36 protein-coding genes (1 of these 36 running past the window's edge) are annotated in these 57,671 nt (G+C 35.4%); 31 read left to right on the top strand and 5 right to left on the bottom strand.

The window, feature by feature from the left end:
* The 12 genes from AC07XN_RS00805 to AC07XN_RS00750 all read left to right on the top strand — a co-directional run.
* On the top strand, positions 1 to 737 hold the 3' portion of the coding sequence (locus tag AC07XN_RS00805) for an ABC transporter permease (protein ID WP_494741692.1). The gene continues 1,624 nt to the left of window position 1, outside the view; the window shows 737 of its 2,361 coding nt (coding positions 1,625-2,361); its start codon lies off the left edge, out of view; its stop codon occupies positions 735 to 737.
* Between the two features lie 172 nt (positions 738 to 909).
* Positions 910 to 3,294 carry an ABC transporter permease gene (locus AC07XN_RS00800; protein ID WP_494741691.1) on the top strand — a complete coding sequence of 795 codons (2,385 nt, stop codon included), beginning with the start codon at positions 910 to 912 and terminating at the stop codon, positions 3,292 to 3,294.
* Between the two features lie 106 nt (positions 3,295 to 3,400).
* The gene (locus AC07XN_RS00795; protein WP_494741690.1) at positions 3,401 to 5,785 is read left to right on the top strand and encodes an ABC transporter permease; all 2,385 of its coding nucleotides are present in this window, start codon (positions 3,401 to 3,403) and stop codon (positions 5,783 to 5,785) included.
* A 159-nt stretch (positions 5,786 to 5,944) separates the two neighbouring features.
* Entirely contained in the window at positions 5,945 to 8,416 is a 2,472-nt protein-coding gene (locus tag AC07XN_RS00790; protein ID WP_494741689.1) for an ABC transporter permease, read from the top strand.
* Positions 8,417 to 8,572: 156 nt separating this feature from the next.
* A complete protein-coding gene (locus tag AC07XN_RS00785) occupies positions 8,573 to 10,999 on the top strand; it encodes an ABC transporter permease (RefSeq protein WP_494741688.1) in 2,427 nt (808 codons plus the stop codon).
* Positions 11,000 to 11,089: 90 nt separating this feature from the next.
* The gene (locus AC07XN_RS00780) at positions 11,090 to 13,510 is read left to right on the top strand and encodes an ABC transporter permease (protein WP_494741687.1); all 2,421 of its coding nucleotides are present in this window, start codon (positions 11,090 to 11,092) and stop codon (positions 13,508 to 13,510) included.
* A gap of 112 nt (positions 13,511 to 13,622) precedes the next feature.
* A complete protein-coding gene (locus AC07XN_RS00775) occupies positions 13,623 to 15,989 on the top strand; it encodes an ABC transporter permease (protein ID WP_494741686.1) in 2,367 nt (788 codons plus the stop codon).
* A 19-nt stretch (positions 15,990 to 16,008) separates the two neighbouring features.
* Entirely contained in the window at positions 16,009 to 18,393 is a 2,385-nt protein-coding gene (locus AC07XN_RS00770; protein ID WP_494741685.1) for an ABC transporter permease, read from the top strand.
* A gap of 164 nt (positions 18,394 to 18,557) precedes the next feature.
* A complete protein-coding gene (locus AC07XN_RS00765) occupies positions 18,558 to 20,960 on the top strand; it encodes an ABC transporter permease (RefSeq protein ID WP_494741684.1) in 2,403 nt (800 codons plus the stop codon).
* A 99-nt stretch (positions 20,961 to 21,059) separates the two neighbouring features.
* Positions 21,060 to 23,444, top strand: coding sequence for an ABC transporter permease (locus AC07XN_RS00760; RefSeq protein WP_494741683.1), 2,385 nt, complete (start codon positions 21,060 to 21,062; stop codon positions 23,442 to 23,444).
* A gap of 89 nt (positions 23,445 to 23,533) precedes the next feature.
* Positions 23,534 to 25,945: an ABC transporter permease gene (locus AC07XN_RS00755; RefSeq protein ID WP_494741682.1), complete on the top strand. Its 2,412-nt coding sequence runs from the start codon at positions 23,534 to 23,536 to the stop codon at positions 25,943 to 25,945.
* A gap of 62 nt (positions 25,946 to 26,007) precedes the next feature.
* Positions 26,008 to 26,670 carry an ABC transporter ATP-binding protein gene (locus AC07XN_RS00750; RefSeq protein ID WP_309922420.1) on the top strand — a complete coding sequence of 221 codons (663 nt, stop codon included), beginning with the start codon at positions 26,008 to 26,010 and terminating at the stop codon, positions 26,668 to 26,670.
* A gap of 56 nt (positions 26,671 to 26,726) precedes the next feature.
* On the opposite strand, the gene AC07XN_RS00745 is transcribed toward AC07XN_RS00750, so the two are convergent.
* Positions 26,727 to 28,067: an aspartyl protease family protein gene (locus AC07XN_RS00745; RefSeq protein ID WP_494741681.1), complete on the bottom strand. Its 1,341-nt coding sequence runs from the start codon at positions 28,065 to 28,067 to the stop codon at positions 26,727 to 26,729.
* A gap of 327 nt (positions 28,068 to 28,394) precedes the next feature.
* Between AC07XN_RS00745 and tpiA the strand changes: the two genes are divergently transcribed.
* The 3 genes from tpiA (at position 28,395) to AC07XN_RS00730 (ending at position 31,081) form a co-directional block, all read left to right on the top strand.
* Positions 28,395 to 29,156, top strand: a complete 762-nt coding sequence (tpiA, locus tag AC07XN_RS00740) for a triose-phosphate isomerase (RefSeq protein WP_309922426.1) — start codon at positions 28,395 to 28,397, stop codon at positions 29,154 to 29,156.
* Between the two features lie 157 nt (positions 29,157 to 29,313).
* Entirely contained in the window at positions 29,314 to 30,204 is an 891-nt protein-coding gene (locus AC07XN_RS00735; RefSeq protein WP_494741680.1) for a hypothetical protein, read from the top strand.
* A gap of 13 nt (positions 30,205 to 30,217) precedes the next feature.
* Positions 30,218 to 31,081 carry a glycosyltransferase family 2 protein gene (locus AC07XN_RS00730; RefSeq protein WP_323247063.1) on the top strand — a complete coding sequence of 288 codons (864 nt, stop codon included), beginning with the start codon at positions 30,218 to 30,220 and terminating at the stop codon, positions 31,079 to 31,081.
* Between the two features lies 1 nt (position 31,082).
* Here the strand turns inward: AC07XN_RS00730 and AC07XN_RS00725 are convergent, their stop codons facing one another.
* Positions 31,083 to 32,186, bottom strand: coding sequence for an endonuclease/exonuclease/phosphatase family protein (locus AC07XN_RS00725; protein WP_494741679.1), 1,104 nt, complete (start codon positions 32,184 to 32,186; stop codon positions 31,083 to 31,085).
* 253 nt (positions 32,187 to 32,439) lie between these two features.
* Between AC07XN_RS00725 and rpmB the strand changes: the two genes are divergently transcribed.
* A complete protein-coding gene (gene rpmB / locus AC07XN_RS00720) occupies positions 32,440 to 32,679 on the top strand; it encodes a 50S ribosomal protein L28 (protein ID WP_184137596.1) in 240 nt (79 codons plus the stop codon).
* A gap of 141 nt (positions 32,680 to 32,820) precedes the next feature.
* Here the strand turns inward: rpmB and AC07XN_RS00715 are convergent, their stop codons facing one another.
* Positions 32,821 to 33,630 carry an enoyl-ACP reductase FabI gene (locus AC07XN_RS00715; RefSeq protein WP_309922433.1) on the bottom strand — a complete coding sequence of 270 codons (810 nt, stop codon included), beginning with the start codon at positions 33,628 to 33,630 and terminating at the stop codon, positions 32,821 to 32,823.
* A gap of 168 nt (positions 33,631 to 33,798) precedes the next feature.
* Here AC07XN_RS00715 and AC07XN_RS00710 point away from each other — a divergent pair, with 168 nt between their 5' ends.
* Positions 33,799 to 34,239 (top strand): GNAT family N-acetyltransferase, encoded by a 441-nt coding sequence (locus AC07XN_RS00710; protein ID WP_494741678.1) that lies wholly within the window; start codon positions 33,799 to 33,801, stop codon positions 34,237 to 34,239.
* A gap of 99 nt (positions 34,240 to 34,338) precedes the next feature.
* Positions 34,339 to 37,230: a CHAT domain-containing protein gene (locus AC07XN_RS00705; protein ID WP_494741677.1), complete on the top strand. Its 2,892-nt coding sequence runs from the start codon at positions 34,339 to 34,341 to the stop codon at positions 37,228 to 37,230.
* On the opposite strand, the gene AC07XN_RS00700 is transcribed toward AC07XN_RS00705, so the two are convergent.
* Together AC07XN_RS00700 and AC07XN_RS00695 are read right to left on the bottom strand one after the other, a co-directional pair.
* Complete coding sequence (locus tag AC07XN_RS00700; RefSeq protein WP_494741676.1) at positions 37,139 to 37,816, bottom strand: hypothetical protein; 678 nt, start codon at positions 37,814 to 37,816, stop codon at positions 37,139 to 37,141. The genes AC07XN_RS00705 and AC07XN_RS00700 overlap by 92 nt on opposite strands.
* Before the next feature lie 16 nt (positions 37,817 to 37,832).
* The gene (locus tag AC07XN_RS00695; RefSeq protein ID WP_494741675.1) at positions 37,833 to 38,393 is read right to left on the bottom strand and encodes an RNA polymerase sigma factor; all 561 of its coding nucleotides are present in this window, start codon (positions 38,391 to 38,393) and stop codon (positions 37,833 to 37,835) included.
* Positions 38,394 to 38,574: 181 nt separating this feature from the next.
* On the opposite strand from AC07XN_RS00695, the gene AC07XN_RS00690 reads away from it, so the two are divergent.
* The 13 genes from AC07XN_RS00690 (at position 38,575) to infB (ending at position 57,531) form a co-directional block, all read left to right on the top strand.
* On the top strand, positions 38,575 to 38,781 hold the full coding sequence (locus AC07XN_RS00690; protein ID WP_494741674.1) for a hypothetical protein: 207 nt from the start codon (positions 38,575 to 38,577) through the stop codon (positions 38,779 to 38,781).
* A 171-nt stretch (positions 38,782 to 38,952) separates the two neighbouring features.
* The gene (locus AC07XN_RS00685; RefSeq protein ID WP_494741673.1) at positions 38,953 to 39,159 is read left to right on the top strand and encodes a hypothetical protein; all 207 of its coding nucleotides are present in this window, start codon (positions 38,953 to 38,955) and stop codon (positions 39,157 to 39,159) included.
* 142 nt (positions 39,160 to 39,301) lie between these two features.
* Positions 39,302 to 40,273, top strand: coding sequence for an RNA polymerase sigma factor (locus AC07XN_RS00680; protein ID WP_494741672.1), 972 nt, complete (start codon positions 39,302 to 39,304; stop codon positions 40,271 to 40,273).
* 4 nt (positions 40,274 to 40,277) lie between these two features.
* Positions 40,278 to 40,907, top strand: a complete 630-nt coding sequence (locus AC07XN_RS00675; protein WP_494741671.1) for a hypothetical protein — start codon at positions 40,278 to 40,280, stop codon at positions 40,905 to 40,907.
* A gap of 9 nt (positions 40,908 to 40,916) precedes the next feature.
* Positions 40,917 to 42,644, top strand: a complete 1,728-nt coding sequence (locus tag AC07XN_RS00670) for a M48 family metalloprotease (RefSeq protein ID WP_494741670.1) — start codon at positions 40,917 to 40,919, stop codon at positions 42,642 to 42,644.
* Positions 42,645 to 42,684: 40 nt separating this feature from the next.
* Entirely contained in the window at positions 42,685 to 43,680 is a 996-nt protein-coding gene (locus tag AC07XN_RS00665; RefSeq protein WP_494741669.1) for a matrixin family metalloprotease, read from the top strand.
* Between the two features lie 80 nt (positions 43,681 to 43,760).
* The gene (locus AC07XN_RS00660; protein ID WP_494741668.1) at positions 43,761 to 45,437 is read left to right on the top strand and encodes a CsgG/HfaB family protein; all 1,677 of its coding nucleotides are present in this window, start codon (positions 43,761 to 43,763) and stop codon (positions 45,435 to 45,437) included.
* A 301-nt stretch (positions 45,438 to 45,738) separates the two neighbouring features.
* A complete protein-coding gene (locus AC07XN_RS00655; RefSeq protein ID WP_494741667.1) occupies positions 45,739 to 46,698 on the top strand; it encodes a TolB family protein in 960 nt (319 codons plus the stop codon).
* Positions 46,699 to 46,754: 56 nt separating this feature from the next.
* Positions 46,755 to 47,237 (top strand): hypothetical protein, encoded by a 483-nt coding sequence (locus AC07XN_RS00650; RefSeq protein ID WP_494741666.1) that lies wholly within the window; start codon positions 46,755 to 46,757, stop codon positions 47,235 to 47,237.
* A 1,327-nt stretch (positions 47,238 to 48,564) separates the two neighbouring features.
* The gene (locus tag AC07XN_RS00645; RefSeq protein WP_494741665.1) at positions 48,565 to 51,963 is read left to right on the top strand and encodes a PKD domain-containing protein; all 3,399 of its coding nucleotides are present in this window, start codon (positions 48,565 to 48,567) and stop codon (positions 51,961 to 51,963) included.
* A 142-nt stretch (positions 51,964 to 52,105) separates the two neighbouring features.
* Positions 52,106 to 52,579 (top strand): ribosome maturation factor RimP, encoded by a 474-nt coding sequence (gene rimP, locus AC07XN_RS00640; RefSeq protein WP_309922440.1) that lies wholly within the window; start codon positions 52,106 to 52,108, stop codon positions 52,577 to 52,579.
* 102 nt (positions 52,580 to 52,681) lie between these two features.
* On the top strand, positions 52,682 to 53,929 hold the full coding sequence (nusA, locus tag AC07XN_RS00635) for a transcription termination factor NusA (protein WP_309922443.1): 1,248 nt from the start codon (positions 52,682 to 52,684) through the stop codon (positions 53,927 to 53,929).
* Between the two features lie 125 nt (positions 53,930 to 54,054).
* Positions 54,055 to 57,531, top strand: a complete 3,477-nt coding sequence (infB, locus tag AC07XN_RS00630) for a translation initiation factor IF-2 (RefSeq protein ID WP_494741664.1) — start codon at positions 54,055 to 54,057, stop codon at positions 57,529 to 57,531.
* Positions 57,532 to 57,671 lie beyond the last annotated feature (140 nt).

Here is a 57,671-nt window from a genome sequence, read left to right as displayed (position 1 = left end):
AAGATTTTGCATCAGATTCATTAGGCTTTATCATCAACGAAACGGCACAAAAAGCAATGGGTTTTAAAAACCCTGTTGGCGAATCAGTTACTTGGGGCAGAGCAAAAGGTAGAATTATTGGGGTGGTGAAAGATTTTCACTTTCAATCTTTACACACACCTATCAGACCTATGATTACTTACCTAAGCGATAGATACAAGCAAGGCAACATCATTGTGCGTGTAGAAGCGGGCAAAACATCAGAAGCCATTGCACAATTGGAAGCGTTATGTAAAAAACTAAATCCAGAATATCCATTTACTTATTATTTCACCGACGAAGAATACGCCAAACAATACAGAAGCGAGCAAGTAGTAAGTACTTTATCTAGCCTGTTTGCTTTCTTGGCTATTTTTATTTCAAGCCTTGGACTTTTTGGGTTAGCGGCTTTTATAGCAGAACAGCGCACGAAGGAAATCGGTATCAGAAAAGTATTGGGAGCGTCTGTACTGAGCCTTGTAAACCTTCTTTCAAAAGACTTTTTGAAACTGGTGTTATTAGCGTTTTTAATATCCGCACCACTTGCTTGGTATGTATCTAGCAACTGGCTGCAAGGCTTTGCTTATAGAACTGAAATCTCGTGGTGGATTTTTGCTGTAGCTGGTGCATTGGCATTATTGGTTGCCATATTAACGGTGAGTATTCAGGCAATTAAAGCGGCTTTGATGAATCCTGTAAAGAGTTTAAAGACAGAATGATTTTGAGTTTTGAGTGAGGAGTTTTGAGCAGTGTAGAGTTTTTTTACCCGCAGATATAGCAGATAAATACCGCAGATTTACACTGATAAAATTCCAACCCCAAAATGACATATTTAACGCTGAATCTATTTAAAACATTTTAATCGCCTCAGAAAACTAAATTTTGAAAATCATGCTAAAAAATTATTTAAAAATCGCATTAAGGACTTTGCTTAGACACAAGGTTTATTCTTTTATCAACATTGCAGGTTTGGCAACAGGGATGGCAGTTGCCATGCTCATTGGGCTTTGGATTTGGGACGAGCTTTCTTATGATAAATATCATCAGCATTACGACCGTATCGCTCAAGTAATGCAACATAATATTTATAATGGCGAAAAAGCTACTCAGCAATCTAACCCTGCGGTGATGGCTGAAGAGATTCGTAGTCATTATGGAAGTGATTTTAAATATGTGTTACAGTCTTCATGGACATCAGACCATATCTTGACTTTTGGAGAAAAGAAGCTCACTAAAAGTGGCAACTACTTTGAACCAAAAGTAACGGAGATGCTTACGCTGAAAATGTTGAAAGGTACCAGAGAAGGATTGAAAGAACCTTATTCAATACTGCTATCTGAGTCTGTCGCAAAAGCATACTTTGGCGATACAGACCCGATGGAAAAATTGATGAAGATTGATAATAAAACAAGTGTAAAAGTGACGGGGGTTTATGAAGACCTGCCTTATAATTCAAGCTTTAGAGACATGAGTTATATTTTACCGTGGGAGTTATACTTGATTACCAACGATTGGATTAAAAAGATGGATAATCCTTGGGGAAGTAATTTTACACAGACGTTTGCGGAATTGGCAGATAATGCAGATTTCGATAAGGTTTCAAAGAAAATCATCAATGTAAAATTCAATAACCTTGGTAAAGAAGAAAAACGATACAAACCTGAGGTTTTTCTTCAACCAATGAGCAACTGGCATTTGTATTCAGACTTTAAAAATGGGGTAAATATTGGTGGAAGAATACAGTTCGTTTGGCTATTTGGCATTATCGGCATCTTTGTATTATTGTTGGCGTGTATCAATTTCATGAATTTGAGTACTGCCCGTTCAGAAAAAAGAGCCAAAGAAGTAGGTGTCCGTAAGGCTATTGGTTCAGCTCGTGCACAGTTGATTGCACAATTTCTTAGCGAATCATTATTAGTGGTAGCTTTTGCATTTGGGTTATCGATACTTTTGGTACAGCTATTTTTGCCGTTCTTTAACGAAGTGGCCGACAAAAAGATGAATATTTTGTGGACTAACCCTTTTTTCTGGTTGACAGGTATCTTCTTTACTTTAATCACAGGCTTGATTGCAGGTAGTTATCCAGCCCTCTATTTATCTTCTTTCCAACCTGTAAAAGTATTAAAAGGAACTTTCAAGGTAGGTCGCTATGCTACCATTCCTCGTAAAGTATTAGTAGTTATTCAGTTTACTGTTTCTGTTACTTTAATTATCGGAACCATCATCGTATTTCGACAAATAGAACATGCTAAAAATCGCCCAATTGGTTATAATCGCGACGGACTAATTATTATGAATATGGCAACACCTGATATTCATGACCATTTTGAGACTGTCCGTAGTGAACTAAAAAGCTCGGGGGCGATTGTTGAAATGACAGAATCTGGAAGCCCTACTACTGAAGTATGGAACACAAATGGCGGTTTTGAATGGGAAGGGAAAGACCCAAATCTAGCGGTTGATTTTCCTAATAATGGTGTAACCTATGAATATGGGAAAACAATTGGATGGCAATTTGTGGATGGTAGAGATTTCTCCAGAGAATATGCTACTGACTCTTTGGCATTTGTACTAAACCAAGCGGCTGTGAAATTTATAGGATTGAAAAATCCAATTGGCACAACCTTGAAATGGAATGGCAAACCATTTAAAATAGTGGGCGTCATTAAAGATATGGTGGTTCAGTCACCTTATCAGCCTGTTAGACCATCGTTATTCCACATCTCAAAAGATCAGGAAAATGTAATCATTCTGAAAATTAACCCCAACTCAAGTTCAAGAGAAGCATTGAGTAAAATAGAAACGGTGTTCAGAAAATATAATCCTGCGGCACCTTTTGAATACAAATTTGTGGATGACCAATACGCTAGGAAATTCGGTAATGAAGAACGCATTGGAAAGTTGGCTACCTTCTTTGCTATTCTTGCTATTTTCATTAGTTGCTTAGGGATTTTTGGCTTGGCATCTTTCACCGCAGAACAACGGACGAAAGAAATTGGTGTCAGAAAAGTATTAGGAGCTTCTGTATTTAATTTATGGCAATTGTTATCTAAAGACTTTGTGGTTTTGGTGATGATTTCCATCTTGATAGCTAGCCCTATTTCATATTTCTTTATGAACAATTGGATTGAGAAATATAATTATCGCACAGATATTTCATGGTGGATTTTCGGACTGTCTGGCTTAGGAGCCTTGGTGATAACATTGGCGACAGTAAGTTACCAAGCCATCAAAGCTGCCTCTGCCAATCCAGTTAAAAGTCTGAGAACAGAATAAAGGGAGTGTAGAGTTTTGAGTTAGGAATGAGGAGTATTTTTTACCGAAACCCAATTTTTTTTAGTCTTTTAGTCCTAAAGTCATTAATCTTAAAACCTCAAAAGTCATGCTAAAGAATCATCTTAAAATAGCCCTCAGGACATTGCTAAGACATAAAAATTATACCCTAATTAATGTCGTGGGATTATCGCTTGGTTTAACAGGAGGTTTATTGATTTTTGTGTTTGTAAAATTCAATTTAAGTGTTGATGGGTACCATAAAAACTTTGATAATATTTATAGGGTAGTAAGTGATTTACAATTCAGTAAAGACCATCTTGAACACGGTAATGGTAGCCCCTACCCAATGGTGAAAGCCATTCAGAATGATATACCAGAAGTACAAAAGGCATCATTTATCGCCAAAAATATGTCTTATACCGTTGGTATTCCTAAAAGTACAACTCAGATAGATCGTTACTTAGAAAAAACAGGCATTGCTTATACTGATAAAAATTGGTTTGATATTTTCGATTACCAATGGATTGCTGGTAACCCATTGGTAATGAATGAACCTAACACTGTTGTTCTGACTAAAAAACTAGCGAAAAAATACTTTGGGGATGAAAATCCAATGGGTAAAATCGTTCAGCTTAATAATAAATTCACCCTGAAAGTAGCTGGTGTTGTAAACGATTATCCAGAAAATACGGATAATAAAATGGATATGTTTATCTCTATGGAGTCATTTAAAACCATAGAGCCAAAGCAGAATATTGAAGATTGGGGATGGATAGATTCCAATAAAGAAGTTTTTGTTTTGTTAAAAAACAATGTTGCTTCCGCTGATTTTGACCGTAAAATGATAGCGTTTTCTAAAAAATATCATGGCGCAGATGCCAACGTTTTTAAGCACCATCTTCAACCTTTGAGTGATATTCACTTTAATCCGTTGTACAGAGGCATTATCAGGATAGAAACCATTTGGACTTTAGTAATCATTGGTTTGTTTTTGGTTATCACAGCTTGTATCAACTTTGTGAATTTGGCGACAGCCCAAGCCTTAAAGAGAAATAAGGAAGTAGGTATCCGAAAACTACTTGGCAGTAAACGTAGCCACCTATTTTGGCAATTCATTGCCGAAATAGCCTTAATTGTTAGTTCATCTTTGGTTTTAGCCATTGCACTTACACAACAATTCTTACCCGTTTTAAATGAATGGACACATACGAATCTTACATTTACTATTGACTACCAATTAGTTAGTTTTTTGGCTTTACTTTTCATATTAGTTATTTTATTATCTGGCTTTTATCCAGCCTTTGTATTATCAGGTTTTAATGTTACCAAGGCTTTGAAGGGTAACAATACCAATCAACAAATTGCAGGTTTTCCCATAAGGAGAAGCTTAGTTGTCGTTCAATTTACCCTTTCACAATTATTAATCATCGGAACATTTGTGGTTTTTCAACAAATGGATTTTTTCAAAAATGCAGACCTAGGGTTCAACAAAGAAGCACTTTTAATCATTCCTGTTTTTGGAGAAAGACATTACCAAACAGATGTGTTATTGAATAAACTTCGCCAAGACCCTGATGTAAAAAATGTTAGTTTTTGCTTTCGTCCGCCTGCGGATAATAGTGGTTATGGAGGTTCTATAAGGTATGCGGGTAGAGATTGGGAAGCCTTCCCAGCTCGCTCTAAGCTTGCAGATACTAATTTCCTATCAACCTTTGGTATTAACCTGATAGCTGGTAGAAACATTATCGGAAGTGATACCATCCGCGAATTTTTAATCAATGAAGAACTAGTAGCCCGACTTGGTATTAAAGATGTAAACGAAGTAATAGGGAAAGAAATAGAAGTGGGAGAATTTGGCATAAAAGCACCCATCGTAGGTGTTGTCAGGAGCTTTCATCAACGCTCGTTTCATGAGAAAATCGAACCCTTGGTGATTGGTATGCAAAAGAATAGCTTTCAGTTTGCTGGCGTAAAACTAAGTGGACAAGTGACGAGTGATAAAATTGATAAAATTAAAGCTATTTGGCAAAGTGTTTATCCTGAAAATGTATTCGAGTTTTCATTCATGGATGAAAGAATAGCGAAGTTTTACGAGCAAGAAACCATGATTTCTAAACTCCTGAATGTCTTTGCTTTGCTTGTTATTTTTATTGGTTGCTTGGGTTTATATGGCTTGGTAGCATTTATGGCAGAAACTAAAACGAAAGAAATTGGTATCCGAAAAGTTTTAGGAGCCTCTGTCCCACAAATATTATGGCTATTCGGTAAAGAGTTTGCAAAACTGGTCATCATTGCCTTTTTGATAGCCTCGCCTGTTGCATGGCTATCGGCGAATCAATGGTTACAGAATTTTGCTTATAGAATTAATATCAACATTGACATTTTTGTGGTTTCATTCTTTGTTACACTACTTTTTGCAACAATAACGGTGAGTTATGAAGCCACAAAATCAGCCTTGATGAATCCCGTAAAAAGCCTGAGAACTGAATAAATGAAGTTTGGAGTTTTGAATGCGGAGTGAAGGATATTTTTTTACCTAAGCTCAAAACGCTTTAGCCTTTTAGTCCTAAAGTCATTAATGCTACTATCTTAAAAATCGTAAATTCTAAAGTCTTTTGTCTTATTTCTAAAATCTTAAAGTCTAAAAATTATGTTCAACAGTTACTTAAAAATCGCTTTGAGAATCTTGTTTAGAAACAAGCTCTATTCCTTGGTTAATATTCTGGGCTTAGCTATTGGCGTAAGTGCGTGCTTGGTGATTTACCTGTTGGTAAGCTTTGAATTGAGTTTTGAAAACTTTCACCCCGACCGTGAACGGATTTACAGAATTACCTCTGGATTTAAAAATCAAGATGGCAAGTCCTTCTTTAATGCAGGTTTATCTGCCCCTATGCCTGAATCTATCTTACAGGAAGTACCAGGCATTGAATACCTAACGGCTTGTCATGTTTGGGAGTCTAAAGTAACAGTACCAAACGATAAAAACGACAATAAAAATTTGCCTAAAACATGGAAAAGCAATAATGCTGAAATATTAATTTGTCAGCCCCAATACTTTAACATTTTTAATTACGAATGGTTAGAAGGTAATCAAAAAACGGCTCTTCAAACACCTAATGAGGTAATATTAACAAAAAATGAAGCCGAAAAATATTTTGGTAAAATTCCTTTACAACAGGTTTTAGGGAAGCAATTATACTTTAATGACTCTTTGGTTACAACCGTAACAGGGATTGTAAAAGAATTGCCTGATAATTCTGATTTTAAATTTAAAGTTTTTATTTCCTTTAAAAGCATAGAGACAAAAAACTGGAGAAAGGAATTTCAATTGGACGAATGGACCAATACAAATTCTAGTTCAATGGCCTTTGTAAAACTTAGTCAGAATACCACAGCAGGAAATATCAATGCCAAGTTTCCGACTTTCCTAAAAAAGCATCTTGACCAAAAAGACGAATGGAATATTGGTCGTACCCTTAGTTTACAAGCTTTGTCGGATATTCATTTCAATGCTGAATTCGGTGATAATTTTTCCCGTCAAGTACATTTACCAACACTTTACGCCTTGCTAGGTATCGCAGTATTTTTACTATTGATTGCCGCTATCAATTTTGTCAATTTAGCCACAGCCCAATCTATCACACGTGTAAAAGAAATTGGGGTACGCAAAGTGTTGGGTAGCAATCGTAAAAGCTTGATTATACAGTTTCTATGCGAGACACTCATCATTACTACCTTAGCGGTATTGCTGTCTGTTTTGTTTGTAGAACCCATCCTTTGGATATTTGAAGATTTCGTACCTAAAGAACTGCATTTTAATATTTTAGACCCAAACACTATTGCTTTTTTAATACTCATTACCGTCGTAACCTGTGTTTTATCGGGCTTATACCCTGCTTGGATTATTTCATCCTACCAGCCTGTATCATCTTTAAAAAATCAGGTAGTGAATGGTCAAAGTCGAACGGCATTCCTCCGCAAAGCATTGATTACGTTTCAGTTTACGGCATCGCAAGTTTTTATTTTAGGCACAATCATCGTCGCTACGCAATCTAAGTTTATGATTAATAAAGACTTAGGCTTTAAGAAAGATGCTATCATTAATTTTTATAGCGATTGGCACGATACAGAAAGTAACAAGAAGAATGTATTGATTCAAAAGCTAAAACAAATTCCTGAAGTAGAAATGGTTAGTCTCGGTGATAAACCAGCCAAAAATGGATACTCTACCAACAGGGTTACCTATAGAAATGGGAAAAAAGAAGTTAAGCTAGATGTTCACAGACGCTCTGTTGATGCCAATTATATCCCAATGTATGGCTTGAAAATCATCGCTGGAAGAAATCTTACTACTAGCGATACCGCCAAAGAATTTGTGATTAACGAAAGCTATGCAAAAGCGTTGGGCTTCAATAATCCTGAACAAGCCATTGGTCAATTTTTGATTTATTCAGGAGGAAAGGGGGATATCAATTTACCAATCGTAGGAGTAGTAGCTGATTTTCATTTACAACCCTTGCACAAGGCTATTCAGCCCTTATACATGATGTCGGAGAATAAATATGAAACGGCCTTCAACGTGAAAGTGCGTAGCAAAGGACAATCTTCTACTGATTTCAAGGCTGTATTAGCCAAAATACAAAAGGTTTATAAGGAAGTATATCCAAATAGCTATGAAGAATTTAGTCCTACTTTCTTTGATGAAAGTATTGCCAAATTCTATGAAAAAGAAGAACGCTTTGCGAAAATATTAAATACTGCTACAGGCATTGCTATCCTGATTTCATGCATGGGTTTATTCGGCTTAGTAGCCTTTACGACTCAACAACGCACGAAAGAAATCGGTATCAGAAAAGTATTAGGAGCATCAGTAAGCCAGATTGTGAAGTTATTATCAAAAGACTTCTTGAAGTTGGTCATCCTAGGCATTGTAATAGCCTCGCCAATTGCCTATTGGGCAATGAATAAATGGCTACAAGATTTTGCTTATCGAGTAGACATCAGTTGGTGGATTTTTGCTTTGGCAGCCATTGCTTCAATCATCATCGCCTTGATTTCGGTAAGCTACCAGTCAATCAAAGCAGCCTTGATGAATCCTGTAAAGAGTTTACGAGCAGAATGAATGGAGTGCGGAATTTGGAGTGAGGAGTTTGGAATGCGGAGTGAAGAGTAATTTTTCACCGAAATCCAAAATCTTTTAGTCCTAAATTCTAAAAATCCTAAAATCACAAATACTAAAGTCTAAAATCTAGTGTCTAAAATCTTAAAGTCATAACTCATGTTTAAAAATCATCTTAAAATAGCTTTGAGAGTCTTGTTCAGAAACAAGGTTTACTCATTCATTAATATTGCGGGGTTGGCTTTAGGAATTTCTGCCTTTCTGTTGATTTTAGAATATGTAAGTTTGGAAAGAAGCGTGAATCAATTTCATGCTAATTTACCCAATATGTATCGCCTACTGAACCAGAATAATAAAGGCGAAACATGGGCGCAAGTAGAACCAGGCTGGGCAACCAAAGCCAAAGAGCGCCTTCCAGAAATTAAAGAATATTGCAGAGTAGCAGATGGAGTGGCGCAAGGCATTGTAAAAAATGAATCAAAGAACGTCTCGTTTAGAGAGAAAAACATTGGCTATGCCGAAGGCAATTTCTTTTCCTTTTTTAGCTTTCCTCTTCTCAAAGGTTCGGCTAGTGAATTGAACAAACCTGATGTAATTTTCATGGCTGAGTCGGCCGCTAAAAAGTATTTTGATAAAGCAGATCCTATCGGGCAAACACTTACTTTATATAACCAATTTGGCAAAAAAGATTATGTCGTAAAAGGCGTCTTTGCTGACATGGGCGATAATTCGGATATAAAGTTAGATTTAGTACTTTCTTTAGAAACCCTAAAAAATCCAGCCAATTTAAATGGAAACGATTGGGCAAGTATTGATAATTTAGACTCACAATATATTGACACGTATTTTTTGCTCAATCAAAAAACTGATTATTTGGCACTTGAAGGTAAATTAAACACCCTTAGAAAAGAATTGAGTAAAGAAAACGATGCTACTAATTTCAGACTTCACCCCTTTTCTGAAATACATTTAGCCAGTAGTTTTTCAGACACTTATCAGCACTATGGTAATGTAAAGTATGTATTTATCCTTAGTGGAATAGCGTTCCTTATTTTGGTGATAGCATGGTTCAACTATATCAACCTTAGCACAGCCAATGCCCTAAAAAGAGCTAACGAAGTAGGCGTACGAAAAGTAATCGGTGCTACTAGAAGCAACCTAGTACTCCAATTTTTAGGGGAATCGATGTTAGTTAATTTGTTTGCATTCGTGGGGGCTATATTTCTGGTTACTTTATTACAACCCTTTTTCAATCAGACAATTCAGAAAGAACTTTCTTTAACAACACTCCTCTCCTCCTCGCTTTGGATAATAGGCTTAGGTTTGTTAGTGATAGGGTCTATTGGTTCGGGTGTTTATACTGCTTTTGGTCTGGCTAATTTTAAATTGATAGAAACGCTCAAAGGCAAACTACACAAATCGACCAAGGGAATATTCTTGAGGAAATCATTGGTAGTGACACAGTTCAGTATCTCCATTGCCCTAATCATTGTTACGATTATTGTTTTCAGTCAATTGAAACACATGCAAAACCAAGATTTAGGTATGAATATCAAGCAATTGTTAGTCATAAAAGGCCCAGAAATTGGTAAAGATAGTACTTATAAAAGCCGAGTAAGTGCCTTTGAAACCGATATTGCCCAACAAAGCTTTGTGACAGACTATTGCACGAGCGGAAGCGTACCTAGTAACTGGTATAATTTTACGACAGTTGGTTTCACTTCGGCAAAATCAAAAGCAGGTGATGAACAGAAGGCCTATTCGTTTGTCATCATCGGTAATAACTTTTTGAAAACTTATCAGATTCCTTTAAAGGCTGGACGCAATTTTACTGCTAAAGAATGTGATGTTGATTGGAGTGATAATAGCAAAGTACTTTTGAACGAAAAAGCAATTGAACAACTAGGCTTTAAGTCGGCGACAGAGGCTGTAAACGCTAAAATCAAATGGGACGAACGTTACCTTGAAGTGATTGGAGTAGTGAAAGACTATCATCATAAAAGCTTACAAACAGCTATCGACCCGATGATTTTTTACCCTCAGAATAATTCTTCGTATTTAACGGTAAAATTGTCTGGAGAAAATATGACCTCAAAGGTAGCTACATTAGAAAACATATTCAAAAGTCATTTTTCGGGCAATCCATTTGAGTTTTTCTTTATGGATGACAATTTCAATAAGCAGTATGAAACCGAGAGCCAATACAGCACCTTGTTCACCACAGCTTCTGTGTGGGCTATTTTCATTGCCTGTATGGGTCTTTTTGGATTAGCTACTTTCACAGTAGAATCGCGTACCAAAGAAATTGGTATTCGTAAAATTTTGGGTGCATCCGTATTGAGTATTGTACAATTGTTATCAAAAGATTTTTTGATACTTGTATTTATCGCTATCGTCATTGCATGCCCGATTGCCTATTATTTCATGCAACAATGGCTACAAGATTTTGCGAGTAGAATAACCATTGAATGGTGGTATTTTGTAGTAGCAGGTGCTTTAGCTTTGGGAATTGCCTTGCTAACTGTTGGATACCAAGCCATCAAATCAGCCTTAATGAATCCAGTTAAAAGTTTGAGAACAGAATAAATGAGTGAAGAGTTTAGAATGCGGAGTGAGGAGTATTTTTTTACTGAAATCCAAAATCCTTTAGTCATTTAGTCCTAAAGTCATATAATCATGATACAAAATTATTTAAAAATCGCTATTCGTAATTTGCTTAGAAACAAGACTTTCTCAGCAATTAATGTCGTAGGCTTGGCTCTAGGAATTGCTACTTGCCTTATCATCATGCTCTTTGTTTATGATGAATTAAGCTATGATCGATTTAATGAAAAAGCCGACAGAATATATCGTGTTGTTTTTAAAGCCTCTATCAATGATGGAAAAATCAATGAAGCCAATGTGATGCCCCCAACAGCACAAGTATTGAAAAACGACTACCCTGAAGTCTTAGATGCTACTCGTTTACGCACCAGTGGTTCGCCTGAAATCGTGTATCACGACAAGAAATTCAAAGAAAACTCTTTTGCTTCTGTAGATGCCAATTTCTTCCAAGTATTTACTTTGCCTCTTTTGAAGGGTGATGCTAAAACGGCTTTGGTTCAACCCAATACGGCTGTCATCACAAAGGAATTAGCCAAAAAATATTTCGGTAACGAAGACCCTATCGGCAAGGTACTATTTATCAAAAGTTGGAATGAGAATTATAAAATAACAGGACTTATCGATAAAGTACCGCATAATTCGCACTTCCATTTTGATATTTTTGGCTCTATGGCAAGTGTAAAAGATGCAAAGATTGATTCATGGATGACCTCAGGATTCTTCACATATTTGGTGCTACCAGAAGGGTATGATTATAAAAAACTAGAAGCCAAATTGCCCCAAGTCATTAAAAAATACATGGGGCCTCAAATCCAAGTAGCCATGGGTATGAGCCTTTCGCAGTTTTTACAGAAGGGCAATCAGCTTGGACTTTTCCTTCAACCCTTAATCAGTATTCACTTAGACGCTGGTTATACTGGTAGCATAGAAGCCAGCGGAAACATTCAATATGTTTATATTTTCGGAGCGATTGCGATATTTATGTTACTCATCGCTTGTATCAATTTCATGAACCTTTCTACGGCTGGAGCTTCCAAACGTGCCAAAGAAGTAGGCGTTCGTAAAGTATTGGGTTCTGTAAAACAAGATTTGATTACCCAGTTTTTATTTGAATCGGTACTTTTAAGCATCGTTGCCCTTTTACTTTCTTTGATGTTGGTACAATTAGCATTGCCAATTTTCAATGATTTAGCCGAAAAAGATTTACAATTAGATTTCCTCAAAAACCCTCTCCTACTTCTTGCTTTTTTACTTTTTGGTTTATTGGTTGGCGTTTTGGCAGGCAGTTATCCAGCTTTTTTCCTTTCTTCTTTCAATCCTGTGGAAGTACTGAAAGGCAAATTCAAATTGGCAGGAAAAAGTATCAGTCTGAGAAGTGGTTTGGTAGTTTTTCAATTCTTTATTTCTATTGCTCTAATCATTGGTACAACGGTGGTATATCAGCAAATTAAGTTTATTCAAAGTAAAGATTTAGGCTATGCCAAAGACCAATTACTCATCATCCGAAATACTTGGTCGATGGGGAAAAATGAAGAAGTATTTCGTCAGCAAATTTTACAAGACCCAAGAGTATTGAGCGTAACCAGTGCTGGTTATTTACCAGCCGGACCGAGTGATTCAAATAATTCTCTGGGCTATCCTGACGGCGATGATTCGCAAATAATGCGAACGTTGGAGTACAAAATCGACGACCAGTATATTCCAACGATGGGTATGAAAATCATTGCTGGACGGAATTTCTCTAAAGATTTTGCAACGGATTCTACCGCAATGATTATCAACGAAACAGCAGCAAAGGCCTTCGGTTGGGGTAAAAATGCCGTTGGACATACCATTACTCGCCTAAAAAATAACGAAGGCTTGAAAATTACGTATAGAATCATTGGCGTTGTGAAGGATTTTCACTTTAAATCGCTCCACGAAAGTATCACACCTTTGTTGATGGTTTCTGAAAAAACTTATGGTTTAACCATCAAAGTAAAAGGCAAAGATGTAGAAGGTTTGTTGGCTTCATTGAAAAATCAATGGCAAAAGTTTAATACAGAAGAGCCTTTTGCCTATTCTTTCATGGACGAGTTATTTGAAAAAACGTATCAGAGCGAACAGAAAATAAGTGTCATTTTAAGTATTTTCTCAGGACTGACCATTTTTGTGGCATGTTTAGGATTATTTGGCTTAGCCACTTTCACAGCTGAACAGCGTACTAAAGAAATTGGGGTTCGCAAGGTGCTAGGTGCTTCGGTACAACAAATCGTAACCTTACTTTCTAAAGAGTTCCTCAAATTGGTATTAGTAGCCTGCTGTTTAGCTTTTCCGATAGGATATTGGCTCATGGACAAGTGGCTACAAGATTTTGCATATCGGATTGATATAAACGCATGGGTATTTGTATTGGCAGGAGTATTAGCTGTCCTCATTGCTTTGTTGACTATTAGTTATCAAGCGATTAAAGCTGCCTTGGCGAATCCCGTAAAAAGTTTACGAACAGAATGATTTGAATTGGGAGTTTTGAATGCAGCGTGAGGAGTATTTTCATTAAAACTCAAAATCCCAAATCTAAAATCCTACAGTCATTTAGTCCTGAAATCTTTAAATCATAAATATCATGCTACAAAACTATCTAAAAATAGCCCTTAGGAATTTATGGCGTAATAAACTGTATTCAATCTTGAATATTGGTGGACTGGCTACGGGTTTAGCTGCCGCCATGCTGATTTTACTTTTTGTTTCGCATGAATTTAGCTACGACCAATTTCACGAAAAAGGTAATAGAATTTATAGAATATTATCGGTGAGTAAATACGGTGAACAAACTGTTCAGTTTACAGCGATGAATGCGAAGTTGGGTGAATTATTAAAAGAAGCTAACCCTGAAGTAGAAGAGTTTATTAGAATAAACAATGAAAGGAATGTCACTTTCAAAAATGCGCTTCATCCTGAAATCAAATTCAAAGAAGAATCGCTTTCATTCGTTGACCCTGCTTTTTTCAAAGTGTTTACTTTTAAAACCTTACAAGGCAATGATAAATCATTCTTGAACAATCCTTTCAGTTTGGTCATCTCAGAGAAGGTTGCTAAAAAATATTTTGGGAATGAAAACCCTATCGGAAAAACGTTATTGCTAGAAGGCAAACAAGTTTTCACAGTGACGGGTGTTATGGCTCAAATGCCTTCTAATTCAACTTTTCAGTTTGAATTAATTACTCCTATATCTACTTTTCCCAAATTAGATGCCTCTAAGCTATCAATTTGGGAGCGTGCGGGTTCGTTTGAAACCTTTTTATTATTGAATAAACAGCAGTCTGTCTCTAAAGTAGAAAAGACGATTATTAAAGCGGGTAAACTATCAGGAGGATTTGATGAAACGGCGACCTATTCACTTGAACAATTTGATAAACTTCATAACGGAAGCAATTTTTCGGATAAAGCAAACACAAAATTTGCCTTGATTTTTTCGGGCATAGCGATATTAATCCTAGTACTAGCATTGTTCAACTACATGAGCCTGACAACCGCCAGAGCCACGATTAGAGCAAAGGAAGTTGGCATCAGAAAAGTAGTTGGTGCCGAACGCCTAGGCTTAGTAAAACAATTTTATGTAGAAGCCTTTATTTATTGTTTATGTTCTTTTGTACTAGCCTTCCTTTTATTAGAAATACTACGCCAGCCCTTTTACGATATTTTGGGTTTAGAGGTAGATACCTCTTTTATGAAAAGCCCTCTTTTTATAGGCTTACTGTTATCAATATTTGTATTAAGTATTCTATTATCTGGAAGTTACACCTCGCTTTTTCTCTCAAGATTCAGTCCTATAGAAGTCCTAAAAGGTAAGTTTTCAAGTCAACAAAGTGGAGCAGTCGTTCGTAAGGGGTTTTTAATTTTTCAATTCTCTGTTTCTGTAGTGCTTATCATCTGCACCTTGGTTGTACAACAACAACTAGATTTTATGCGAAACATGGATTTAGGACTCACCAAAGACCAAGTTTTGGTATTACCTATTGAAGAAAGTGCCTCTTCAAAAATCGCATTATTCAACAACGAACTCAAGCAAATAAGTGGTGTAAAAAGTGTTTCAACCGTTTCAACGCCCTTGTATAAAGGCGTAAATGCATGGTTCACCAAATCATTGGTTTCTAAGAAGGAAGTAACTTTATTTGCTATCAGTACCGACGAAAATTTCTTTAATACTGTTGATTTGAAATGGCTGAAAGCACCTATTGACAATAAAAACTTAACAGCAAAAGTCTATCTAAACGAAGTAGCTGTAAAACAAATGGAGTTGGGTGATAATCCTGTAGGAAAATCTGTGAACCTCGGAAGTGGTACAACCATAGTCGGTGGTATCATGAAAGATTTTCACTATAATGGTGTCAAATCAAAAATAGAAGCATTGATGATTTCAGTACCTGCCCCCAATCCTGCTGAAACATTATCTGGTTGTATCTATCTGCGGTTAGACTCAAAAACCGATGTGCAAGCAAAAGTGGCACAAGTGCAAAACATCTACGAAAAATACCAAAGCGAGAAGCCCTTTGAATTTTATTTCCTAGATGAAGCATTTCAAAAGACATTCAGTGATGAAGTACGTATGTCAAAGATGTTTTTCAGCTTCACTAGTATCGCTATTCTGATAGCTTGTTTAGGTCTTTTTGGATTAATTACGTTTTTGGCAGAGCAAAAAGACAAAGAAATCGGTATCAGAAAAGTATTAGGTGCCAACATCAGGAATATTGTATTCCTCCTTTCTAAAGACTTCCTAGGGCTTGTTATCATTGCCAACTTCATAGCCATTCCATTGGCTTGGTGGGCTATGCAAAAATGGTTGCAAGACTTTGTCTTTAGAATATCCCTGACTTGGGAAACCTTTCTGTTGGCAAGTTTAACCAGTATGGCGTTAGCCTTCGCTACAGTAAGTTATCAAGCGTTGAAATCAGCAGTGGCGAATCCTATCAAGAGCCTCCGCAATGAATAAAAACTAACCCATTAAAGCGATGTTACAAAACTATTTAAAAATAGCTATCCGAAACCTCCGACGCAATAAGGTGTTTTCGTTTATCAATATTGCAGGATTGAGCATTGGCTTGGCCTGTTGTATGTTAATCGTGCTTTATACCAAAGACGAAGTCAGTTACGACCGTTTCCATAAAAATGTCAATCAGATTTATAGAATTACCTCTACTGAAACTGCTCCAGATGGTAAAGTACAAAAATTTGGGATTACAGGCATGATGCCTGGCCCTAGTTTTAAAGAGCAATTGCCCGAGATTGAAAACTACGTCCGTATGCAAGGCGAAAGCTATAATATCAAAAAAGGCAATGATATTCTGGTACAAGATGCCATGAAGGTGGATAGTTCTTTCTTCACCATTTTCACTTTTGACTTTGCAGAAGGTTCTGCTAAAACGGCGTTAAAAGACCCACAATCTGTCGTGATTTCGGAGGAAGTTGCCGAAAAGTATTTTGAAAAACAGTCCGCTTTAGGCAAAACATTGTCTATTAATTACGATGATACATTCCAAGATTTTACCGTAGGTGCTGTTACCAAAAAGACCCCACAGAATTCATCTATCAAGATTGATTTATTGATGCCCTATCACCGCGATAAAACGCATGATGACCAATGGATAAATTTTTATTTAAACACGATAGTAACCTTAAAACCTTTTGCTAACCCAAAGACCTTAGAAGCAAAATTTGCCAGTATTTATGCGCGTGAAGCAAAAGGGCAATTGATTGAAGCGAAAGAAAAATGGAATTACCAAAGTACCATACAATATGGATTGCAACCCTTTTTAGATGTTCACCTTTCTACTGAGTTCAGAGCAGCTAATGGACTAAGAGACGAAAGTAATCCCATGTATTCGTATGTGCTAATTGGGTTGGCTATTTTTCTATTGTTGATTGCCTGTATCAATTTTGTAAACCTAACAGTAGCTCGTTCAGTAAAAAGAAGTAAGGAAATCGGCATCCGAAAAGTAGTAGGTGGCGACCGCAAACAACTTATCTGGCAATTCATGGGCGAATCATTTGTCTTGAGCCTCATTGCCTTTCTTTTAGCCATCGTTTTGGTAGAACTAACCTTACCTATCTTCAATGGCTTATCAAACAAAGCATTGTCATTGAAATACCTTTTTGATGTTCAACTGATTGCTGCTTATTTTTGCTTGTTCCTCCTCACAGGATTTTTGGCGGGTATTTATCCTGCGTTGGTATTATCAAGCTTTAGTCCTGTCGATACACTATATGGTCGTTTTAAGCTTTCGAAGGGTAGTTTCTTACAAAAAAGTCTTGTAGTTTTTCAGTTTTCGTTAGCAGCTTTTATGATGATGGCTACCTTGATTCTATACGCTCAATTTGATTTTTTAGTCAAACAGGATTTAGGGTATAAAGACGATAATATCGTAGAATTGTCAACTGGCAGAATGACCTACACCGAAACGCAGACCTTTAAGCAAGAATTGTTAAAAAATCCAGCTATTGAAAACGTAGCACCACGTCAAGGTGGCTTTTGGAATACGATTGCCAGAGTCAATGGAAAAAAAGATATGGTTTTTGCCTTTGATATTGTTGACCAAGATTACCTGCCTACCTTACAAATACCGATGGTACAAGGCAGAAATTTCTCAAAAGATTTTCCTTCAGATACCGCACAAGCCATTTTGGTCAATGAAGCATTTGTAAAAGAAGCGGGCTGGAAAAACCCAATCGGACAAACGGTTGATTTCTTTTCACGCAATAGGAAGTTTCAAGTAATAGGCGTAGTGAAAGACTATCATTTTTCGTCTTTATACGAAACCATCAAGCCTCAACTATTCACTAGCAATCCAGAGATGAGTCAGTATGCGCAACTGAATATCAAAATTAAGCCAAGCAATACGCCTGCTAGTTTAAAATACATCGAAAAGGTATTTAAAAAATTACGCCCTACGCAACCGTATATCTATGAATTTAAAGACCAAATCAACCAGAAACAGTATGAGAAAGAAGCAAAATGGAAGCAAATCATTAGCTTTTCGGCTATCTTAATCATGTTTATTTCTTGTATTGGTCTTTTTGGTTTAGCCACGCTTTCTGCCGAAAAACGCACCAAAGAAATAGGTATCAGAAAAGTACTTGGTGCAAGTGCTTTAGCCATCGTATCTATGCTAACCAAAGACTTTTTGAAATTAGTGTTTGTGTCGGTAGTACTAGCATTTCCATTAGCTTGGTGGTCTGCCAGTAAATTCTTAGAAAGTTACCCATACCGAATCAACATTGGTGGCTGGATGTTCGCATTGGTGTTAGTTCTTTTAGTATGTATTACGATATTAACGATCAGCTACCAAGCCTTTAAATCTGCCTTAGCAAATCCTGTAAATAGTTTAAGGTCTGAATAAAAGAGGCTAAATATTTTGTTCAAAACCGCACAAGAAGTGTCCGAAAACGGACACTTCTTTTTTTGTAAAAATACATAATCTACTGAAAATCAAACAGATAATTTTTTGGTTATGTTTTTGAAAATATATATTACATATCACCATCAAAATAACCTCATCACGCTATGTTTAAAAATTACTTCAAAATAGCCTTCAGAAATCTTGTTAGGAATAAAGTATATTCTTTTATCAACATCGGTGGATTAGCAGTTGGTATGGCTGTAGCAATGCTAATTGGTTTATGGATTCATGATGAATTATCATTCAATAAATATCATACAAATTATGATAAAATAGGTGTTGGAATGCAGCATCAAACAGAAAATGGAACTGTTTACACAGGCAATGCGATGCCTTTCCCGATAGGTTCTGAACTTAAAAATAAATATGGCAATAACTTTAAATATTTAGCCATGGCTTCGTGGGAAGGAGACCATATTTTATCTACTAATGACAAGCAATTATCTAAAGGTGGTATTTATTTCGATACTGATGCCCCAAAGATGTTGTCACTGAAAATGTTGAAGGGAACGAATGAAGGACTGCAAACGCCCAATTCTATTTTACTTGCAGCATCAACGGCAAAAGCTTTTTTTGGCGAGGCCGACCCTATTAACCAAACTATGAAAATTGATAATAAACTGAATGTAAAAGTAACAGGCGTATATGAAGACCTACCTTTTAATGCTACTTTCAGAGATTTGAAATTCATTGCCCCTTGGGATTTATACGTTTCTTCAGAAGATTGGATTAAAAGAGCAAGAGATAACAATCAATGGGATAATAATTCATTTCAATTATATGCTCAAATAGCCGATAATACTGATTTTGAAACTGTCAATAAGCGAATACTTCGTTCAAAATTCAACAATCTGCCTAAAGAAGAAAGACGATTTGATGCTAAAATTTTCTTTCAACCAATGGCTGACTGGCACTTGAAATCTAACTGGAAAAATGGTGTAAATACGGGTGGGTTGATAGAATACGTTTGGTTGTTTGGTATTGTAGGTATTTTTGTATTATTATTAGCGTGTATCAATTTCATGAATTTAAGCACTGCTCGTTCTGAAAAGCGTGCAAAAGAAGTAGGCGTTCGTAAAGCGATAGGTTCTGTTCGTGGACAATTAATTGCACAATTTCTGAGCGAGTCATTATTGGTAGTAGCCTTTTCATTTATATTTTCAATCATTATTGTAGAGCTTGCTCTACCCTTCTTCAATGAGGTTTCCGATAAAAAAATGACGATTCTATGGACAGACCCTTTGTTCTGGATTCTCTCACTTAGTTTTAGTTTACTCACTGGCTTAGTTGCTGGTAGTTATCCTGCTTTATATTTATCCTCTTTCCAACCCGTTAAAGTATTAAAGGGTACTTTCAAGGCTGGTCGTTTTGCGGCCATTCCCCGCAAAGTATTAGTAATATTTCAGTTCACAGTTTCTGTAGCGTTAATCATCGGTACTATCATCATTTACAAACAAGTACAGTTTTCAAAAAACAGACCTATTGGCTATAATAGAGATGGCTTAATGATGATATTGATGAAAACACCAGATTTTTATGGAAAATTTGATTTGCTCCGTAATGAATTAAAAGCATCTGGAGCTATTGTTGAATTAGCAGAATCATCAAGTCCATTAACAGAAGTATGGTCAAACTCTGGTGGTTTTTCTTGGGAAGGCAAAGACCCTAATTTTGATACAGATTTTGCAAACATTAGAGTTACCCATGAATTTGGAAAAACTGTAGGTTGGAAGTTTAAAGAAGGAAGAGATTTTTCAAGAGATTTTTCTACTGATTCATTAGGGTTGGTTATTAATGAAGCAGCCGTAAAGTTTATGGGCATTAAAAATCCTGTTGGAAAAACAGTTACATGGGGGACTGGTAAAAATGCATCAAATTTTACCATTATTGGGGTAATTAAAGATATGCTGATGCAGTCGCCATACAAACCCGTAAAGCAATCTTTTTACTTCTTGAGTTCACATGATGTAAATTGGATAACCCTTAAGTTGAATCCTAATAAAAGTGCGAGCGAGTCTATTTCAAAAATTGAAGCCACCTTCAAAAAGTATATTCCCTCAGTTCCTTTCGACTATAAATTTGCAGATGATGAATTTGCTAATAAATTCAAAACCGAAGAGCGTATCGGAAAACTAGCCTTGTTTTTTGCTGCCCTTGCTATCTTTATTTCATGCTTAGGGTTGTTCGGGCTGGCATCTTTTGTAGCTGAACAAAGAACCAAAGAAATTGGTATTAGAAAAGTATTAGGTGCTACGGTACTAAACCTATGGACTTTGCTTTCAAAAGATTTTTTATTGCTCGTATTGGTATCACTCATTACAGCAACGCCTCTTGCCTATTACTTTATGCACAATTGGTTACAGAAATATGAATATAGAACAGATATTTCTTGGTGGGTTTTCGCTTTTGCTGGACTAGGAGCCTTAGTTATTACATTATTAACGGTTAGTTTTCAAGCAGTAAAAGCGGCTTTGGCTAATCCTGTAAAGAGCCTAAGGACAGAATGATTTAGAGTTAGGAGTTTTTGAATCTAGCGTGTTTTTTCGTCAAAATACCAAATCTAAAAACCTTTAGTCTTTTAGTCATCAATCTAAAGTCATATCATTATGTTTAGAAATTATTTCAAAATCGCCTTTCGTAATCTTGTTAAAAACAAGGGATATTCCATAATTAACATTGGTGGATTAGCAGTCGGCATGGCAGTAGCAATACTGATTGGTTTGTGGATTCATGATGAATTGTCGTTCAATAAATATCATAAAAACTATGATAGAATTGTACAAGTGATGCAACATCAAACCTTTAATGGCGAAGTGGGTACGCAGACAGCTAATCCCTATTTACTAGGTGCTGAAATTCGTGAAAAATATGGAAGCGATTTCAAATTTGTACTAATGTCTTCTGGAAGAAGAAAGCATATCTTGAAGTTTGGTGATAAAAAACTTTCTATACGAGGCGAATACTTTGAAGCCGATGCACCAGAAATGCTTAGCCTAAAAATGCTGAAAGGAACAAATAATGGATTGAAAGACCCATCATCTATCTTAATTGATGAATCTACAGCAAAAGCATTTTTTGGTAATGAAAATCCTTTATTCAAATCGTTCAAAGTTGATAATAGATTTGATTTAAAAGTAACTGGCGTTTATGAAGATATTCCTTATAATTCCGATTTTCATGATTTAGCATTCATTGCTCCTTGGGACCTTTACATAAAAAATGAAAATTGGGATGAAAAGCTATCTAATCCTTGGCGAAGCAATGCCTTTCAAACCTATGCTCAGTTGGCTGACAATGCTGATGTGGATAAAGTTTCTGCAAAAATAAAAGATGTAAAACTCCTTAAGGTAGATAAAGCAGGTGCTTCTTTTAAACCGGAAGTATTTCTACATCCCATGAATAAATGGCATCTATATTCTGAGTTTAAAAATGGCATAAACACAGGGGGTAAAATTGAGTTTGTTTGGCTATTTGGCATTATTGGGATATTTGTGTTGCTATTGGCTTGTATCAATTTTATGAACCTAAGTACGGCTCGTTCTGAAAAACGTGCGAAAGAGGTTGGCGTTAGAAAAGCCATTGGCTCAATGCGTAGCCAATTAATCATTCAGTTTCTTAGTGAATCTTTCTTGGTAGTATTTATCGCTTTTGTGCTATCCTTATTATTGGTAGAACTTAGTTTACCTGCTTTCAATGAAATAGCTGATAAAAAAATGGTTATCCTGTTCACGAGTCCAGTTTTTTGGCTTTTAGATTTAGGTTTTTGTTTAATAACAGGTTTTATTGCGGGAAGTTACCCAGCTTTATATTTATCTTCTTTTCAACCTATCAAAGTGTTGAAAGGAACTTTCAGAATCGGGCATTTTGCCTCAATGCCTAGAAAAGTTTTAGTAGTCTTGCAGTTCACCGTTTCAATTACTTTAATCATTGGAACGATTATTATCTTTAACCAAATTCAATTTGCCAAAAATCGTCCAATAGGTTATAATAATTCAGGCTTATTAACAATGTTTGTCAACACGCCTGAATTATTACAGCACTATAATGCCATCAGAAATGATTTGATACAGACTGGTGCTGTATCAGAAATGTCTGAATCTTCAAGTCCTACAACGGGCGTTTGGGCAATTAATAATGGTTACGATTGGAAAGGCAAAGACCCAAATGTTCAAGGCAATTTTGGCACAGTAGCAGTAACCCACGATTTTGGAAAAACTGTGGGTTGGCAATTTAAAGAAGGGAGAGATTTCTCAAGAGCATTTTCAACTGATTCTACAGGGGTTGTATTGAACGAGGCTGCAGTGAAATTTATGGGCATCAAACAAGTAGTTGGTGAAACCATGAAAATCGACGGCAAACCTTATAAGATACTAGGCGTAGTAAAAGATATGGTCATGAATTCACCGTATGAACCTGCTTTACGTACTGTTTTTGTATTAGACTATAAATGGATAAATATCATTAATATCAAAATTAATCCCAAGGTAAGTTCCTCAGAAGCATTAGGAAAAATTGAGACTACTTTAAAAAAATATGCTCCTGATATTCCATTCGATTATTGGTTTGCTGATGATGAATATAATCTAAAATTTCTTAATGAAGTAAGAATTGGGAAACTGACTTCATTCTTTGCAGTACTTGCTATTTTTATTTCATGCTTAGGCTTATTCGGGCTAGCCTCTTTTGTAGCCGAACAAAGAACGAAGGAAATTGGTATCAGAAAAGTATTAGGAGCTACCGTTCTGAATCTATGGACTTTACTCTCAAAAGAATTTGTATTGCTCGTACTGATTTCGCTTTTGACAGCTACTCCAATTGCCTATTATTATATGCACAATTGGTTACAAACCTATGATTACAGAACAGATATTTCTTGGTGGATTTTCGCTTTTGCTGGTCTTGGTGCCTTAGTTATTACATTATTAACGGTAAGCTTTCAGGCTATTAAAGCAGCCTTGGCTAATCCTGTAAAGAGTTTGAGAACGGAGTAATTTCTATTGAAATGTTAAAAAAAGTTAAGCTAAATCAGAATGTATATTAGTCTGACTATCTTCACTTTGAATAATAAATTTCTGAAATTATGATACAAAACTACTTTAAAATAGCATGGCGAAACCTGATGAAACGGAAGTTTTACTCATTGGTTTCGATATTAGGGTTGTCTGTTGGCATTACCTTTACATTACTGATTGGCACTTACATTTGGGGAGAACTACAAGTAAATGCTGATTTAAAGAATGTTGATAATCAGTACCTAATTCAAAGCAAATGGAAACAAGCAGATATGGGTGTGGAAATAGCAACCCTTGCTCCATTGGCAGAAGCGCTTAAAGAAAATTATCCTCATTTGGTAGAAAACTTTTATCGTTTTGATGGCATCACTTCTACGTTTGCCAACAAGGATAAAATTTTCAGAGAAGAGATACAGCTTGGCGACTCTACTATTTTAAATATGTATGGATTCAAATTACTTCATGGCGATGCCACAACGGCTTTGAACCAGCCTTATACGATGGTTCTTACTGCCGAGCAGGCTATTAAGTATTTTGGACAATCGGATGTGGTAGGAAAGACCTTAACAGTAGAATCATTTTCGGGGAGTAAAAAAGATTTTATGATTACGGGCGTGTTAGATAAGCTAGCGACCAATTCCATTACAAATTTGCTCAATAGCACAAAATCACCCGTGTTGATGTCCTTTGAAAGCAGTGATTATTTTGGTAGAGGTCAGTTTAATACTTGGAACAATCCTTATAATGTTGGTTATATCACGTTGAAAGAAGGTGTAAAACCCGAAAGCTTAGCTAAGCCTATGGCAAAGTTAATTAAAGCTAATGCTCCTACCAATATTAGTGATAACCTGTTGCCTTATCTGACACCTGTAAAAGAGGTGTATAGAGAAGCAAACAATGGGATAGTAAAAAAGACAATCTTTACGCTAACCATGACGGCGCTGTTTATTTTATTAATGGCTATTGTCAATTTTATCAATATTTCAATTGGTAATTCTTTTACAAGGCTTAAAGAAATTGGCGTTCGTAAAATGCTTGGGAGCATGAAAGGACAAATTATTCGTCAGTTTTTAGCCGAATCTATTTTAATTGCTTTGGTAAGTTTACTGGTGGCATTGATATTATTTGAAATATTTCAACCCATTTTCGGACAAATATTGAATAAGACAATACCATCATTACTATCGATAACGCCTTACTTTTTTGTGTTTGCTATCTTGTTAGCTTTATTGATTGGTTTGTTATCAGGTATGTATCCAGCTTTTGTTTTATCAAACATACCTTCCATCGATTCTTTAAAAGGTAAGTTGAAATCGATTAAAGAAAATATTTTTTTCAGGCGATTATTGATTGTTTCACAGTTTTCAATTGCTCTTTTTGTTGGGGTCGGAGCCAGCGTCATTACCAAACAAGTAAATTACTTTTTTACTAAAGATTTGGGCTATCATAAAGAAGCCATTATTACAGCCAGAGTACCAAGGGATTGGTCGCCGAAAGGGGTGGAAAAAATGGAGACTATCAGAAATGAAATGACCAAATTAAAAGAAGTAAACAATGCTACATTGTCTTATGAAATTCCTGAGACTAATTCAAAAAATAGCATCGGTATTTATAAAATGGGACAAGATTCTACCCAAGCTGTATATATTCCTAGTTTAACCAGTGATGATAAATACCTTGAAACATACCAAATCCCGATGGTAGCGGGGGTATTTTTTCAAAACAAAGAATCATCCTTTCAGGCAGGGAAAATGGTGTTGAATGAAGCGGGTGTAAAGGCATTGGGGTTTAAAAGTCCAGCACAAGCTATTGGGCAAATCGTTCGTTTACATTTTAGCCCTCAAAGCTATACGATAGTTGGCGTTACGAAAGATTTTCATTTAGGTTCAATGCATCAGGCTATTTCGCCTTTGGCTTTTATGAATGTCAAAGAAAATACTATTTTCAGGTATTTATCTTTCAAAATTCGCGAAGGCAATATTGCTGAATCATTATCAGCCATTCAACATAAATGGACTGAATTGATGCCAGGTTCGGTGTTTGAATATACTTTTATGGACGATACCCTCAAGAAGCTATATCAGTCTGAAATACAGCTAAAAAAAGCCTCTGAATTAGCCACATTCTTATCAGTTATTATTGTAGTATTGGGTATTTTAGGAATGGTGTCAATGAGTATCGCTCGCAGAACCAAAGAACTAGGTATCAGAAAAGTATTGGGTGCATCAAGTATTAGTATCGTTATGCTTTTTTTGAAAGAATTTATCGTATTAATCTGTATCTCTATAGTTATTGCCTTTCCTTTAGCAGTAATTAGCATGAACAGTTGGTTAACAGGTTATGCTTATAGAATTGAGTTGAATTGGCAAATATTTATAGCAATAGCGATATTTTTTAGCCTGATGATTGCTTTTTTTGTTTTCTTACAAACATTCAAGGCCGCTTTAACTAATCCCATTAAAAGCCTTAAAACGGAGTAATGGTAATAAATAATTAGTCCGATTTTAGGGCTTAACAAAGAAATTTTCATAAAATTAAAAATATGTTAGCACTCAAAAACATTTTTCGTTGGTATAATTCAGGAGTAAATAGAGCATTCGTTTTACGTGATGTAAGTTTGACTATTGAGCAAGGTGAGTTTGTATCCATCATGGGACCTTCGGGCTCAGGTAAATCTACGCTATTACACATTATTGGTATGATGGACGAACCCAATGAAGGAGAGTATTCTTTTATGGGACACAGCGTGCTTAAAATCAAAGAAAAGCAACGAGCAGAATTATACAAAAAACACATTGGCTTTGTCTTCCAAGCCTACCATTTGATTGATGAACTAACGGTGTATGAAAATATCGAAACGCCATTGTTGTATCATGGCATTGGGGCGTCTGAAAGAAAATCTATGGTAGCTGATATTCTAGACAGGTTCAATATTGTAGGTAAAAAAGACCTCTTCCCCAATCAGCTTTCTGGCGGACAGCAACAGTTGGTAGGTATTGCTCGGGCTATTATTACAAAACCCAATTTGATTTTGGCAGATGAGCCTACAGGCAACCTGAACTCAAAGCAAGGCCAAGAAATCATGGAATTATTTAAAACATTGAACGATGAAGGCGTAACCATTATTCAGGTAACTCACTCTGAAAAAAATGCTACTTATGGTAGCCGAGTAATTGAGTTATTAGATGGACGTATCGAAAGATAAAAATTTAGTTTTGGTTTAAGTGTTAGTCGCTTAGTAATATTTACTAAGCGACTTTTTTATATCAATCTTTTTAAATTAACCGTTGTAAAAATCACATTCGCCCCTCTTTTCACAACCAAATTAACGGGTTTACCTTCTCCTTTCTGAAATATCTTATAAATTTCAGAAATGGATACATCACGAGACGATCTGTTATTGATAAAAATCACCCTGTCTCCTTGTTGCAACCCTGCTAATTGAGCAGGTGAATTTTCAATAATTCTTTCAATCATAAATTCGTGGTAATCACTTCCACTTGCCAACAACTCCATACCACTCATGTTGTGTTCAAACGGCTCTTTCATCCTTCTATTGATAGGCTTCAACACCACATATTTATCTCGGTAATTAAAAGTAACTTTAAATCTTCTAAGAAATTCACACCCTACATTTCCCTGACGTTCAGAAAAATTAGTGGGCTTTAAATGAAATGAAGAACTATCAGGGAACGACGCCACTACATTGTTTAATTCAAATTTTCCAAACTTAATTTTGGGTAATCTCCCCAGATTTCCATTGATAATACCGCTCAATCCTCGTCCAAGTTGGGCTTTCACTACCTTAGGGGGCAATTGTATATTAAATTTCTTATTTACTTCAATAGAAATAGCATGTCCTGCTCCAGTATCCAGCAATACTTTGATAGGTACCTTTTCTTCCCCATTTACTAATTCTACCGTACCTAGATACGGCTTATTTTCTTCTATCGAAATAGGGAAGCGTTCTCCTTTAGAAGGTTTATATTTATAATGTTCTGGATTCTCCAAAATCAACTGATTTTCAGCAAAATCAATCGTTACAGCAAAGCGGTTAAAAAGGTCATATCCGATAATACCATGAATAGGTCTTCCGACAAACTCACTCAGTCTTAGGATATCGTCTTTTAAGACAACAATATTCTGACGATAGCCAATGGCTTCGCCCATCTTGATAGTATTGTCTAACACAATTCCTGCTTCAAGGTCATTCCCAATACCAACACCCGCAATTTTCACATTTCTACTATAAATCATGTGTTGAGATTGTGCTATTTTGAAATCAGTAAGAATGATTGAACTTACGCCAGTATCCAGTATAAAACGTAAGGTATCAGAATTATTAATCCTGAGCGGTACTATCACTAAATTAGCATGAAATTCAAATGGGATGATAGTCTTGTTTTTTTTCTTAAGTAACTGAAAACCAAACTTTTCATCGGTTACAGGCTTCAGTTTAAATTTCTTTGGATATTCGTTTCTGGGAATAGTAGTGACAGTAACACCACTATTATTTTGTTCAGCAGATACAATAGAATCTTGACAATACCCTGCCAGCGGTAAAGTACTGAACAATAATATTTTATGCCAAGTGAGTTTCATAAAGAGGAGTCATTTTCTTAACTAAATATCGGAATAATATTACATATTTCCAAGAGTCTACATAGAAAAATTAATGTTTATTCAAAGAAAAGTACACAAAAATTTCCATCACATATTTTTTAAGAAAAATAGCAGATTTAGCATACCTAATAAAAGCAATTTTATTTTGAATTGATAGTCAATATTCTACCCATTTGAGAGGCTAACTTTTAAAAAAAATCAAAATTTTCTCTATCAGAATGAAGATACTTGTCCTTTTTTGTTTTTTAAAATTGTGATAACGAGTACTTTTGTTAAAGTATCTAATTTATAATTAACCAAAAAACAATGAGAAAGCAAATTGTAGCAGGAAACTGGAAAATGAATAAAACAGCTGATGAGGCATTAATTTTAGCCTCTGAAGTTGTAAACATGGTAAAAGACGAAGTAAATACTGATGTGCAAGTAATTATTGCTCCACCAGCACTTTATTTAGCTACTCTACAGAAATATACAGAAACAGTTTCGAATGTGGGTATTGCGGCACAAAACTGTTCAAGCAAAGCTTCAGGTGCTTATACTGGCGAGATTTCGGCTTCTATGCTAAAGTCAATCGGTGTTACACACGTTATTCTTGGGCACTCAGAGCGTCGTCAATATTTTAACGAAACGAACGAGGAGTTAGCTGAAAAAGTAAACATTGTACTTGAAAACGGATTAACGCCAATTTTTTGTTGTGGAGAATCGTTAGAATTACGTCAAGGAGAAGATTTTCTTGCTTTTGTAGCGTCACAATTAACAGATAGCCTTTTCCATCTTTCTGCTGAAGATTTTGCTAAAGTGGTGATTGCTTACGAACCAATTTGGGCAATTGGAACAGGTCTAACGGCTTCTTCTGACCAAGCACAAGAAATGCATGCATATTTAAGAGCGCATCTTGCTACAAAATATGGCCAAGAAGTTGCTGATAATACTTCTATCCTTTATGGTGGAAGCTGTAATGAAAAAAATGCTCCAGAATTATTTGCTTGTCCAGATGTGGATGGTGGCTTGATTGGTGGTGCATCATTGAAATCTCGTGAATTTACGAATATTGCAAAGTCATTCTAATAAAATAATCATATAAAATCCCGTTTAGGAAAACCTATGCGGGATTTTATGTAAAATAAATGCTAACTTCACTTATTAATCAAGGACAACAACTTGATTAACAATACATTACTCAACTTTTCTTTAAACTCACATTCTTAATTATACCATTTTATACATGGCATTTAAAAAACTGAACCCTTTTGAAAAACTCTATTTAAAAAACACTAACAAAGACGCTTATCAAAATTATAAATATCAACTAAAAGTTAGCAAAATTCCTTCAATCAATTTTTTAGATACCCCCAAACCTCTTGTTGACTTCAAACATAGTGGGCATTTGGGTGATATTATCTATGCTATTCCTACCATGTATGCTTTGGCTGAAAACGGCAAAGCACGTCTCCATTTGAATATCGGTCAGAAAATAAAAGTTGACGGAGAGCACCCTCTTCAAGGCATTGGGCTAAACGAAAAATCGATATTGATGCTAGAGCCTCTTTTGACTCATCAGCAACAGTTTCAGCAAATTGATATTTATGATAAGCAAGAAATTGATTATGATTTAGATGTATTCCGAAAATTTCCTTTCGATTATTCTAAAGGACATATTAGCAGATGGTATTTTAATTGTTTTGCGGTAAGCTACGACCTCAGCAAACCTTGGTTAACTATCCCAAAGGACAATTCAATGGCTGATAAAATCGTTATTGCCAGAAGCACCCGCTATAACTCGCCAGTTATTGATTATTCTATTCTCAAAAAATATAACAATCTGGTTTTCGTTGGTTTACCAGAGGAATATGCTTTGATGAAGGCAGTTATACCACATTTAGTATACGTTGAAGTAAGTAATTTCTTTGAATTAGCAAAAATTATTGCAGGGGCAAAGCTTTTTATTGGGAATCAATCCTTCCCTTATGCCATCGCAGAAGCACTAAAAACACCGAGAATGCTGGAAAGTTATTATAAATCACCTAATGTTATTCCAGAAGGACCAAATGCTTTTGAATTTTCTTTTCAACCTCAATTTGAGTTTTTAGCTCAAAAACTAATTCTTCAGCATTAAAATCAATATTATTATGAAGACAGCAGCAGTAGTAATACTTTACCATCCTACACAACAAACCTTACAAAATATCAACAGCTATCATACCGCTGTTGATAAACTATTTGTATTGGACAACACTGAAGGTTCTGCCAGCATTATCAATCAATCATCATTTAATAACCCTACTATACATTATTCAAGTGATGGTATCAACAAGGGTATTGCTGAAAGGCTGAATGAAGCTGCCCAGCAAGCTATTAATGAGGGTTTTGAATGGTTGTTATTGATGGATCAAGATTCAAGTTTTGAGGGCAATACTTTTGACTTATACATTGATAGTATTACTAATTATCAAGATAAAAAACAGGTTGCCTTATTTGGGCCTAATTTCAGCAGACAGTACAAAGAATCAATCGCCGAGACTAACCTCGTAAAAGTTCCTGCCATGATTACTTCTGGTAGCTTTTTAAATTTAGCAGCCTATCAGCAGATTGGTCCATTCGACGAAGCCCTATTTATTGACGGGGTAGATACAGAGTATTGTTTAAGGGCACAGAACTGCGGCTACGACATCATAAAGTTTCTTAATATATTTCTTAAACATGAGCTTGGAGAAGCCGTAAAAAGGGCTTCAATCAAGACCTTATATATGGTAAAGAAAGTCAAGGATATTCACTCTCCAATCCGTTGCTATTATATCTATCGTAACAACCTTTATTTGCAAACAAAATACAAGCATTTAGATAAGATGGTAATGAAAGATATCAATGGTTGTGCGATAACAAATATAAAAAAGAGTATTTTTTACGGAACTGAGTCTCGACAAATTTTCAAATACCTGATTAAAGCTCATCGTGATTTTAAACAAAACAAAATGGGAAAATATCAGCCATAAATCAATGTATTTTATATGTTCCAAATACAGGGTAATGGTCTGATGATTTAATATGATTATGCGTTTGAAAATCTAATACTTCAATAGATTCACTACAGAATTGGTTATCAATTCTCACAAATCGTGGACTGCGATTTAGGGTAAATCCAAAGCCATTTCCAGCTTCTTCGAAAGAATTTTTCAATCTATCACGAATATGCCCATAAGCATTTCCATAAGGCGTTTCATTAAAGTCTCCACACACAATTACAGGGTACGGACTTTCATCAATACGTCTTTCGATTAATTCTATCTCCTTTGAATGTTTAATGAATCCCATTTTCAAACTCCATAGAATAGCACGAGTTTCATCTCTAGCCTGACCAAATGAGCTCCCCTTTACTTCATCCACTACTTTTTTTACCCTTATGCCCATTGATTGTAATTGTAAATTAATTACTCTGATGGTATCATTTTTCAACGCAATATCGGCTAGTAGATAGCCATTACCATTGTCTTTTCCGGGTGTTTGTCCAAACAAACTCTTTTCTTCATGAATGATTGGGTATTTAGAGAATATCGCTAATGAAAAAACTCTACCTGTGCCATAAATACTGTTAATGACATAATATGGGTTATCCACAATCATGGCGTCAAAAGTATTAAAGGCTGCATCTTCCCTAAAACTAGAAAATTCTTGAAAGCATTTAATATCAGCCTGAGTATCTACACAATATGAAATCTCGTTCTTTACCTTTTCTTTAATCTCGTTATCTTCAAAATGTTCATAATATGCACTATGTTGAAAACCATACACATTATAATCAAGTACAGATAAGCTTTTATCTGCTTCTTTGGCTATATGAAAACCAAATGTTCGTCGGATAAAAGGATAGCCTATTAGCAAAACAATAATAGGTAAAATCATTCTGGATGGCCTGATAAATAACCAAGTAATGGCAGTGATAGCACAGAGCAACATGACGACGGGTAGGCTCATCATCATAAAACCAACAAACCAGTGATCAATCACTAGAGTATAAGCTAATAAATAGGTAAATAAAGTATATATATATAAAGGAAGACTTATTAGCCACAAAAGAGATGTTACTGTTTTTTTTAGCATGATGTAATCTTGGCAGTTAGCTTTAAACAAAAGTACTAATTTTGAATGTCTTGAATGAATAATAAAACATGAATATTTCAATTTAAGTGTGTCCTTGAATGATAACACGAAAAATATTCGTTTTATTTCAGTAATTAATTGTTAGATTAACAAATATTTCATAATTTTGCATTCCATTTCGGAAAACACTGGTAATCAAGTCTATTACATCGCTCTCAAGGCGATTTTACATAACAAATAAAAGAATTTTATCATGGCGAAGGTTTGTCAATTAACAGGAAGAAAAACACAAGTTGGAAATAACGTTTCTCACGCTAACAACAAGACTAAGCGTAAATTTTTTCCAAACTTACACACTAAGAAATTTTTCTTAGAATCAGAAGGTGTATGGGTACAGTTGAAAGTTTCAGCGAAAGCTATCCGTACTATTAACAAAAAAGGCTTAGAAGCTTCTTTAGTAGATGCTGCTCGTAGAGGTACTTTGAGTTTATAGTAATAAAAATATTTGCTTAAAAAGCTCTTTGCATTTGATGTAAAGGGCTTTTTTCGTTTAAGCCTAAAACAAAACATGGCAACCTCTAAAGAGATTGCCACACTTATTTACACTCAATATTATTACGCAAGCCTATTTTGATTATCCCATTTTAGCTACGATTTCTTCTGAAATACCTACAGAACAGAAACCACCGTCATGGAAAAGGTTTTGCATTGTTACCTTCTTCGTTAAGTCAGAGAATAACGTAATTACGTAATCTGCACATTCGTCAGCCGTTGCATTTCCCAGTGGTGCCATTTGGTTGGCATATTCATAGAAAGCATTGAATCCAGAGATACCAGTACCAGCAGTAGTTTTAGTAGGCGATTGTGAAACTGTATTTACGCGTGTTCCGTTTTTCTTTCCATAATGGAAACCATACGAACGAGCTATCGACTCTAACATCGCTTTAGCTTGTGCCATATCCGTATAATCAGGGAAAGAGCGTTGTGCTGCAATATAAGACAAAGCCACTACTGAACCATTATTAGCAATAGCATCCATTTTGTCAGCTACCTGCAACATTTTGTGGAATGATAAAGCAGAAACATCTAACGACTTCATAAACCATTCATAGTTCAAATCGCCATAAGGTCTGTTTTTACGGATGTTAGTACTCATTCCGATTGAATGCAATACGAAATCTATTTTTCCACCCAAAGCATCCATTGATCCTTCATAAAGTTTTTCCAAATCTTCCACAGAAGTAGCATCAGCAGGAATAATCTTAGCTTCGCACTCTTCGGCTAATTTATTGATTTCTCCCATTCTCATTGCTAAAGGTGCATTAGTAAGGGTAATAATTGCTCCTTCTTCTTTAGCACGCTGAGCTACTTTCCAAGCGATAGAGTTGGAATCTAATGCTCCAGAAATAATTCCTCTTTTTCCTTTTAATAAACCGTATGACATTTTTTTGATTTCTGATTGTTGATTTTAGTGCTTAAAATTAAATTATTCTTCTAACGAACTTATATTCTGAGGATACGGAGTTCATTTTAAAATAATTAAGTATTTTAGATGGATACTAAAATCAAGGTTAAAATTTTGTCCAAAAGTACTATTTTTTTTCTTAAAACCATGAATATTCAAATTCGACAAGCCATAAAAGAAGATTTACCTGCTATCCTCAGTCTCTATGCCAAAGTACTAGATAAAGGAGAAGTTCTAACCATTGAACAGGCAGAAGCTCTCTTCAAGAAAATGATGAGTTACCCTAACTATAAGGTATATGTTGCTGCAAATGAGGAAGAAGTTATTGGCACTTTCGCCTTATTAATTATGGACAATCTGGCACATATCGGTACTCCCTCCGCAGTGGTTGAAGATGTAGTCGTTTCTGATGCTTTTCAAGGGAAGGGAATCGGGAAAAAAATGATGGTTTTTGCGATGGATAAATGTACAGAAGCAGGCTGTTATAAATTAGTATTATCCAGCAATTTAAAACGCCACGAAGCCCATGCATTTTATGAAAGCCTGGATTTTGAAAAGCATGGATTTAGTTTTAGGATAAACTTGTGATAACTAATTAGTAAGTACAAAAGTTTGGAATTTACTAAAAGTTTTTTATTTTTATACATCACATTATCAAATAGATACATACTGCTAACCTTAATATAAATGAAATACATTCTACTAACGCTATTAATTTTTTTTGTCAGTTCTTGTGCTTTTTGTCAAAAAAAGAGCTTTTCTGATAGATGGAGAAATAAAGCTGAAGGATATTATGATGAAGATAAAAAAGATAGTGCTTTAATATATTATCAGAAGGCATTTCACCTCTCTTCTTCTGCAAAGGATTATCTAAGAATGGCTAATCTTAGTGTAGACCTTAGCACTATGTATTATGAAAAAAGAAATTATCTTGAAGCCTTAAAATGGTGTAAAAAAGGGTTGAATTTTCTTAAAATTGGAAAGATTAATAGTGACTCTGTTACTTTTAAACTTTATTCAAGTACAGGGGAAATGTACAAAAAACTCAATAGGGTAGATTCTTGCCACTTTTTTTTTCAAAAAGCCAATACTTTATTAATCAATAAACCTCGGTTAGAAATACAAATACCTAGCTATGTATTGACCCATTACAATAATCAATCCGTTTTTTTAGTAAATCAACAGCGTTTTGAACAAATAGAATCCCTATTAAGCGAAGCTAAAGGCATTGCAAAAAAAAACAATGATTTACAATATATGGCAGGGATTTACCATAGTTTTGCATTAAGCTTTGAAAAACAGCAATTATTTCAAAAAGCTCTTTTCTATGGAGAGAAATCTCTTGAATTCTATGGTAAAAAAGAAAATAGTCAAAAAGTTAGCTTATTATTAGGTGTAGCAAATTATTTAGTCAAATTAAAAAAATATAATGAAGCTAAGTCATATTTAAATGCCTCAATTATAATTTATCAAAAAAATAAGCAAGCTTCATCTAATCAAGATACTGAATTAAAACAAGTTTTTTGTCAATTTGAAATCTTAAAAGCAGAACACAATCTTCAAGCTGCGGCAAAAATTTTACAAAAAATTATTCTATTCCCTTTCAATGGTAGTTCGCAAGGATATGAAATTATTACTAAAGCCTATAATGAAATGGCTATGTTAGAGATGGAAGCTAATCATTCTCAAGCAGCCTTTAATTATATCCAAAAAGCATTACAGCGAACTCAACTTGGTTTTAAGGGTAAATCTAATCAACACAATCCACAAATCAACGACCAAGTGCTTTCTTTTGAAACACTTATCGAAAGCCTAAGTATTAAAACAAAACTTTGGCAAAGGTTATATCAAACTAATACAACAACAGAGGCTATCGAGCAAGCCTCTATCTGTGCTTTAAAAACCCTAGAAGCTATTGCTTATGTAAAGAAAAACCAGACCATACCCGAGTATAATGCTTATTTGGGGAACAGTATCACCGAGGCTCAGGGCATAGCTTTGCAACTCAGTTATGAATATTGGCGACATCATCATCAAGCACAACCAGTTATTACTCAACAACATTTTTTTAAAGTAATGGAGCTAAGCAGGGAGATAACCATTAGCGATGCCCTCCTTGAACGTAATACCCTGTCTCAAACAATTCCCACGACCGATTTAGCATATCTGGCAGATTTAAGGGAAGAAATTGCTTCTCTTAAAATCAAGTTAATTAATCAAGAAAAAGACTCAACTACTAAACAAGCTCTCTTTCACAAAAAACTAGCCTATTCAACCCTAATAGAAAGGCTTCAACAACAATACCCTGCCTATTATCAAGCCAAAGTGAATAGTAATGCAGTTTCGTTGGCGACTATTCAACAAAACTTACCTGCCGAAACCACCTATATTACCTATACCATCTTTCATGATGAATTATACCTTATGGCGGTTCAAAAGAAAGAGGTTAGAATCTTGAAACAAACCCTACCCAAAGATTTCACTTTAGCACTGACCAGACTCCAACAAGAAATATCCACGCCCCCAGGTATGAGGCAGTACAAAGGGAGTAGTGATGCCATTCAATTACATAACACCCTTATAAAGCCCATTGAGGCTTTTATAGCGTCGTCTAAGCATTTACTAATTTCCAGAGACCTACGCTTTGGCATTTTACCTTTTGAAGTGCTAGAATCAGGCAAAACCCTGAAAGATTACCTGTGCAAAAAACACTATATTGCCTATACTTACTCTGCGGGCATCTGGAATATGCATCAACCTAAAACAGTCCTTAAAAATACTGTGATTGCCTTTGCTCCTTTTTCAGATACTATTGCTGTTAATAACTCCCTCGTCTATAGTGCTTTGGGGAAGTCTAAAGAAGAGGCACTCTCTATCAATGAAAATAGTTTTGTGGACAGCCAAGCTACCAAGAAAAACTTTATGGCTCATTACCAAAACTATAAAGTACTTTATCTGCCTACCCATGCTAAAACAAATGACAAAAAACCTGCCGAATCTTATATTGCATTTTACCCATCAGCCCATACTGAATATCGTTTGTTTCTGGATGAAATTTATACCCTCAATTTAAAAGATACTCGTTTGGTAGTGTTAGATGCCTGCGAAGCCGAAAACGGACAAGTACAAAACGGAGAAGGCATGATTTCGCTTTCAAGAGCTTTTGCTTATTCGGGTTGCCCCTCTGTAGTATCTACCCACTGGAAAGCCAATGATGTTACCAGTTCAGCACTCACAGAAATTTTGAACAAATATCTGCTAGATGGTGTACCCATTGATATAGCCTTACAAAAAGCAAGAGCTGATTTTTGGCTAAGTGATGCTTATAAAAAATTTAACCATCCCTTTTTTTGGGCTAATTTTATTCTGATTGGTCGAAACGAAGCCGTGTTCGACACTAGTCCATTTCCATGGGGTTGGTTTTCTGTAGGTAGCATTATTTTTATTACGTTATGTATAGGCTCGCTCATTTACAAAAAAAGCCTATTCATCCCTTTACCTTCTGCCATTGAATTTGGCACCAAATTTTCCACTTATCTAACCAAGCTACCCGGTATTCGCAGTCATCGCAATCGCTAAGGGATTCATACAATTTTTCGGCTTTGTTGGGTTGGTTGCTCTTATAGTACGATAATACTAAATGCCATTGAGCAGCTTCTTTAAAGTATTCTCTTAAATCATTAATTGTCAGTACTTTTTCAAAATCCATTGAAGCCAACAAATATTCGCCAGAAACAAAATGTGCCTGCCCGTCGAAAAAAGTCTTATACACAATTCTGTTTTCGGGGGTAAACTCTGTTGTATCAATCTCTCTTAAAACGTTAATATCGTTTTCGGTATCAGGTAAATTAACGGGGCTATTAATTAAAAACATACTGAGCACCAAACAAGCAGCTATACCAAATGATATAGTCTTTTTTATAATGAAAATCGGTACACCTATCACTCGTTTAATCTTAAGCGATTGCAGTGTTTCTCTTGCAATTGTCTCTACTCGCAAATCGTCCAAATGCTTATACATTTGTTGTGTTTGTAAAAAATCTTCTTTAAAATTATCATCAACATTCAATCTATTATTAAACGCTACTACTTCTTCTTCCGAAAGTTCTCCTTTCAAGTATCTATCTATCCAATCAAAATCCTCAAATTCATCATTTGTTTTCATTTCTTTTATTGTTATATTATTGTTTAGTGAGAAGCTCTTTCAACTTATTCAAACAACGTTTACTTTTCATTTTTGCCGCTCCAACACTTGGGAGTTCAAGCTTTTCTCCTACTTCTTTCCAAGTTAGTTCTTCTATAAAATATGCCTTTAATATTTTACGACATGGCTCACATAATTTATCAAAAGCTCCCCATAAAAAATTGTAATTTTCGTCCAAAATCATAATTTCCTCTGCATTTAGAATATCTGCTTGAGACAATAATTCTTCCAATCCTTTTCCATCCCTTGATAGCCTACGGTTATTTGATTCATTTTTTTTTAAACATTTTAATTCAGCAATGGCATAGATAAAAGTTTTAGTAGTAGCAGATTTACTAAAATCAAAGCCATTAGTCTTCACTTTTCTAATAAACGTTAATATACTATCATTAAAAACTTCTTCCGCATCTTCTTTATTTCTTGTGTACTTGTATGCCATATTGATAACACTTGAACGATTTACTTTATATAAATATTCAGTAACCTTATTAATGTCTTCTCCTGCTTGCAGTTTTTTAACAATCTCAAAATCTTTCATGGCTTTAGGGTAAGTGTTTAGCTATTATTTTCCACAAAGGGAATAAAGGTAACAGATTATTTTTTTAAAAAAATTTCCTGTAAATGTCACAAAGCATGTAAAAAGTCTACGCTGTTGGTGAGCAAGCTTGGGTGAAAGGTTCACCACATACGGCTCATTAACTCATAATATTCTTTTTATCATGAAACAATTACAACTTCGTAGAGGATTCAGCATCTTCTCTGGGCTTTTGGTAGCCTTCACCTCTTTGTTAGCTTCTTGTTCGCAGGAAGAAACTTACGTTCCTAAAGTATCAGTAGTAAAAACACAAGCAACAGATGATACTATTTTAAAAGTTGATGCTGACTCTCTAGCTTCTCTTAAACCGCCGTTTGATTGGCATCCATGATTAAAAAATTAAAGCCCATCTATATTTGCTCTGGATGGGCTTTTTTATGTATTAAACAACCGTAATATTATTGATAAAATCATTGAAATATTGCTTAGAAACTTTATTTTTACATTTTTATTAAAGTTTAGCTTAACAAAACTGAGCTTATATGTAAAAATAACAGTTTCTATGTACAATCAAAACTTTAGCAGAAGATTACGCATCTTCTCGGGGCTTTTAATAGCCTTTACATTTTTGTTAGCTTCTTGTTCGCAGGAAGAAACGTACGTTCCTAAAGTATCAGTAGTAAAAACACAAACAACAGATGATACTATTTTAAAAGTTGATGCTGACTCTCTAGCTTCTTTTAAACCACCAGTTGATTATCATCCATGATTAAAATTAAAGCCCATCTATGTTTGCTCTGGATGGGCTTTTTTATGCAAAGAATATATAAATTTCAATTATTTACTTGATTAATAAGTGTTTATTGACTAGTTTAACGTAAGTAAAAACTTGCCACTAAACAACTACATTTATGTCATTTTTCGATAATATATTAGATTTTTTTTCAGAGCCTAACTCAAATTGGGAAGAAGATTTTTATAAAAAAAATGTAAAGTCCCTACAGATTTTTTTTAATCAGACCTATCTAAGCGAGTCTGATTTAGATGAAAAAGGTAAGCCCAAACCGATAAAAAAAGGAAAAACTGTACCCAAGAGATACAAAAAGTATAATTTTGATGATACCGACAAAGAGCTAATTATTGATGATACTTTCATCTCCTTTTTTATGTGTATTGAAGGTAAATACCATACCGATCAAGCAACGATAAAGGATGAGGCTAATACACAAAGACTATTAAAAGAACTAGCAGACAACGTTGGTCTTCTTTGGTATTTCAAACTAAAGCAAAACCCTCCTACTGTATTTAGGCTTTTACCTGCCTTACAATCTCCATATTTTTCAAAGTCGCTGGCTTATCCCAAAAAATTATACGTTGCTGATGAAGACCGAGAAACTTTATTAGTGGATGCCCTTTGTGTAGTTGTTAAAAAAACGCATATTGAAAACCCAAATGAGGCTATTCCCCCATTAAAATCTCCATTACCATATTTGTTAAGAGGTATCGTATTGAATCTTTATAGGAGTGGCTTTAATAAAGACTATAATAAACCAACTGATGATTCTGACAACACACCACGGCGGAAAGACCCAGTTTTCACAGTTGATAATTTTGAAGAAATTTACGCCAATGATTTCCCAGAAGAAACAGAAGCTGAAAAGGAACTTAAAGAAACAATTGAGCATTGCAAGGAAAATGCCATAAACAACGAAAACATTTCAACGGAAGAAAAGCTCCTCTATAATCGTATGCTTGAGGGTGCAAGGTATGCTCAGATTAGTGAAGAAACAGGTATTCCAGAACAAACTTTAAGGAAACGAATGGAAAGACTAAGGGTTAAGCTTAACAAGAACATAAAAGATTGCATTAAAAAAATATCTTAAAGAAATGGAAATAACTGACGATAACAAGATTAAACTCTTGATTTTATACATAGAAGGAAATACAGACGAGCATACAACTCAACAAATAGAACAACGGCTGATGGACGATAATGATTTTTATGAAGATTATCTTATCCAAAAAACCATCAGCGAACAATTTGATGCTGCTAGAGTACAAGCATTGAGAAAAAAGATTGAACACTTTAAAAAAAATGATAATCCCATTGCGTTACCTACCGCACCGCGACGGGAAATAATCTGGAGTAGAGTTGCGGCCTCAGTAGGAGGTATATTGGCACTCGTTAGTATAGTTTGGTGGATTGCCAATTTGTATAAAACAGACAAAGTACAATATGCTAAAGTTGGGGTTTATGAAACTGGCAACGTTATGTTTGGTTTTGCTGGTGAGGCAGACTCGCTAATATTGGCAGTAACCAAAGACAAAGCCAATACCTATTTGTTTAGTAACGATACCCTGAAAATTACCTTCAATAAATATGAACCCGATAGTATTAAATACTGGAAATTAGAACATGAAGCAAAAACCCAATATTATACCCTAAGTACGGGCAGTGTTGATTATGACCTCACCAGAGATTCATCAAACAAGCCCAAACCATTAATACCCAAATAATAAGCATTTATGAAGAAACTTTTACGAATTACCTGCCTAATCTGTTTTAATATACTAAGTGTTTTTGTTGCCTCGGGACAGCCAAAACCTGTGCCTGTGCAAAAAAATGATGGAAAAAAATGTGATTGTGATGTCAACGTAAAATTCACTGAAAATAACAACAATATTCACCTTATTGATTTTAGCAATTCTGGCAGAATAAATTCCAATCCAAAAACAAAAAGCTTTTACGATCCAAACCTTGCTATTGATAATATAACTTCATTCGTAGATATCTATAACAATGACGTAAAGAGAAGTCTTAAATTTTCAGGAAAAGTATATTTAACAAAAGATAATTGTGCTGATAGACATGGGGGTGCTGTTGTTGGAAGATACAATGAAAAAACAGACGTATTTTGTTTAGTTTTCATGAATAGTTTCTTTGATGATTTGGTAAAGAATCAAGGTGACTTATTTGTTTTAGCTCATGAAGTTGGGCATTTGGTGTGCCGTCATATCCACGATGACCCACAAAACAAAATACGTTTTGATGTACTTAGCCAAGTAATAAAAAATATTCCTGGTGTCGATGCTGAAAATCTAAAAAAAATTCAAAATTATACCGCAGAACATGAAGCAGATTTAATGGGTGTATGGCTTTTATTAAAAAAGGGTCTCGATAGTAAGGACATATTGAATATTTTTGCAAAAGTTGCTAAAGAATTCAAAAACAATGACGGAGACACCCCTAACAGCCCAAGTTTTACAACCAGAAGACGCTTTATTGAGACTTACTTAAAAAATAGCCTTAAAGCATCTCCAACTAGGAAAGGTATTTATGAAGATATTGATGAGGTAATCCAGACAGACTATCCTAAAATACTAACTGAATTATTTAGAAATAAACAATCAAAAGACTCATTAACGGTCTCAGAAATTGCTATCAGCGAAGCTTTATCTAAACTATATGATAAGTCTATTCAAAAAATAAAAAAAGGAGATATAGCTAATAATGCAGGTAAATACTGTGACGCTCTCTCTACATATCAAGAGATTGATTCTACTTTGATGATATTATATCCAAACTCTCAGATATATAAAGACAACAGAGAAAAGATTAATACCATAAAGGCTATTCTTCAAAAACCAAGCAATTGGAATGTTGAACTTTTGGGTGGGGGTATACTCTCTTTCCCAATGCTATATTCAAACAACATTCTTGTGCCCACACAAGGCTATAATACTCCTACACTAGGGCTACGCCTTAGCCAGTACTCTTGGTACAAAAAGTCGAGGGTTGAGATAGATTTTAGATATACTCCATTACGATTTGATACCTACAGTGACAAAGATGTAATCAAAAAAGCTATAGAACGCTTTGACCTAACGCAGCTTAGTATAAGTCCACATTTGGTTTATAGCAGTACTGGTTCTAAAAATGACACCCTTTGTGCCAGTAGATTTGGCTTTTTAATGTCATTTGGGTTCTCAGCTAATTATATGCTCAAAACAAAATATACCAACTTTTACACTAACGAATCGCCCTTATTAAAAACAGGAATAAGCCCCGGAGTTTACATTGGTATAGGAGGTGAACGCCTAGAGAGAAAAATGAAAAATACCTACATAAGAGCCATGATTACCTTTCAAGCACAGAATCTCCCTTTCAAAACGGAAACAAGTTTAAACCAAAATTATAGTGCTTGGTCTTATCAAGTGGGGGCAGAACTGACTATTAGATTTTGGAAATTGTAAGGAATTAATAATTGAGGCTTCATATTAAAACGCTAACACAATGAAAGCATTTATCATCCGACTACTATTTATACTACTAGGTAGTTTTTGTTTTTGGGAATGCCAGCATGAGCTAGAACCCATCGAAAAGTTATATTCTGTTAGCTCTATCATCAATGATGAAATTGATTATAAAGCATCTGCACTATGTGCATTTAGATATGCTTTTGTAAACAATTATCAACAACTTGAAACTACCGCACAACAAAATGCCGTTAAACAAGGCTTTAACCTTTGGCAGAAGGTGAATAAAAACATTTCTTTCCTACAATTTTCAGATAGCACAAAATCGGATATTAAAATACAATTTGTTGAAGGGGCTACTATACCCATTGCAGATTTAAAAACCCCTGAAGGGATTTTTGTATTTCCAATTAAAAGTGTTGCCGCTCTTGTTAAATATAACAATGTTTATACCATACAATTAAGTAATAGTTTCCCATGGGATAACGAAAGTCTTTCAAAAGCAATCGCTTATCATGCCGGTCTATTTTTAGGAATGAAAACCTCAACCGACAATAATTCCATAATGTATCCTTACCTAACTAATAAAACCCTTAAAACATCAAAATCAGATTCAAGCATTGTAAATAAACTATATTCTATTCCATGTAAAGACCTAAATATAAACCTATTGCCTCTTAATTTAAAAGTAAGTGAATTAACGACAAAGGGTATCAAATTAGATAACCTTTGTAAAACATTATCTGTAAAAGCAAGTGGGACTATTAATGTTGGTACTTATGTTGGAATTTCTACACCTGATGGAGTCAGAGGTCTCTTTGGCTTACCTATCCCTGAATATAGCATTGTTCCAAATTTTGAACATGCTGTATTGATGTATAAAATAAATAGCGAAAAGAATTGGCATTCATGTGGCTCAAATTGTGAAATAATAACAGATTGTAGTCAATATATTGATATTACTTTTCAAGTCAACGACTTAAATCTGACAGATAACATTGGTGCTTATGATGTTGTAGTGAATTATAAATAAATTTCCCTCCTCCCCTTCTAATTTCGTTACCTTTCTTATTCAGTGGTATATAATGGTTAATTCATAAATCATTATATACCATGAAACAACTTTTACTACTTAGTACACTCTTTAATTGTATTATTTTTTTCAATGCTAATGCTCAAAAAGACCCTAAAATTACGCTTGAAAAAATAGCAGAAAAATGCAAAGATTTACCCAGAAATCAGCGTGTTACAGTTAAGGTAGCTCGTTTCAGTGTCTCTACTAAATCCGCACAAGCCAATGCAACTTTTGGTGATGAACTTGCTACAATGTTAACTTCTGCTCTTCAGCAAACAAATTGCTTTCGAGTATTAGAAATGAACAAAAATGTTGGTGATGCTACTGGCGAAATGGCATTTGGTCAAGATGGTTTCACGAATGGGACAAGCCCTGAAGCTGGTAAAATGTTAGGTGCGCAGCTCATTGTTACAGGAGAGGTTACTGACTTTACCGAAGGGAAATCATCTACTTCTGTCATAGGTTTTAGTGTTGGGAGCAACCAAGCAACAGTTGGTTTTACCTTAAAAGTCCTCAACCCTCAAACAGGAGAACTCTTATTCAGTAAAGATATCAATATGAAAGGGAATTCTTCTGGCTTTTCAGGAATGAAAATTTTGGGGGTAGAAACCGTAGGTTCTACCCAAAATAGGTCTGTGCAAGATGCCATGCAAAAAGCTATTATTAAGTCGGTAGAAACACTCGCAGATGAGAAAGATAAAATGGAAATACCGGAACCCCTTAAACCAAAAGAGGTAAAACATTATAATGCTGACAATTGCAAAATGCTTAGTAATGGATCACCCAAAGTAATTATCCTAATAACTGAAGCTACTACAGCGGGAACTTCACGAAGTGATGATAATACAGATTTGAATCGCAGAGAGCGAGAATTAGCCCTCAAAGAACGAGAGAACAACATGAACGTTACTCGAGATATTGTAAGTGGCATATTTGGTAAAAAGAAGGAAGAAGCCAAAGCAAAGGATACTGGTAGTAGCCAAACAAGTGCTTCGGCTGTTTATAAACCTGTGGTGATTGAACAATCAGCAACTGAAACCGAACTAACTAGACATTTTGTTGAAGCTGGATTCAGGGTAGTTGATCCAAAAGTTTATGGAAAAATGAGGAAGATAGCTGATTCAACTGCTGATCTTGGCTCTATGGCTGCATTAGGTTTAAAAATGGGAGCCAACATCATTATTACTGGGCAAACAATTTCAGAACGCACCAATACACAAGGCGGAATGACGTCGTGTAGAGCAAGTTTAGAAATTAAAGTTATAGCTACAGAGGATGGCTCTATTTTAGCTACTAACACCGTAGCAGGCGGAGGTATAGATGTTTCTGAGGCTATTGCAAATAAAATCGCCATCAAAAATGCCTCCGTAAATATGTCACAGTATTTAATGGATCGTTTATGTACCATGAATATTCAATTTGCTGGGGTTGCACCTGCCACAAAATCCAAAGCATCATCTTCTACTACTTCAAACATCACTTCTATTGTTTTAACTAACGTGAATTTCTCTCAAATGCAAACTATTATGAATCATTTGAAAACAAATAATAAAATCAAAGAAGTGAAAAAATCATTAAGTGGCAATAAAGGAAATATGGAAATAAGCCATACAACCACGACCGATTTTATAGCTGAGTTTTTATCAGAATGCAAAACTTTAAAAATAGAAATTACAGGTTTAAACGGAAATACTGTTGAGGCTATGATAAAATAAATTGTCATATTTTTCTTCAATCACTGTTACATCTTTATCATAAGCGGTATATAATGATTAAATAAATTAAATCATTATACCTAAAAGTAACTCAGACAGTCAATTTATTATATAATTTCTATAGACTCCTTTATTATGGGTAATGGTCAATAATAAACATTAGTAGCTTAAGCTATCAATATTTACAGATTTCAAGAAATACATCATAGATGTAATTATATTTTAAGTATCAATGCAACTGTCTTTAATGCTCTATTTAGCATTAATGCGACGAAATCCATCACATAAAAAATTACAAAAAATGAAATTATTAAACATTATTCCAAAGTATATAGCAATAGTGCTGTTGTTTGCTTTATCGACCAAGCTAGTAGCGCAAAAAATCCCATCTGTTCCAGGTATTACTGGTAATGCAGAAAACCTTACTCGCGAAACGTCTGATCCAACCCAAGAATTCTTTGCAAGAGTTAGCCCAGATGGTAAATATTTACTGTACAATGCCCTTGAAATTAGCTATTCTTTGAATTTAACAAATGGGAAACAACAACAAGTAACTAATAAAAAGTTTCGAATTGTTAAAAAGGAAATCGGTAAACCTATCACAAATCCATTGGCAAATAACGCAGCTTACCCTACTTGGTTACCTAATAATTCAGGAATTATTTTTAGTTATATCAAACCTGAAAGACCTGTAATTGTTCGCTCAGACATAAATGGCGTAGGGCTTAACTATATTTCTGCAGGTGCAATGGGCGAAGATGATGCTGAACCCGTTGTAACAAAAGATAATAGCAAAATTCTATTTACTACCCTCATGAGCAATAGTCGTATGATTTGCACTATGGATATGAAAGGTGGTAATTATTCTGTACTAACCGAGGGTAGCCACATAAGCTTAAACCCAATTGAGAATAACAAAATAATCTACAACCTAATGGTAGGTAAGTTTGTACAGGTGTTTACTTTCGACATCAAAACAGGCGAGAAGACACAATTAACCACGGGTGAATATAACAATCAAGATGGTGCTTTCTCAAGAGATGGTAAATACATAGCTTTTTCCAGCAACCGTGAAAATCCTAAGAAATCAAATAAGCACATTTTCATTATGAAAGCTGATGGTACTGACCTTATCCAAATAACTCAAGGAGAAACAGATGAAAGTGACCCTGCTTGGGGAAATGACAATACGTTATTTTTTAGTTCAAACGCAGAAAAGAACTATAACATCTGGAAAGCTAAAGTTAGGCTTGATAGATAATTATAGTACTTCTATTAAGGATTGAAACCAATAACAACTTAACAATATACAAAATCATGAAAAAAACAATTATTAATTTTGCTGTAATTTTAATGCTAGCATTTACTGTAAAAAATGCTAGTGCACAATTTGTAACTAAAGGAATTACGCTTGTTGATGCTGGTATTCAACCTGGTGACTTTTTTACTACGTTAAGTGTAAATTCTAGATTTGGGATAGCTGATAATATAGCGATTGGACCACAATTAGACTATTCTTCTTATACTAGAGGAAGTTCTACAGCTTTATTTGCTAGAGGTGAATACTATTTTGGACAAGCTCTTAACCTACCTGAGAATGTTGGTGCATATTCTGGAATCAGCATTGGAAAGTATTTCGAGACAGGTGCTGAAATTTTCAGTACTTTACAATTAGGTGCTTCATATTTGTTTACAGAAAAAGTAGGAGCACACATTGAGACTCGCTTCGGTCTCTTTAATGCTACTGGCTATAATTCATCATCTGGAACGTTTAGCTTAGGGGTATCATTCAAGTTATAAACAAACTTTTTTATATTTCCACCACGAATTTCAATGATGGGTTCATTTTTTTGATTTTATCATTGAAATCCGTGTTTAACAAATATTCTTTTAAGTGAATAGAATTGTGACAATTAATTATTAGGCATTAACGTTTCAGGCAATCTCTAGTACTTTTTAGAGAATAGACCGTTTATTAGCTATTATATTCTTTCCTAATTAACTTATAGGAAAGAGTATATACTTTATTGCGTATAGTTGTTATCGTTCCTGAAAAGCCACATTAACAACACAATTAATATCCCTAAAACATGAATAAATGGCTCCTTTTTATTTATTTGACATTGCAATATTTTGCTAAAAAGTGAGCATATACCTACTGATTTGATATTAACACACTAAGGTTTTCTTAAAATAAATATTAAAGATAATACAGACACTATAGTGCCGAGAAAGTCAACACTAAAGATACAATAGCAATTGTTTTTTATTTGAGCAAGAATTCAATGGACTTCACAATGGATATATAATATTATCAATATGAAGAACGAGTAGAAAAAACTGAATGTGATAATCAAGGTAAAAGAAGTAAGCAAAAACTTTGCATGGGATGTATTTTTAAATGATGTAGCGGTATAAGAAACGAAAATATAATATTGCTTTAGAATATGTTACATAATATAGTTGTATCACTAGGAGGAATAACGCCTATTAAGAATGTTATTAGTATCAAAATAGTTCTGCACCAAATTATAGATAATTATTAACTAAAGGTCTGAAGTCATTTAATTATTTTCCCTTATAGTTTAAAAGTTTATAATTATTAATGTGCTATTTTATCCATTCCAATTATGCGTATTCTAAGTGTAACAAAGTGTACTAATGATAAAAAATAATGAAAAATAATATCAGATGTACAATTGGGTATAGCGACATACAGCAATTTAAATTATGCTAAAAATTGGTTTAGTTACACTGATTTTAATAAAATTAGGACTTATTTAGAAAGTGTGTATATGATGGAGGTGATACTCCTCCTCAAGAAAACTCTAATGTATTACACACCTATGCCCAAGTAATTAACAAGTGTAATTCTCAAGGTGTTTGAGCAAACCTTTTTCCCTATAATGGTTAAATAATTATGCCAATAATGTAATTTATAATAGTAGACCTATAAAGATGAAATGCGTTTCAATTATTGATGTATATCCCTGTAGAAATACAACTCCTAAAAAGTATATAAGATTATATAAATTACTATCTTGGAGATGGAATAGAGTAATTTATCCCTTTACTCCATTAATTACGTTCTTTCTATTTAATTAATAGTTACAGGTTAAGTTTTACTATGAAAAAACATAAACAACTCACCTTCATTCTTTTATTATTTTTCTTCCCATTGATTAACAGTTTTAGTCAAACAGTGACAAACGTCACGATAACGTCAACAGTGGGGCAAAATATTTGTATCAAAGAAGATACTCTTTTCCCATTCGTTGCGGAGGTTGTGGTGCCACCAAACCACTGCCCTATTACAAGCTATACAATAAAGTGGGGAGATGGTTCATCGCAAACTTTTAATACCCCTGTTCCCACATCATCCACCCAACAAAAAATCACTCATTCACATACTTATAATTTTAAGGATTTTATTACAAAATGTCTTACTGATGTTGATTATAGCTTAGAAATAGCTGCCATTAACCAGATTTCCTGTAATCCAGACCCTGATAGAAACATCACGCCCATCACCTTCAAAAATCTTCCTAAAGCCAGATTTAGTGTCTCTACTATTTGTATTGGACAATCGACCAACTTTGTAAATAGCTCGTGTCCAGCTATCACAAAATATGAGTGGGATTATGGTGATGGTTCACCTAAAGGAAGTTCAAGTACACATACTTATACAGCTGCTGGGTATTATAATGTTACGCTCAAAACAACAAATTCATGTGGAACTAGCCAGCCTTTTGTTCAAAATATCCAAGTAATAAACAAAGCAGTTGCTGCTATTTCTGATTCTGGCTATGTTGTTGCAGGAAGAGACACGGTTATCTGTCTGGGTAATGGTGGTATCCTTCGGCTAGATGGTACTGTTTCTACAAACGCTACCACCTTACGATGGGATATTCCGGGTGTTGAAGGCGTAGATTGGGAGTATGTCGAAAAGACAAATCGGAACTCTCCTACTCCTAAAATAAAATTCAAAAAAACAGGGTCTTATAATATCAAGTTAACTGCCGATAACCCTTGTTCTAGTCCAAGCATTGCCTACTGTCCTCATAAAGTAATTGATGTACCAACCCTAAAAATTACAGCTCAGCCAGACGTCTGCGAACCTATCCGATATAAACTGGTCAACCCTATAGCTGATGCAAGCTATACGCTAAATGGAAGTCCATTGGGATTAACAGAAGAAAAGTTATTATCTGAATCCACATCGCCTTACATCGTTGTGGCGAGACTATCAAATGCTTGTGGAAACCAACAAGTTTCGGATACATTCTTTGTAGCACAAGCAAAACCTATTAAGATACTATCACTACCCCGCGATACAACGGTTTGTGTCGGTTCTAGTCTTTTACCATTAAAAGTGGATATCCAAGGAGGGGCTTGGGATAATAACCCTAATATACAAACTCAAGGAACGAATACATTTTTCAACCCCAAAACAACAGGAGCCTATCTTATTAAATATGTAAAAGGAACAGGCAAATGTAGAGTAGCAGATAGTGTTAGAATAAATGTAGCTGGCGTTAATATTACGATAAATGATGTTGATGTATGTCAGGGTGTTTCAGGTGTAAAATTAAAAAGTAGTCCTTCAGGAGGAAATTGGACCAGTCCTGATTGTTCAACTTGTATCATTGGTGATTCTATTACTTTAACCGGAATTTCTTTAAGCACTATTAAAATAAACTATGACGTAACCAGCAATGTGGGCTGTAAAGCAAGTGCTTCTGCCCAAATAAGAATTGGTCGTCCTAAAGCTGATTTCAGTATTAAAGATGGCTGTGCAGGCAACAAAGTTCAACCTATAAACAATTCTACTGGCGCAACAACCTACAGATGGTTTGTTGGCACTACACAGGTAGCTACCCAAGCCAGTCCTTCATTAGATATACCTTCTGGCAGTACTTCTATAAAACTAATTGCGGCATCAGGAAGTTGTATGGATAGTATCAGTAAGGTAGTCACCGTTACATCACCCCCATCGGCTATTAGTATATCAGCAAATCAGACAACAGGATGTGCTCCATTACCTGTTTCTTTTACAGTCAGGCAGGCAGAACGTAGCGACTTAACCTATAGTTGGAATTTTGGAGATGGTAGTCCCAACGAAAAAGGCTATAAAATTGCTCCTCATGTTTTTAATAATACTAGTAAAAACAATCTGACTTACAAAACAACACTTAGTCTTGAAAATAGTTGTGGCAAACAATCTGCTTCTATCGAAATCATTGTGAAACCGATAGTGAAATCTGAAATAGGTGTCGACTCTACCATTGTTAGGTGTAACCCTGCACGAATAAAGTTTTCTAATCGTTCTTCTGGTAGTGAAAAAAATGGTGTATGGAACTTTGGAGATGGAAGTGCTGACGTAATTTCAAAAGCAGATACGATATCTCATGTTTTTATTAATAATGATTCAACCATAAGAACCTATTCAGTCTCATTATTGGTTAATAATGAATGTGGTACAGACACGTATATTACCAAGATTCAAGTATATCCTACAAATATCAAAGCACTTATTAATGTAAGTTCTGCGGAAGCCTGCCCGGGTGAAGTAATTCACTTTAAAGATGCCTCTGTTCCTAAACCAGAAGGTTGGGTTTGGGATTTTGGCGATGGGCAAATTTCAATTTTAGAAAACCCCGAACATATTTTCAATAGGGCCAATACTTCCTTTGTTGTCAAGCTTACTGCTCGTACTGCATGTAGTGCTAATACTACTACTTTGACAATTAAGACAAATAAGCTTCCTGAAGGAGATTTCTCTGTGCCTCCACTGGTATGTCAAGGACAGGAAGTACAAATAAAAAATCTGACAGATCCAAGTACCGTAAGCGGAGTACGATGGAACTTTGGAGACGGCTCGCCAATAGATTCTCTCAACTATGCTCCCATACACAAATTTAATAGTAATGGAGGGAGTATAGTTGTTAAAATGACATTAGTGGGAAACAGAAAAACATGTACTAGAGATATTACAAAGAACGTTATTATCAACAGCATGGCTAACCCTAAGGCAGTATTTTCTGCTGACTCTATTTTGTGTATTGCTGAACCTATCAATATGTTAAATTCATCTACTAATGCCGATGAGTATAATTGGATAGTGAGCAATGGAAAATCATTTCAAGGGGCTTTTCCAGATGATTTTACCTTAGAAAAAGGAGCTTACACCATTAGCTTAGTAGCTACGAACAATAAATATTGTAAAGATTCAACAGGACATAATTTTGTCGTTAGCAATTGTGAAATTATAGTTCCAGATGCTTTTTCTCCAAATGGTGACGGAGATAATGATACTTGGAAAATATTTGGAGTTGAAGCCTTTCCTCATGTAAAAGTTAGTGTGTTTGATAGGTGGGGTAACATCATTTTTCATTCTGAAGGCTATAAAGAACCTTTTGATGGTAAGGTAAATGGCGAAGTTCTTCCTATAGGATCTTATCCATATATCATTGACCCTCGTCCAAAAAGGCTAGTTAAGAGTGGAATTTTACTTTTAGTGAGGTAAAAACATTGTAAACCAACAAGGAAGCTTGCTTTCTAACACATTTTTTATTACTTTTGCAGAGAATTTAAAGGAAGAGGGGTCGATAGTCCCTCTTTTTTGTTTACTAGATTGTAGCACGGTTGTTTTATCGTGAGAAAAAGAAATGACAAAAGAAAAAATAACCGAACTGATTGAACCATACCTTGAAGAAGGACGATTGTTTATTGTAGATGTTCAAGTAAGTGAAAGTAAGACAAGACAGAATATCACTATTTTATTAGATACCGACGAAGGTATCAAAATAGAAGAATGTGCTTCTGTAAGTAGAAGATTAGCTCATTTTATTGAAACCAACGAATTGATAGCTGGTGCCTATAATCTTGAAGTATCTTCGCCTGGTATCGATCACCCGCTTAGTTTTAAGCGTCAGTTTGTAAAAAACATTGGTCGTAATTTGAAATTAGTTTTAAAAGATAGCGTTGAAAAAACAGGGGCTTTAGAAGATGTAAGCGACGAAGGCATTATATTTAAAGAAGAACCAAAGAAAACAAAAAGTAAGAAAGTAGAGCCAATAGAGGCAGTCGCGATTCCTTTTTCGAGTATACAACAAGCAAAAGTACAAATATCGTTTAAATAGTGGTCGAGTTGCCGAATTGTTGAATCATTGAAATTAGAGCAAATCTATTCCTCATACATTCTACTTGTTGGCTTCTTTTCACATTAATAAAATTATGAAAAGATGAACAGTGCAGAGTTAATTTCATCGTTTGCGGATTTTGCAAAAGAAAAAAATATCGACCGTCCGACGATGATTAAAGTGCTGGAAGACGTATTCCGCACGATGATTCGTAAAAGATACGGTACGGATGAAAATTTTGATGTAATTATCAACCCTGAAAGTGGCGACTTAGAAATGTGGCGTACACGTGAAATTGTTGATGACAATTCAGAAGATATTTGGGATTATGACAAAATTCCTTTGGCAGAAGCAAAATTGATTGAACCTGATTTTGAAATTGGCGAAGAAGTAGCGGAATTAATCAAACTAGAAGATTTCGGTCGAAGAATTGTTCAAACGGCTCGTCAGACATTGATTCAAAAAGTTAAGGATTTAGAAAAAGAAGGCCTCTTTGAAAAATACAAAGACTTGGTGGGTGAAATGGTTTCGGGAGATGTTTACCAAATTATTGGAAAGGAATTTATCATTACTGATAGCGAAGGCAACGAGTTGACTTTACCAAAATCAGAGATGATTCAAAAAGACCGTTTCAAAAAAGGTGAAGCAGTAAAAGCAGTTATTCATAAAGTAGATATGAACAACGGTACGCCAAAGATTATTCTTTCTCGTACTTCTCCTGTTTTCTTGGAACGTTTGTTTGAACAGGAAATTCCTGAGATTTATGATGGACAAATCATGATTCGTAAAATTGTGCGTGAACCAGGTGAGCGTGCAAAAGTAGCGGTAGAATCGTATGATGATCGTATTGATCCTGTAGGTGCGTGTGTGGGGATGAAGGGTTCTCGTATTCATGGAATTGTGCGTGAATTACAGAATGAAAACATTGATGTTATCAATTATACTGAAAACCTTGAATTACTAGTTGGTCGTGCGTTAAGCCCTGCCAAAGTGAGTTCAATGAAAATTGATAAAGAAAGAAAGAGAATTGCGGTGTATTTACAACCAGACCAAGTTTCTTTGGCCATTGGTAAAGGAGGACAAAACATTAAGTTAGCAGGCAAGTTAGTAGGCTACGAATTAGATGTGTATCGCGATATTAAAGAAAGTGAAGTTGACGAAGAAGATGTTGACTTAACTGAATTTACAGACGAAATCGAAGATTGGGTAATTGCAGAATTACACAAAATCGGTCTTGATACGGCAAAACAAGTACTCAAATTGAATAGTGATGAATTAATTCGTCGTACAGAACTTGAGGAAGAAACCGTAAACGAGGTATTATCAATTCTACGTTCGGAGTTTGAGTAATTTAGAATGAGTAAGTGATAGAATGATAGAATAGTCATTGTTTATATCTCATTTACTCATCAAAGCTATTCTATCATTCATTACTTAAAATTACAAATTACTATAGAAAAGTATCAACAGAAATTATGGCAGAAGATAAAATGATGCGTTTGAGCCTTGTGGCAAAGCAGATTAACGTGGGAACCTCAACCATTGTTCAATATCTCTCTGTCAAAGGTCATAAGGTTGAGAACAACCCCAACGCCAAACTAAATTTTGAGCAGTTAAAGCTCGTAGCAAAAGAATATGGAGCCGAATCCTTATTAAAGGATGTTGGTGCAGCAAGTCCTGTGGTTTCATCAAAACCTACAGAGGAAGAGTTTGTTCCTGTAAAAAAACAGGATGATGATATGCCTCTTTACTTCCGAGGAAAAGAGAATACAGAAGCATCAGAACAAACAAAAGTAACCGAGCCAGCAAAAGCTGAGAAAGAATCAGATGTTATTTTGGGAAGAGCCGAAGTACAATTTAAAGTACTTGGCAAAATAGAATTGGATGCTAAAGGCAATCCTGTTCCTCAAAAGCCTGCAATAGTTGAACCCAAACCAGCGCCTACAGTAGAAGAGCCAGTAGTGAAGGTTGAAACTGTTAAACCTGAGCCACAACCTGAAATTCAAGTGAAAGTTGAACAACCTAAAGTTGAAGAGGTAAAGCCAGTGATTATTCCTGTGGTAACCCAAGAGGTTAAAGTAGTAGAGATTCCAAAAGTTGAAACGGTTAAGGAAGCACCAAAGCCTGAACCTGTGGTAGTATTAGAAAAACCAGTAGTGATAGAAGCAGTCGCAACACCAATAGCAGAACCAAAAATTGCTGAAGCAGCAATACAGCCTAATAATCAGAACCAACACAATAGACCACAAGGTGGGGTGAATAATAATAATAACCAAAATCAACACAACAAGCCACAAGGCGGTGGGAATAATAACAACCCAAATCAGCCAAATAAACCGCAAGGTGGCGGGAATCCGAATCAAAACCCTCAGCATAATAAGCAACAAGGTGGCGGGAATTCCCATCAAAACCCTCAGCACAACAAACAGCAAGGCGGTGGTGGAAACCACAATCAGGCTCGTCCAGTACAACAGGGTGGCAACTTACCAACGCCTAATCCAGCTCCTCAGCCGCAACAACAACGCCCTAATCCTGCTCCAGCGCAAAAATTAGGACGTAACGATGAAATTCCTGAAGATACTTCAAATGTGGAATTAATCGAAGCTAAAGGAGAGCAACTAAAAGGATTAACAGTTTTAGGGAAAATTTCTTTACCTGTCGAGCCTTCTCGTGGTGGTTCTAGAAATAACAACAACAATAATAACAATAAAAAGAAGCGTAAGCGTATTGATAAACCTGGTGGTGCTAAAGTTACAGAAGCTGAAATCCGTAACGAAAGAGGCGCTCCTCGTCCTAAAAAAGATGGTGTACCTAATACTACACCTACTACGAACGACCCTAATGCTAAAAAACCTGCTAATAATGGTGGAGCATCGGGCAACAACAATAATCAGAACAACAATAATACCCAGAATAATAACAACAATCAGGGTAATAACAATAACAATCAGCACAACAACAACTTTAAGAAAAAACCAGCAGGAAATAATAACAACAATAATGCTGGCGGTGGCGTAAAACCACAACCTAAAGGTGAAGTTTCTGAAAAACAAATTCAAGACCAAATCAAGGCTACGATGGCTCGTCTGCAAGGACAAACCAACAAGTCGAACTTTGGTGCAAAAGAACGTCGTGTTAAACGTAAGTTCCGTGCAGAAAGAAACGAACAACGTCAATTAGCAGAAGACGAAGAAGCAAAAATCTTGAAAGTAACTGAGTTTATCTCAGCGAGCGAATTGGCTTCTTTAATGGATGTATCTGTAAACGAAATTATTTCTACTTGTATGAGTTTAGGAATGTTCGTTTCAATCAACCAACGTCTGGAAGCAGATGTTATCGCATTAATTACGGAAGAATTCGGCTTTGAAGTTCAGTTTGTTTCAGCCGAAGAAGAAATCGAATCTGCTATTGCAGAAGAGGAAGATGCTCCTGAAGATTTATTACCAAGAGCACCTATCGTAACAATCATGGGTCACGTTGACCACGGTAAGACATCATTACTTGACTATATTCGTCGTGCTAAAGTTGCCGCAGGTGAAGCCGGAGGTATTACTCAGCACATCGGTGCATACTCTGTAAAACATGATGACGGTCGTAGAGTTACATTCTTAGATACGCCAGGTCACGAAGCCTTTACCGCTATGCGTGCTCGTGGTGCTAAATTGACAGACGTTGCCATTATCGTAATTGCAGCAGACGACGCTGTGATGCCACAAACGGAAGAAGCTATCAACCACGCAATGGTTGCTGGCGTACCTATCGTTTTTGCATTCTCGAAAGTTGATAAACCTGGTGCAAACACAGAAAAAATTCGTGAGCAATTGTCTATCAAAAACATGCTTGTAGAAGAATGGGGTGGTAAATACCAAACTCAGGAAATTTCTTCAAAATCAGGGATGGGTATCAATGAATTATTAGAGAAAGTATTATTAGAAGCCGAATTGTTAGAATTGAAAGCCAATCCTAATAAACGTGCTGTAGGTGCTGTTATTGAAGCTTCATTAGATAAAGGACGTGGTTATGTTGCTAATATCATGGTTCAGTCTGGAACCTTGAAAGTTGGAGATATGATGCTTGCGGGTGCTCATTATGGTCGTGTTAAAGCCATGTTTGATTACCGTGGTGTAAAACTAAAAGAAGCTGGTCCATCTATTCCAGTACAAGTACTTGGTTTAAGTGGTGCTCCTGCTGCGGGTGATAAACTAAGCGTGATGGAAAATGAACGTGATGCTCGTGAAATTGCTAACAAACGTGAGCAAATTATTCGTGAACAATCATTACGTACTCGTAAACATATTACCTTAGAAGAAATCGGTCGTCGTAAAGCAATCGGTACATTCAAAGAATTGAACGTAATTGTGAAAGGTGACGTGGATGGTTCAGTAGAAGCATTGTCAGATTCATTATTGAAACTATCAACCGAAGAAGTACAAGTTCGTATCATTCACAAAGGAGTTGGTCAGGTTTCAGAATCAGACGTATTGTTGGCTTCTGCTTCAGATGCCGTAATCGTAGCGTTCCAAGTTCGTCCAAGTGTAAACGCTCGTCGTTTGGCAGAAAATGAACAAATCGAAATTCGTACATACTCTATCATCTACCAAGCAATTGATGATGTAAGAGATGCGATGGAAGGTTTATTAGCACCAACATTTGAAGAAGTAGTGACTGCTAACATTGAAGTACGTGACGTATTCAAAATCTCTAAAGTAGGTACTGTTGCAGGTTCTTATGTATTAGATGGTACAGTGAAACGTTCGCATAAGATTCGTGTTATCCGTGACTTCGTCGTGGTTCATGAAGGTGAAATTTCTGCTTTAAAACGTTTCAAAGACGATGTGGCAGAAGTGAAATTTGGATATGAATGTGGTCTTTCTATCAAAAACTTCAATGACCTTGAAGTAGGTGACATCATCGAATGTTACGAAATGAAAGAATTAAAACGTACATTATAACTCGTTAATAAAAGCACGAAAAAAGCTCGGAGATATCTTCGAGCTTTTTTTGTGTTCTACCCATCCCCTCTTTTTTCATACTAACCACTTAATTTTACTATTTAAATATAAATTATAAAAAAAATATGCTGCCAATATTT

The organism is Arcicella sp. GW458-12-2-14-TSB2 (genome assembly GCF_059423785.1).
The sequence above is the reverse complement of the archived record's forward strand: the minus strand, read 5'-3'. Positions and strand labels throughout refer to the sequence as shown.

What these genes read in the sequence shown, in the direction of transcription:
- AC07XN_RS00800 (WP_494741691.1), top strand. Translation starts at nt 910, where the DNA reads ATGCTAAAAAATTATTTAAAAATCGCATTAAGGACTTTGCTTAGACAC.
- AC07XN_RS00795 (WP_494741690.1), top strand. Translation starts at nt 3,401, where the DNA reads ATGCTAAAGAATCATCTTAAAATAGCCCTCAGGACATTGCTAAGACAT.
- AC07XN_RS00790 (WP_494741689.1), top strand. Translation starts at nt 5,945, where the DNA reads ATGTTCAACAGTTACTTAAAAATCGCTTTGAGAATCTTGTTTAGAAAC.
- AC07XN_RS00785 (WP_494741688.1), top strand. Translation starts at nt 8,573, where the DNA reads ATGTTTAAAAATCATCTTAAAATAGCTTTGAGAGTCTTGTTCAGAAAC.
- AC07XN_RS00780 (WP_494741687.1), top strand. Translation starts at nt 11,090, where the DNA reads ATGATACAAAATTATTTAAAAATCGCTATTCGTAATTTGCTTAGAAAC.
- AC07XN_RS00775 (WP_494741686.1), top strand. Translation starts at nt 13,623, where the DNA reads ATGCTACAAAACTATCTAAAAATAGCCCTTAGGAATTTATGGCGTAAT.
- AC07XN_RS00770 (WP_494741685.1), top strand. Translation starts at nt 16,009, where the DNA reads ATGTTACAAAACTATTTAAAAATAGCTATCCGAAACCTCCGACGCAAT.
- AC07XN_RS00765 (WP_494741684.1), top strand. Translation starts at nt 18,558, where the DNA reads ATGTTTAAAAATTACTTCAAAATAGCCTTCAGAAATCTTGTTAGGAAT.
- AC07XN_RS00760 (WP_494741683.1), top strand. Translation starts at nt 21,060, where the DNA reads ATGTTTAGAAATTATTTCAAAATCGCCTTTCGTAATCTTGTTAAAAAC.
- AC07XN_RS00755 (WP_494741682.1), top strand. Translation starts at nt 23,534, where the DNA reads ATGATACAAAACTACTTTAAAATAGCATGGCGAAACCTGATGAAACGG.
- AC07XN_RS00750 (WP_309922420.1), top strand. Translation starts at nt 26,008, where the DNA reads ATGTTAGCACTCAAAAACATTTTTCGTTGGTATAATTCAGGAGTAAAT.
- AC07XN_RS00745 (WP_494741681.1), bottom strand. Translation starts at nt 28,067, where the DNA reads ATGAAACTCACTTGGCATAAAATATTATTGTTCAGTACTTTACCGCTG.
- tpiA (WP_309922426.1), top strand. Translation starts at nt 28,395, where the DNA reads ATGAGAAAGCAAATTGTAGCAGGAAACTGGAAAATGAATAAAACAGCT.
- AC07XN_RS00735 (WP_494741680.1), top strand. Translation starts at nt 29,314, where the DNA reads ATGGCATTTAAAAAACTGAACCCTTTTGAAAAACTCTATTTAAAAAAC.
- AC07XN_RS00730 (WP_323247063.1), top strand. Translation starts at nt 30,218, where the DNA reads ATGAAGACAGCAGCAGTAGTAATACTTTACCATCCTACACAACAAACC.
- AC07XN_RS00725 (WP_494741679.1), bottom strand. Translation starts at nt 32,186, where the DNA reads ATGCTAAAAAAAACAGTAACATCTCTTTTGTGGCTAATAAGTCTTCCT.
- rpmB (WP_184137596.1), top strand. Translation starts at nt 32,440, where the DNA reads ATGGCGAAGGTTTGTCAATTAACAGGAAGAAAAACACAAGTTGGAAAT.
- AC07XN_RS00715 (WP_309922433.1), bottom strand. Translation starts at nt 33,630, where the DNA reads ATGTCATACGGTTTATTAAAAGGAAAAAGAGGAATTATTTCTGGAGCA.
- AC07XN_RS00710 (WP_494741678.1), top strand. Translation starts at nt 33,799, where the DNA reads ATGAATATTCAAATTCGACAAGCCATAAAAGAAGATTTACCTGCTATC.
- AC07XN_RS00705 (WP_494741677.1), top strand. Translation starts at nt 34,339, where the DNA reads ATGAAATACATTCTACTAACGCTATTAATTTTTTTTGTCAGTTCTTGT.
- AC07XN_RS00700 (WP_494741676.1), bottom strand. Translation starts at nt 37,816, where the DNA reads ATGAAAACAAATGATGAATTTGAGGATTTTGATTGGATAGATAGATAC.
- AC07XN_RS00695 (WP_494741675.1), bottom strand. Translation starts at nt 38,393, where the DNA reads ATGAAAGATTTTGAGATTGTTAAAAAACTGCAAGCAGGAGAAGACATT.
- AC07XN_RS00690 (WP_494741674.1), top strand. Translation starts at nt 38,575, where the DNA reads ATGAAACAATTACAACTTCGTAGAGGATTCAGCATCTTCTCTGGGCTT.
- AC07XN_RS00685 (WP_494741673.1), top strand. Translation starts at nt 38,953, where the DNA reads ATGTACAATCAAAACTTTAGCAGAAGATTACGCATCTTCTCGGGGCTT.
- AC07XN_RS00680 (WP_494741672.1), top strand. Translation starts at nt 39,302, where the DNA reads ATGTCATTTTTCGATAATATATTAGATTTTTTTTCAGAGCCTAACTCA.
- AC07XN_RS00675 (WP_494741671.1), top strand. Translation starts at nt 40,278, where the DNA reads ATGGAAATAACTGACGATAACAAGATTAAACTCTTGATTTTATACATA.
- AC07XN_RS00670 (WP_494741670.1), top strand. Translation starts at nt 40,917, where the DNA reads ATGAAGAAACTTTTACGAATTACCTGCCTAATCTGTTTTAATATACTA.
- AC07XN_RS00665 (WP_494741669.1), top strand. Translation starts at nt 42,685, where the DNA reads ATGAAAGCATTTATCATCCGACTACTATTTATACTACTAGGTAGTTTT.
- AC07XN_RS00660 (WP_494741668.1), top strand. Translation starts at nt 43,761, where the DNA reads ATGAAACAACTTTTACTACTTAGTACACTCTTTAATTGTATTATTTTT.
- AC07XN_RS00655 (WP_494741667.1), top strand. Translation starts at nt 45,739, where the DNA reads ATGAAATTATTAAACATTATTCCAAAGTATATAGCAATAGTGCTGTTG.
- AC07XN_RS00650 (WP_494741666.1), top strand. Translation starts at nt 46,755, where the DNA reads ATGAAAAAAACAATTATTAATTTTGCTGTAATTTTAATGCTAGCATTT.
- AC07XN_RS00645 (WP_494741665.1), top strand. Translation starts at nt 48,565, where the DNA reads ATGAAAAAACATAAACAACTCACCTTCATTCTTTTATTATTTTTCTTC.
- rimP (WP_309922440.1), top strand. Translation starts at nt 52,106, where the DNA reads ATGACAAAAGAAAAAATAACCGAACTGATTGAACCATACCTTGAAGAA.
- nusA (WP_309922443.1), top strand. Translation starts at nt 52,682, where the DNA reads ATGAACAGTGCAGAGTTAATTTCATCGTTTGCGGATTTTGCAAAAGAA.
- infB (WP_494741664.1), top strand. Translation starts at nt 54,055, where the DNA reads ATGGCAGAAGATAAAATGATGCGTTTGAGCCTTGTGGCAAAGCAGATT.